Origin of the sequence: Streptococcus infantis, assembly GCF_047465035.1 — a bacterium.
Taxonomy (GTDB): domain Bacteria; phylum Bacillota; class Bacilli; order Lactobacillales; family Streptococcaceae; genus Streptococcus; species Streptococcus infantis_T.
In genome coordinates this window covers 57,672-112,496 of the sequence record NZ_JASHAQ010000007.1, presented here as the reverse complement: position 1 = coordinate 112,496, position 54,825 = coordinate 57,672, and the positions used below count along the sequence as shown (strand labels likewise).

The 54,825-nt window shown below is 41.3% G+C and carries 49 protein-coding genes and 2 other annotated features (1 of these 51 cut by a window edge); of the genes, 4 read left to right on the top strand and 45 right to left on the bottom strand.

Going from position 1 to position 54,825, the window contains the following annotated elements:
- Positions 1-195: 195 nt before the first annotated feature.
- The 24 genes from QM406_RS04920 to QM406_RS04805 form a co-directional block, all read right to left on the bottom strand.
- The gene (locus QM406_RS04920) at positions 196-645 is read right to left on the bottom strand and encodes a threonine/serine exporter family protein (RefSeq protein ID WP_414273578.1); all 450 of its coding nucleotides are present in this window, start codon (positions 643-645) and stop codon (positions 196-198) included.
- 1 nt (position 646) lies between these two features.
- Complete coding sequence (locus QM406_RS04915) at positions 647-1,405, bottom strand: threonine/serine exporter family protein (RefSeq protein WP_414273577.1); 759 nt, start codon at positions 1,403-1,405, stop codon at positions 647-649.
- Positions 1,406-1,493: 88 nt separating this feature from the next.
- The gene (pknB, locus tag QM406_RS04910; protein WP_414273576.1) at positions 1,494-3,377 is read right to left on the bottom strand and encodes a Stk1 family PASTA domain-containing Ser/Thr kinase; all 1,884 of its coding nucleotides are present in this window, start codon (positions 3,375-3,377) and stop codon (positions 1,494-1,496) included.
- Positions 3,374-4,114, bottom strand: a complete 741-nt coding sequence (locus tag QM406_RS04905; protein WP_414273575.1) for a Stp1/IreP family PP2C-type Ser/Thr phosphatase — start codon at positions 4,112-4,114, stop codon at positions 3,374-3,376. The genes pknB and QM406_RS04905 overlap by 4 nt, the downstream gene beginning before the upstream one ends.
- Before the next feature lie 15 nt (positions 4,115-4,129).
- Entirely contained in the window at positions 4,130-5,443 is a 1,314-nt protein-coding gene (rsmB, locus tag QM406_RS04900) for a 16S rRNA (cytosine(967)-C(5))-methyltransferase RsmB (protein ID WP_414273574.1), read from the bottom strand.
- On the bottom strand, positions 5,436-6,371 hold the full coding sequence (fmt, locus tag QM406_RS04895; RefSeq protein ID WP_414273573.1) for a methionyl-tRNA formyltransferase: 936 nt from the start codon (positions 6,369-6,371) through the stop codon (positions 5,436-5,438). The genes rsmB and fmt overlap by 8 nt, the downstream gene beginning before the upstream one ends.
- A 12-nt stretch (positions 6,372-6,383) precedes the next feature.
- Positions 6,384-8,780 (bottom strand): primosomal protein N', encoded by a 2,397-nt coding sequence (locus QM406_RS04890; protein ID WP_414273572.1) that lies wholly within the window; start codon positions 8,778-8,780, stop codon positions 6,384-6,386.
- An 84-nt stretch (positions 8,781-8,864) separates the two neighbouring features.
- Positions 8,865-9,179, bottom strand: coding sequence for a DNA-directed RNA polymerase subunit omega (gene rpoZ, locus QM406_RS04885; RefSeq protein WP_414273571.1), 315 nt, complete (start codon positions 9,177-9,179; stop codon positions 8,865-8,867).
- Positions 9,180-9,203: 24 nt separating this feature from the next.
- The gene (gmk, locus tag QM406_RS04880) at positions 9,204-9,830 is read right to left on the bottom strand and encodes a guanylate kinase (RefSeq protein WP_414270436.1); all 627 of its coding nucleotides are present in this window, start codon (positions 9,828-9,830) and stop codon (positions 9,204-9,206) included.
- Between the two features lie 136 nt (positions 9,831-9,966).
- On the bottom strand, positions 9,967-11,580 hold the full coding sequence (locus QM406_RS04875) for a ribonuclease Y (protein ID WP_414273570.1): 1,614 nt from the start codon (positions 11,578-11,580) through the stop codon (positions 9,967-9,969).
- A 342-nt stretch (positions 11,581-11,922) separates the two neighbouring features.
- Positions 11,923-14,670 carry an SIR2 family protein gene (locus tag QM406_RS04870; protein WP_371607613.1) on the bottom strand — a complete coding sequence of 916 codons (2,748 nt, stop codon included), beginning with the start codon at positions 14,668-14,670 and terminating at the stop codon, positions 11,923-11,925.
- A 338-nt stretch (positions 14,671-15,008) separates the two neighbouring features.
- The gene (locus QM406_RS04865) at positions 15,009-15,263 is read right to left on the bottom strand and encodes a Txe/YoeB family addiction module toxin (protein WP_371607614.1); all 255 of its coding nucleotides are present in this window, start codon (positions 15,261-15,263) and stop codon (positions 15,009-15,011) included.
- Positions 15,264-15,266: 3 nt separating this feature from the next.
- Positions 15,267-15,521 (bottom strand): type II toxin-antitoxin system Phd/YefM family antitoxin, encoded by a 255-nt coding sequence (locus QM406_RS04860; RefSeq protein WP_371607615.1) that lies wholly within the window; start codon positions 15,519-15,521, stop codon positions 15,267-15,269.
- Between the two features lie 130 nt (positions 15,522-15,651).
- Positions 15,652-16,749, bottom strand: a complete 1,098-nt coding sequence (locus tag QM406_RS04855; protein ID WP_371607616.1) for a nucleotidyltransferase — start codon at positions 16,747-16,749, stop codon at positions 15,652-15,654.
- A 9-nt stretch (positions 16,750-16,758) separates the two neighbouring features.
- Positions 16,759-17,499: a class I SAM-dependent DNA methyltransferase gene (locus QM406_RS04850; RefSeq protein WP_281335341.1), complete on the bottom strand. Its 741-nt coding sequence runs from the start codon at positions 17,497-17,499 to the stop codon at positions 16,759-16,761.
- A gap of 110 nt (positions 17,500-17,609) precedes the next feature.
- Complete coding sequence (gene rsfS, locus QM406_RS04845) at positions 17,610-17,963, bottom strand: ribosome silencing factor (RefSeq protein ID WP_281335340.1); 354 nt, start codon at positions 17,961-17,963, stop codon at positions 17,610-17,612.
- A 12-nt stretch (positions 17,964-17,975) separates the two neighbouring features.
- Positions 17,976-18,476, bottom strand: a complete 501-nt coding sequence (locus QM406_RS04840; RefSeq protein ID WP_281335339.1) for a cysteine hydrolase family protein — start codon at positions 18,474-18,476, stop codon at positions 17,976-17,978.
- The gene (yqeK, locus tag QM406_RS04835) at positions 18,477-19,070 is read right to left on the bottom strand and encodes a bis(5'-nucleosyl)-tetraphosphatase (symmetrical) YqeK (RefSeq protein WP_414273569.1); all 594 of its coding nucleotides are present in this window, start codon (positions 19,068-19,070) and stop codon (positions 18,477-18,479) included.
- A complete protein-coding gene (locus tag QM406_RS04830; protein ID WP_000963691.1) occupies positions 19,070-19,699 on the bottom strand; it encodes a nicotinate-nucleotide adenylyltransferase in 630 nt (209 codons plus the stop codon). Before QM406_RS04830 ends, yqeK begins: the two co-directional genes overlap by 1 nt.
- 51 nt (positions 19,700-19,750) lie before the next feature.
- Entirely contained in the window at positions 19,751-20,062 is a 312-nt protein-coding gene (gene yhbY / locus QM406_RS04825; RefSeq protein WP_000060171.1) for a ribosome assembly RNA-binding protein YhbY, read from the bottom strand.
- A gap of 211 nt (positions 20,063-20,273) precedes the next feature.
- Complete coding sequence (yqeH, locus tag QM406_RS04820; RefSeq protein ID WP_414273568.1) at positions 20,274-21,380, bottom strand: ribosome biogenesis GTPase YqeH; 1,107 nt, start codon at positions 21,378-21,380, stop codon at positions 20,274-20,276.
- Positions 21,381-21,382: 2 nt separating this feature from the next.
- Positions 21,383-21,910, bottom strand: a complete 528-nt coding sequence (locus QM406_RS04815; protein WP_248035262.1) for a YqeG family HAD IIIA-type phosphatase — start codon at positions 21,908-21,910, stop codon at positions 21,383-21,385.
- A gap of 16 nt (positions 21,911-21,926) precedes the next feature.
- The gene (locus QM406_RS04810; protein WP_075231455.1) at positions 21,927-22,832 is read right to left on the bottom strand and encodes a magnesium transporter CorA family protein; all 906 of its coding nucleotides are present in this window, start codon (positions 22,830-22,832) and stop codon (positions 21,927-21,929) included.
- A 51-nt stretch (positions 22,833-22,883) separates the two neighbouring features.
- A complete protein-coding gene (locus tag QM406_RS04805; protein WP_248035264.1) occupies positions 22,884-23,450 on the bottom strand; it encodes a mechanosensitive ion channel family protein in 567 nt (188 codons plus the stop codon).
- 150 nt (positions 23,451-23,600) lie between these two features.
- On the opposite strand from QM406_RS04805, the gene sstT reads away from it, so the two are divergent.
- Together sstT and QM406_RS04795 are read left to right on the top strand one after the other, a co-directional pair.
- Positions 23,601-24,806, top strand: a complete 1,206-nt coding sequence (sstT, locus tag QM406_RS04800; protein WP_414273567.1) for a serine/threonine transporter SstT — start codon at positions 23,601-23,603, stop codon at positions 24,804-24,806.
- A gap of 63 nt (positions 24,807-24,869) precedes the next feature.
- Positions 24,870-25,844: an aromatic acid exporter family protein gene (locus QM406_RS04795; RefSeq protein WP_414273566.1), complete on the top strand. Its 975-nt coding sequence runs from the start codon at positions 24,870-24,872 to the stop codon at positions 25,842-25,844.
- A 130-nt stretch (positions 25,845-25,974) separates the two neighbouring features.
- On the opposite strand, the gene QM406_RS04790 is transcribed toward QM406_RS04795, so the two are convergent.
- The 3 genes from QM406_RS04790 to typA all read right to left on the bottom strand — a co-directional run bounded on the left by QM406_RS04790 (position 25,975) and on the right by typA (position 36,789).
- Complete coding sequence (locus QM406_RS04790) at positions 25,975-34,311, bottom strand: G5 domain-containing protein (protein ID WP_414273565.1); 8,337 nt, start codon at positions 34,309-34,311, stop codon at positions 25,975-25,977.
- Between the two features lie 371 nt (positions 34,312-34,682).
- The gene (locus QM406_RS04785; RefSeq protein ID WP_049549039.1) at positions 34,683-34,928 is read right to left on the bottom strand and encodes a DUF3165 family protein; all 246 of its coding nucleotides are present in this window, start codon (positions 34,926-34,928) and stop codon (positions 34,683-34,685) included.
- 19 nt (positions 34,929-34,947) lie between these two features.
- Entirely contained in the window at positions 34,948-36,789 is a 1,842-nt protein-coding gene (gene typA / locus QM406_RS04780; RefSeq protein WP_414273564.1) for a translational GTPase TypA, read from the bottom strand.
- 162 nt (positions 36,790-36,951) lie between these two features.
- On the opposite strand from typA, the gene QM406_RS04775 reads away from it, so the two are divergent.
- On the top strand, positions 36,952-37,677 hold the full coding sequence (locus tag QM406_RS04775) for a pseudouridine synthase (protein ID WP_414273563.1): 726 nt from the start codon (positions 36,952-36,954) through the stop codon (positions 37,675-37,677).
- 180 nt (positions 37,678-37,857) lie between these two features.
- On the opposite strand, the gene QM406_RS04770 is transcribed toward QM406_RS04775, so the two are convergent.
- The 6 genes from QM406_RS04770 to QM406_RS04745 all read right to left on the bottom strand — a co-directional run bounded on the left by QM406_RS04770 (position 37,858) and on the right by QM406_RS04745 (position 41,019).
- Complete coding sequence (locus tag QM406_RS04770) at positions 37,858-38,241, bottom strand: rhodanese-like domain-containing protein (RefSeq protein WP_075231465.1); 384 nt, start codon at positions 38,239-38,241, stop codon at positions 37,858-37,860.
- 5 nt (positions 38,242-38,246) lie between these two features.
- Entirely contained in the window at positions 38,247-38,471 is a 225-nt protein-coding gene (locus QM406_RS04765; RefSeq protein WP_414273562.1) for a YqgQ family protein, read from the bottom strand.
- A gap of 49 nt (positions 38,472-38,520) precedes the next feature.
- Positions 38,521-38,988 carry an ECF transporter S component gene (locus tag QM406_RS04760; protein WP_414273561.1) on the bottom strand — a complete coding sequence of 156 codons (468 nt, stop codon included), beginning with the start codon at positions 38,986-38,988 and terminating at the stop codon, positions 38,521-38,523.
- Positions 38,966-39,739 (bottom strand): bifunctional hydroxymethylpyrimidine kinase/phosphomethylpyrimidine kinase, encoded by a 774-nt coding sequence (locus QM406_RS04755; protein ID WP_414273560.1) that lies wholly within the window; start codon positions 39,737-39,739, stop codon positions 38,966-38,968. Before QM406_RS04755 ends, QM406_RS04760 begins: the two co-directional genes overlap by 23 nt.
- Positions 39,729-40,478: a tRNA pseudouridine(38-40) synthase TruA gene (gene truA / locus QM406_RS04750; RefSeq protein WP_414273559.1), complete on the bottom strand. Its 750-nt coding sequence runs from the start codon at positions 40,476-40,478 to the stop codon at positions 39,729-39,731. Before truA ends, QM406_RS04755 begins: the two co-directional genes overlap by 11 nt.
- Positions 40,479-40,563: 85 nt before the next feature.
- Positions 40,564-41,019: a GNAT family N-acetyltransferase gene (locus tag QM406_RS04745; protein WP_414273579.1), complete on the bottom strand. Its 456-nt coding sequence runs from the start codon at positions 41,017-41,019 to the stop codon at positions 40,564-40,566.
- Positions 41,020-41,089: 70 nt separating this feature from the next.
- Here QM406_RS04745 and QM406_RS04740 point away from each other — a divergent pair, with 70 nt between their 5' ends.
- Positions 41,090-41,752, top strand: coding sequence for a prepilin peptidase (locus QM406_RS04740; protein WP_414273558.1), 663 nt, complete (start codon positions 41,090-41,092; stop codon positions 41,750-41,752).
- On the opposite strand, the gene trpA is transcribed toward QM406_RS04740, so the two are convergent.
- The 12 genes from trpA to QM406_RS04680 form a co-directional block, all read right to left on the bottom strand.
- Positions 41,721-42,503 (bottom strand): tryptophan synthase subunit alpha, encoded by a 783-nt coding sequence (trpA, locus tag QM406_RS04735; RefSeq protein ID WP_414273557.1) that lies wholly within the window; start codon positions 42,501-42,503, stop codon positions 41,721-41,723. The genes QM406_RS04740 and trpA overlap by 32 nt on opposite strands.
- Positions 42,496-43,719, bottom strand: a complete 1,224-nt coding sequence (gene trpB, locus QM406_RS04730) for a tryptophan synthase subunit beta (protein WP_414273556.1) — start codon at positions 43,717-43,719, stop codon at positions 42,496-42,498. The genes trpA and trpB (QM406_RS04730) overlap by 8 nt, the downstream gene beginning before the upstream one ends.
- Positions 43,697-44,296, bottom strand: coding sequence for a phosphoribosylanthranilate isomerase (locus QM406_RS04725; protein ID WP_414273555.1), 600 nt, complete (start codon positions 44,294-44,296; stop codon positions 43,697-43,699). The genes trpB (QM406_RS04730) and QM406_RS04725 overlap by 23 nt, the downstream gene beginning before the upstream one ends.
- On the bottom strand, positions 44,283-45,050 hold the full coding sequence (gene trpC, locus QM406_RS04720; protein WP_414273554.1) for an indole-3-glycerol phosphate synthase TrpC: 768 nt from the start codon (positions 45,048-45,050) through the stop codon (positions 44,283-44,285). Before trpC ends, QM406_RS04725 begins: the two co-directional genes overlap by 14 nt.
- A complete protein-coding gene (trpD, locus tag QM406_RS04715; protein WP_414273553.1) occupies positions 45,047-46,051 on the bottom strand; it encodes an anthranilate phosphoribosyltransferase in 1,005 nt (334 codons plus the stop codon). Before trpD ends, trpC begins: the two co-directional genes overlap by 4 nt.
- A 10-nt stretch (positions 46,052-46,061) precedes the next feature.
- Positions 46,062-46,628, bottom strand: a complete 567-nt coding sequence (locus tag QM406_RS04710; protein WP_414273552.1) for an aminodeoxychorismate/anthranilate synthase component II — start codon at positions 46,626-46,628, stop codon at positions 46,062-46,064.
- The gene (gene trpE, locus QM406_RS04705; RefSeq protein WP_414273551.1) at positions 46,625-47,986 is read right to left on the bottom strand and encodes an anthranilate synthase component I; all 1,362 of its coding nucleotides are present in this window, start codon (positions 47,984-47,986) and stop codon (positions 46,625-46,627) included. Before trpE ends, QM406_RS04710 begins: the two co-directional genes overlap by 4 nt.
- A gap of 318 nt (positions 47,987-48,304) precedes the next feature.
- Positions 48,305-48,537: a binding site (T-box leader), on the bottom strand.
- The gene (trpB, locus tag QM406_RS04700) at positions 48,528-49,706 is read right to left on the bottom strand and encodes a tryptophan synthase subunit beta (protein ID WP_414273550.1); all 1,179 of its coding nucleotides are present in this window, start codon (positions 49,704-49,706) and stop codon (positions 48,528-48,530) included. (Overlaps the previous feature by 10 nt.)
- A gap of 62 nt (positions 49,707-49,768) precedes the next feature.
- Positions 49,769-49,999, bottom strand: a binding site (T-box leader).
- 60 nt (positions 50,000-50,059) lie between these two features.
- A complete protein-coding gene (locus QM406_RS04695) occupies positions 50,060-51,286 on the bottom strand; it encodes a DegT/DnrJ/EryC1/StrS family aminotransferase (protein ID WP_414273549.1) in 1,227 nt (408 codons plus the stop codon).
- 38 nt (positions 51,287-51,324) lie between these two features.
- A complete protein-coding gene (locus QM406_RS04690; RefSeq protein ID WP_301559471.1) occupies positions 51,325-52,017 on the bottom strand; it encodes a sugar transferase in 693 nt (230 codons plus the stop codon).
- A gap of 106 nt (positions 52,018-52,123) precedes the next feature.
- Entirely contained in the window at positions 52,124-53,866 is a 1,743-nt protein-coding gene (locus tag QM406_RS04685; RefSeq protein WP_414273548.1) for an ABC transporter ATP-binding protein, read from the bottom strand.
- Positions 53,856-54,825, bottom strand: partial view of an ABC transporter ATP-binding protein gene (locus QM406_RS04680; protein ID WP_414273547.1) — the 3' portion only. It continues 776 nt past the right edge of the window; only the last 970 of its 1,746 coding nucleotides appear in the window; the start codon falls outside the window, past its right edge; the stop codon is at positions 53,856-53,858. The genes QM406_RS04685 and QM406_RS04680 overlap by 11 nt, the downstream gene beginning before the upstream one ends.

The following is a 54,825-nucleotide window of genomic DNA, read 5'->3' as shown; positions in this document are numbered from 1 at the left end:
CGATGAAATCAAGCATTATTAAAACCAGTGGAACTTACCCTGACACGGATTTCCACTGGTTTTTAGGATTTTTATCAGATTAACTTCCACTTCTAATAGCGGTGGAACTTAGTTTGCGAATTTAGCTTTCAAAATCTTATCTCATTTTTAGGCTAGTCCAACAAACAGAACTTTAGGGCTACAAAAAATCGAGTCTTAGCTAGCTCGATTCTTTTTGAGATAATGATACAATTTCAACAAAACTGTTCCACTTGCCATTCCAATGGAGATAACAAGAGCCAACATCATGACTAACATGGCACTAGAAATGGCATGGCTGTAGTCGCCTGTCACAAAGAAAGAAGTTGTCCGATAGGACAGATAACCTGGCACTAGAGGCGCCAAGGTAGCAAGTGCAAAGACAACTGCTGGTGTTTTATAGATAATACTCATAATCTGGCTAAGACAAGAACCAATCACAGCCGCAATAAAGGTCGCCATAATAACATTCGTCGGCTCCTTGAGGAGCAAATAAAGTAGCCAGATGAACATTCCCAAAATACCGCCGGGAATAAGCATGGAACGTTGGACATTTAAAACGATTAAAAAAGTGATGATAGCAAGCAAACTTGCCAGAGCTTGAAATAAAAATGTTGTTAGTGTCATATTAGTTCATGAGTACGAGGGCGACTGATGTTCCAGCCCCTAAGGCAAGGGTAATCAGCAAGGATTCAAACATCTTGCTCATACCAGAGTTGATATGGTTGGTCATAATATCTCGAACAGCATTGGTCAGGGCAATTCCAGGCACAAAGGGCATAACCGCACCTGCAATCACTAAATCCGCCGTCGATGGTAAACCAGAATAGCGCGCCCAAAATTGTGCAATCAAACCAAAGACAAGAGCACCTGCAAAAGCTGTCATAAAAGGAATACGAATAAACTTCTCTACATAGAGAGAGCAAGTAAAGGCAAATAAGGTCGCCACTCCTGCTCCGATGGCATCATAGACATTCCCACCAAACATGATTGAAAAGAAAGGAGCACTGAGGGTCGCTGCAGCAGTTAGTTGAACATTGGTATAGGGAGACGTCTTAGCATTCAATTCCTTTAGTTGGATAAAGGCTGTTTCCAAATCAAGCTGTCCTGATACGATCTGGCGTGAAATCTGGTTGACATCACACACTTTCTCAATATTATAAGCAGAGGAGGTCACTCGCTTCATACGAGAGATATTTGTATTTTCAATGGAGAAAAAAATGGCGGCAGGCATGGCTAAAACATTACAATCCATAATACCCTGTGAATGAGCAATCCGAATCATGGTATCTTCAACACGATAAATCTCAGAACCATTACGAAGTAGAATCGTTCCTGCCAGCATGATGACATCAATAACTGCATTCAGTTTTTTTGATTCTTCCATGTTTCCCTCCTTTTTCAAACTCCATTTTATTTTATCATAATTTCGGAGGAAAAAAAATCTTTGCCACAAAAACTGTGACAAAGATTATTTAGTTATCAGTGTTATGTTCGTCCGCATGAGTTTGCGTAGACGAAGATGGAGTCGATGAACTTTGAGATGGCACCGTATTATCTGCCCTGTTAGAGTTACGCTGGCTCGAAGATGGAACAGAAGAAGATGATGGTGGAGTTTTTGGTTTATAAATAGAGATCTTTATACGTGTCGTACTTAGATCAACTTTCGCACCTAGTTTTGGACTTTGATCGACAACAGTTCCTTCAGCAGTGCCCTCAGGTGCTGTCGAAACCTCTACTACTTCGATATTAGCTTCCTTGACACCAACAATCTGAATTAAGTTATTCTTTGTAAATTCAAGACTTGAGCCAATATAACTTGGCATGGTCACGGTTGTCACCTTTTTAGCAACAGTCAAAACGATAGAAGTTGCCTTGCTAAGATCATAGGTTGTACCTTCTGCTAGGCTCTGTTTTAAAATCACACCTGGTTCTGATTCACTGGACTCTTCTTCTTCAATCTTAATCAGATTTTCAGGAACTTTTTTCCCTTTCAATTCTGCAATAACATCAGTAGATTTGCGTCCAATATAGTTTCCAATCTTAAATGATTGTTTACCTGAAGATATGATTAGATTAACTTTAGACCCTTCTTTGCGAGCTGAGCCAGCATCTGGATCCGTACGAATGACACGACCTACCTCCACTGTTTCGCTAGCCTCAGTCTTTTCATCACCAACTTCAAAGTTTGCTTTCTTCAAGGTTTCCTTGGCCTCAGCAACTGTTTGACCTGTTACATCTGGAATAGCAATGGTAGCTGGTGTTCTGGATAGAATCCAGACAAGGGAAGCAAGAACCAGTACGAAGCTCGCCAAAAGAACTAGATAGCGCGCCTTAAAGCGACGCTTTTTCACTGGTTTTTCCACAGATTTTTTAGCACTTGCTTCTGGGCTAGCTTTAGTTGCCTGATGGCTATCTGTCTGTGGTTGCACCTTAGGAATAGAGGTCAAGGTTGTCTGAGCAACCTTTGGCAATGTCTTTGTGTCTGCCTTAGTAGCATCATCAAAAACACGTTTGGCTTCATTTCTGCGGTTATAAGATAGACTGCTAGATAAATCAACATACATCTCTGAAACCGACTTGTATCGATCCGTAAGCTTTTTAGCAGTTGCTTTGATGACCACATTCTCCAAAGCTTGGGGAACAGATGGATTTTCAGCTATGACCGAAGGGAGAGGTTTTTGGAAATGCTGGAGGGCTATAGTTACTGCACTATCGCCATCATAAGGGATATGCCCTGTCAGCATCTCATAGAAAATAATCCCCATGGCATAGATGTCACTCTGGACAGTTGCCTTAGAGCCACGAGCCTGCTCAGGTGACAAGTAGTGGACAGAACCCAGCATAGAGTTGGTCTGAGTCAGACTAGTCTCTGCAAAGGCTACAGCAATCCCAAAGTCCGTCACCTTGGCCGTTCCATCAGGAGTTAAAAGAATATTTTGAGGCTTTAAGTCACGATGGACAATACCTTTAGTGTGCGCCAAGCGCATCGCTAAGAGAATCTGTCCCATAATACGGACAGCTTCCTCATTTGAGAGGGGATAGTGTTCTTTGATATAGCGCTTGAGATCAAGACCAGCTACATATTCCATAGCTAGGTACTGTTGACCGTCCTCTTCGCCGATATCCGTTATCCGAACGATATGGGGATGATCTAAGTCAGCCATTGCACGCGCTTCACGCTGAAAACGCGCAACAGCAATCGGGTCAGTCTGGTAGTTAGTCCTCAAGACCTTAACAGCTACCTCTTCCCCGTCTAAAATCAAATCCTTGGCCAGGTAGACATCTGCCATACCTCCACGACCAATTTGTTTGATAATCCGATACCGCCCGGCAAAAATCTTGCCGATTTGGATCATTCTGCCGCCTCCTCCTTAATCGAAACAAGGGCAACTGTAATATTATCAAGCCCTCCGGCATTGTTGGCAAAGCGTACCAAAGTGGCTGCTTTATCATCAAGTGAGATATCACTTGTGACAATATCACAGATTTCACTAGCTGAAATCATATTTGTCAGACCATCGCTATTGAGCAAGAGATAGTCTCCTGCTTCCAAGCTGACAATTCCTAAGTCAGGTTGAATTTCGTCTTTTTGTCCGATAGATTGGGTGATAATATTTTTTTGTGGATGCACTTCTGCCTCTTCTGGTGTCAATTGACCCGCCTTAAGCAATTCGTTAACCAAGGAATGATCACTTGTCAGTTGACGGTACTCTTCCCCTCGAATGAGACCGATTCTAGAATCTCCGATATGGGCATAAATTGCCTGATTTCCGATAACTGCAAGAGCTTCGAGGGTTGTCCCCATTCCCTTGTAGGCTTCATCTCGTCCTAGTTGATAAATCTTTTGATTTTCAACTTCTAGATGGTGGGCAAACCATTCGCGAACTTCATTAACGGTGTCGATCTGCGTATCAACCCAGGCAACACCTAAGTCCGTAACTGCCATCTCACTGGCAATATTTCCTGCGCGATGACCTCCCATCCCATCAGCCAAGATGATCATCGTGCGACCGGCACGGTTGACAAAAAGATTGACATAGTCTTGATTATTTGTACGTTTCTGACCCACATCTGTTAATAATGAAATCTCCATTGTGTCAGTTCCTTCCTAATTGGACATCTTACGAAATTGGCTGATGAAGAATCCATCACTTCCGTATAATTCCGGAGTAATAAGGATACAGCCATCTTTTAGAATATCCTTGCATTCGTGTTCTAGTTTAACCTGCTCGAACTCGGGATGACTTTCTAAAAATGCTTGAACCACTTTAAAGTTCTCTTCCGAGACAATAGTGCAGGTACTATAGGTTATTATACCACCTTTTCGTAGTGTTTGACAAACACTACCTAATATTTCCAGCTGAATTTCCTGTAATGACGCGAAATCTGCCGTTTCTTTATTGTATTTGATATCTGGTTTTCGACGCAATAGACCAATCCCTGAACAAGGAGCGTCTACTAAAATCTTATCAAATTGATCCTTGCCAAAAAACTCATGCACCTTTCTGGCATCCAATTTTTGCGTTTGGACACGGTCTGCTACGCCTAAACGCTGAGCATTTTCTTGAATCAAATTGAGTTTATGATCATAGAGATCTAGAGCCGTTACCTGACCTGTCGTCAAATAAGATGCCATATGGGCTGTTTTCCCACCAGGAGCTGCACAAGCATCTAAAACCTGCTCGTCGCCTTGTAGATCTAGTGTCGGTGCAACCAGTTGACTTGACTCATCCTGGATAGCAATAGCCCCTTCAGCAAACAAGTCATGACCAGCAAAATGTCCCTGCTCTTTAACCAAACCTGTGGCCGACAAAATGGAATCACTTGCACCGAGCATTTTTTTAATTTCTTCTTTTCGACTCAAGTCGGTTACTCGGATACTGGCTTTGTTACGCTTGAGTAGACTTTCAAAAATCGCTTGCGCTCGCTCTTCTCCATACTCTTCCTTGAGCTTGGCAACTAACCAAACTGGCAAGGAGTAGGCAATAGAATCACGCTTATTTTTACGTTTGATACTGGCAATATCTGGCAAATCTTCTCGCAAGATACGGCGCAGAACAGCATTGACCAGTTTTTCACTACCCTTCTTACGAGATTTGGCAATCTCCACCGCTTCATTGACCACTGCATGATCAGGAAGCTTATCCAAATATTGGAGTTGATAGACGCTCATGAGAAGCAGAACATAGAGCCAGTTGTCTAGTTTGTCTCTATCTTGGATAAAATGAGACAGGTACCACTCCAATGTAAGTTTTCGAGCTACAGTTCCATACACAAGCTCTGTTACCAAGCCCTTATCTGTCAGAGATAGCTGACTTGCTTTTAAGTGTTTATTTAAGGCGATATTGGAGTAAGCTTGTTGGATAAAGACATCCTCCAATACCTCTAGGGCTAAACTTCTAGCCGTTTCTACTTTAGTCACCAAATCGTTCTCCTACTGCCAAAGTTCGTCCCACACCGTTGAGGAAGGAAGCAATGTCCATCTTAGGTTTTCCTGCTGGTTGGACTTGCTTGAGTGATAAAGCTCCTTCTGCTGTTGCGACGATCATTTCTTTCTTACCGATGGAGAGTATCTCCCCCGAATTACCCTTCCCTTCTACAGGCAGAGCTTCATAGATTTTAAAGCGTTCTCCCTTGAGGAAGGTATGAGCAACTGGCCATGGATTCATCCCACGGATTTGGTTGAAAAGTTGACGGTTGGTCTTGTTCCAGTCCAGTTTTTCCTCCTCAGGTTTGATATTTGGCGAAAATGTAACCTGGTTTGGATCTTGTGGTTCTGGTTGAATCTCGCCAGCAATATATGCAGGCAAAGTATCCAAAAGCAGATCACGACCAACAATTGCCAATTTTTCAAACAAGGTTCCAACATTGTCCTCATCTGTAATTGGAATGCTACGACGAGAAATCATATCTCCGGCATCCATTTCCTTAACCATTTCCATAATGGTTACTCCTGCCTCCTCATCACCCTGAATCAAGGCATAATGAATGGGAGCACCACCACGGTGTTTAGGAAGGAGGGAAGCATGAACATTGACTGCAAAATCCATGCTATCAAGGAGTTTACTTGGGAGAAATTGTCCAAAAGCTGCAGTCACAATCCCATCAGCACCCAAATTCATGATAGCTTCCATTTCTGGACTACCTGATAATTTTTCGGGTTGGTAGATAGGAAGCCCTGCCTCTTTGGCAGCTTGTTTCACTGGGGTTTCTTGGATAACTTTTTTACGTCCGACAGCACGGTCTGGCTGAGTTACAACTGCTAGAATCTCATAGCGATCGTCTGACAAAAGTCCCTTCAAAACGGTTGCTGAAAAATCGGGAGTCCCCATAAAGATTAATTTTGTCATATCTTCTCCTTCTTATAAAAACTGTTGCGGTTCGTGATCAATACTGAGACGAAGTTCGCTATTTTCCCGTTCTTGTGTCAAAGCCAAGACCTGGTTAAGGGTTGGACCAAGCTCATCTTCTAAACGGTATTTAATTAAAATCTGATAATGATAGAGGTTATGCGTACGAGCAATCGGTTTAGGGGTCGGTCCTAGGATTTTACTAGCATCCGACAAACCAGACCTCAAAATACCCATGACTTGATAAGCACGTCTCAGAACCTCTTCCTCTTTTTTATGAGACAAGGTAATCCCAATAGTGAAATAATAAGGCGGGTAACCCAACTGACGTCTGATACCCATTTCATAGGCATAGAAACCTTCGTAGTCCTGATCCTTGGCAAAACGAATGGCATAATGCTGAGGATTATAGGACTGAATCAAGACCTGTCCTGCTTTCTCAGCTCGACCTGCTCGTCCAGCTACCTGGGTCAAGAGTTGGAAGGTTCTCTCAGAAGAACGGAAATCAGGCAGATTCAAGGCTGTATCCGCATTGAGAACACCAACCAAGGTCACATTTGGAAAATCCAAGCCCTTGGCAATCATCTGGGTTCCTAGCAATATGTCCGCTTCACCATTGCCAAATTGTTCAAGTAGAGCTTGGTGACTGCCTTTTTTACGAGTTGTATCTACATCCATTCGCAGAATGCGAGCCTCTGGAAAGAGTTCAGCCAGCTCATCGTAGGCCTTTTGAGTTCCTGTTCCATAGTAACGAATACTGCGACTCTGACAGTTTGGACAGACATGAGGAATTTCTTTGGAAAAACCACAATAATGACAGTTCATGGTCTTGGTATCCATGTGCAGCGTCAGAGAAATATCGCAGTTGGGACAGGTATCCACGGTCCCACATTCCCGACACATGACAAAGCTAGAATAGCCACGGCGATTGAGCATGAGAACAACCTGCTCTTTTTTATCCAATCGATCTTGAATGGCCTCAATCAGTGGTGGTGTAAAATTTGATGTTTCATTCTGCCCGATATAATCACGGAAGTCAATCAGTTGAACTTGAGGAATACTTGCTAAAGGATTGGCACGTTGAGTTAGACGTAGATGTTGATAGACACCCTTACCAGCACGCGCACGACTTTCTAGACTCGGTGTCGCAGAACCTAGGACTAGAGCTGCTTGATTGTAATGGGCTCGTAAAAGAGCCACATCTCTAGCATGATAACGAGGATTACTGTCTTGCTTGTAGCTGGCCTCGTGCTCCTCATCGATAATGATTACCCCTAGATTTTTCAAAGGGGCAAAAATAGCAGACCGAGCTCCAACGACTACCTGGGCATCTCCACGCTCCACCTTGCGCCATTCATCATACTTTTCACCATTGGACAAACCCGAGTGGAGAATGGCTACTTTATCGCCAAAACGAGCAATAAAGCGTTCCGTCATTTGAGGTGTCAGAGAGATTTCTGGAACTAGAACAATCGCTGTTTTTTCCATATCCAAGGCTCCTTGGATAATCTGCAAGTAAACCTCTGTTTTCCCACTCCCTGTGATTCCTTGAAGGAGAAAGGGAGGGTGTTTCTTCCCAATCGCTCCAACAACTGCCTCACAGGCTTCTTTTTGCTCTGGGTTTAACTCTAAGGATCGGCTAGCCTCAATGCCTTCAAAATAAGCCGCTGAACGTTGGACTTCCTTTTGCACGATGGTGATAGCACCATGTTCCACAAAGAAATTAACTTGTTCACGTGAGTAATGTTCTAACAAATCAGCCAAAGGAACTGTTTCAGGATGTACTAATAAGTATTCTCGCAGTTCCAATTTCTTCTTGGCACGATTTGAAATTTCTAGCTTTTCTAACTGTTCAAGATGAACTTCAACCCAAGACTGCGTCTTAACCTTCTTCTGATCCACAGCCTGGTACTCTAGTTTTAAAAGCCCTTTTCGAGTCAATCGCATCATCTCAGCCTGCTTTTCTAAGTCTAGAGATGAAAATGCTAGAGACTTCTGTGAACCGAATAAGCGTTCTCTATCTTCTTGACTTAAGCCTTCCAGAGGATAGAGGATCTTATCATAGCTAGAGTTCAAAAATCCAGGGAGCATAGCTTTTAGAATGGAAATTTTGTAGGAGAAGACTGATTTACGTAACTCCTCTGCTAGCCAGAGTTGTTCCTCTGTTAAAACTGGAGAAAAGTCCAGCACCTCAGCAATCTCTTTCAAGTCCTCGTCCGCCACATCTGCATCAGATTGAGACTCCATTCCAAGAACAATTCCCTGAATCAAGCGATTGGCCTTTCCAAAGGGTACATGAACTCGCATGCCAACTTCCAACATCCCTTCAAATTCCTCAGGAATTTTGTAGCTATAGGGCTGATCTGTCTGCATCAAGGGAACATCCACAATGATTTTTGCAATAGCCATTTCCTCACCTCCTTCTCTTCTTAAATCCTTTTAATTGATTGAGTATTCTTGCAATAGAAAAAATAAGATTGAGTCCCCCCAACCTTAAATTTTTTCACCTTCTTCTTTTTCTTTCGCGATTTGCTCTTTAATTTTCTTTTCTTCTTCTTCTCTCAATCGTCTTTCTTCTTCGATACGACGACGAACAGCTTCGCGTTTTCCTTCTGGATCTGGGTGGATGGTTACATTCCCAGATTCAATTTCTTCCAGGGCACGAAGAGTAGATTTTTCAGATTTAAATTCTTGAGTAGCAGGTGCTCCAGCTTCTAATTCATGAGCACGCTTTGCTTCCAAGATGACGAGTGAATATTTTGATGGTACCTTGTCAAGCAAGGTATCAATAGAGGGTTTTAACATCATTTGTTTGTACCTGTTTTCTAAATTTTATCGAATAGTCGGAGACTTTGGTAGCATATCCTGGTAGTGACCGATGACACGGTCTACACGGAAATGTTCTGCTTCAATCACACGTTTAACACGCTCGGCCGCTAGAGGAACATGGTCATTTACAATAGCGTAGTCATACTCACGCATCAAAGCAATTTCTTCCTTGGCTTTTTCGATACGCTGAGCAATCACTTCTGCACTATCTGTACCTCGGCCAACGAGACGGTCTTGCAATTCTTCCAAATCTGGTGGTGTTAAAAAGATAAAGACCGCATCTGGAACTTTTTTCTTAACCTGGAGAGCTCCCTGCACTTCAATTTCAAGAAAGACATCGATTCCCTTATCAAGCGTTTCATTAACATAAGTCAGAGGAGTTCCATAGTAGTTACCCACATACTCTGCATACTCTAACATCTGCCCTTGACGGATCAACTCTTCAAATTCCTCCCGTGTACGGAAGAAATAATCAACACCATCTACTTCACCTGGACGTTGTGCCCGTGTTGTCATAGATACAGAATATTGAAATTGATTTTCAGAACACTCAAAAATTTCTCGTCTAACCGTTCCTTTCCCAACTCCAGAAGGACCTGAAAAAACGATTAGTAAGCCTCGGTCTGCCATTATGTCTCCTTTAGATAGTTTGTGAAATACCTTGGAAATTCATTCAGAATTCTCTTTGTGAAGGCATTTCTGCTTACTACAATCTTTCTATCTAGTGTAACAAAAAAGCAGTAATTTTTCAACTGCTCTTTCTTATTTATTTTGCATAATCAACGGCACGAAGTTCACGAATCACGGTTACCTTGATATTTCCTGGGTAATCGAGATTACTTTCAATTTTCTCACGAACTTTGTGAGCCAAGATTGTGACCTTGTCGTCCTTGATTTGACCTGGGTTCACCATGATACGGATTTCACGGCCGGCTTGAAGGGCAAAGCTATTTTGAACACCTTCAAAGCTATTCGCGATTTCCTCTAAATCATGGAGACGTTTGATGTAGCTTTCAAGCGATTCACTACGAGCTCCTGGACGGGCAGCACTCAAGGCATCCGCCGCAGCAACGATAACTGCGATCACACTTTCAGGTTCTACATCTCCGTGGTGACTAGCAATCGTGTTAATCACAACTGGATGCTCTTTGTACTTGCGAGCCAATTCAGTACCAATCTCAACGTGGCTACCCTCTACCTCTCGGTCAATGGCTTTACCAATATCGTGAAGGAATCCTGCACGACGGGCAAGAGCTGCATTTTCACCAAGTTCGCTAGCCATGATACCAGCTAACTTAGCCACTTCGATTGAGTGCCGCAAGACATTTTGTCCGTATGACGTACGGAACTGCAAGCGACCCATGATCTTCATCAAGTCAGGGTGAAGGTTCGGTGCACCAATTTCATAGGCTGCAGCTTCACCATATTCACGAATCTTGTTATCAATCTCTTGACGATTTTTCTCAACCAACTCTTCGATACGAGCTGGGTGAATACGTCCATCCTTAAGCAAGGTTTCCATAGTCATACGGGCAATCTCGCGACGGATAGGATCAAAACCTGACAAGGTTACCACTTCTGGCGTATCATCAATGATAACATCAACCCCAGTCAAACTTTCAAAAGTACGGATGTTACGACCTTCACGACCAATGATGCGACCTTTCATGGTATCATCAGGCAGATGAACCGTAGAGTTGGTAGACTCAGCCACATACTCACCAGCAATTCTCTGCATGGCTTGAGCCAAGATATCCTTAGCCAGCTTATCTGAACGTTCCTTAACTTCTTGCTCAGCCTCACGAATACGACTAGCAATTTCCTTAGTCAAGTTTTCCTCTGTCTGAGCCAAGATAATGTCTTTTGCTTCCGACTGAGTCAGAGTTCCGATACGTTCTAGTTCAGCTTGCTTTTGATTCTCAATTTCTTCTAGTTGTTCTTCACGTACATCAAGGTTTTTTGCTCTATCAGAAATACTTTGTTCTTTTTGTTCAAGTGTTTTTTCTTTGTTCGTCAAATTATCGTCTTTACGGTCAAGGCTCGTAGCTCTCTCCGTCAAACGACTTTCGATTTGCTTGAGTTCTTGACGCTCCGACTTAAATTCAGCGTCCACTTCTTCGCGGTATTTTCTGGCTTCTTCTTTAGCCTCCAATAGTGCTTCTTTTTTAAGGGATTTGCTTTCGCTTTTAGCTTCATTGATTAATAAATCCGCTTCACGCTCAGCTTGTCCTCGTAAATTAGTTGCTTCTTGTTCAGCATTTAAAAGCATCAACTCTGCAGCCTCTTGTGATGATTTCATCTTGACTGAGATGCTGACATATCCAATGACTAAACCAATGATGACGGCAAAAACAACTATAACAATCGCCATAATTTCCATGTTTTTACCTCAATTTATTTGTTTATCCGAATGACATGCATTCTTATACATTCTACCATAAAAAATCATTTTTAACAAACCTTAAATAGAATATGTTTTGGGGAATTTAGCGCGTATTTTAGGATTACAATTCCTTGGTTTTTAAGGAGATAATTCAGTATCGCTATCAAAAAGTTCCACCGAATCTCTATAGCTATGGATTTTCTATTGTTGTGCCAAATAGTGTTCCACTAGATTCAAACATTTTGCTTTCAAGTCTTTGAAAATTCACTTTAGGAAATTACAGCTTATCTTCAAGATCAAATTTGTCATAAATTAACTTTTTTATTTAGTTGTATCAATTTATTTCTTAAGTATTAGTTTATCCTCATCGAGAGCTTTTAAAATATACTCATTAATCAATTTATTATCTTCTTCATTTTTTGAAAAATAAGTTTTAATATTATTGGGAGTTCTATGTTCTAGTAGACGATGGATAACATCATCACTTCTATCATGGAACCAGGTCCAATCTACTTCAGGATAAAGTCCTCGAATATCTTCTTCAATATCTTTTAAAATCTCAAAATCAGAAAAATATCCTTTTCTACTTAAGTTGTATAAATCTGATACAGACTTTTCTCTTGGGTCTGGGAAAGTTTTAACCCCCTCAACTCTTTTATCATTAATTCTTTTAATCAAATAATGGTAGATTTTATTTTGTATCTGAGGAAAATCATAGACATTATAACTCATTAAATCAATTACTTTATGGTAAATAATGTTTTCTGATTCTTCATAAACTTTTAGAGTATCTAGAATGTCATCTTTAATATCCTCTTCAAAATACTTAAATAAGTGACATATCAAGTCAGAATATTCTATGATATTTTTTATATCATCATTTTTATATTTTATTCTTAAAATATCTGTATTAAATTTTTCGAGTACTATTATTGCAGTTTCCTGATCAGTTGAGCAGTATTCTAGTAACTGTGAATAGAGTGGATACACTGAATTATATAAAGAAAAATTTTTCTCCAAAATTTCATTTAAATGTTTATTTACAATCCCAATTATCTTAGATTTCAATGAATCTTTATCAATAGCATCCATATTATCGAGGACAATTTTAATAATTCTCCTAAATTCCTCGCTCCAATTATAATACAGTATTTGATTATTTAAAATTTCTATTACTTTTTCTATGTCAATATCATCAACAAGAGGAAGAAAAGTTAGCATGTTTTTAAGCTCTCGAAGATTTTCATCTTCAGTAATTTCAAGTCTTTCTTGAAGATGGGTAATTCGATTCAACAAATAGTCTTTCGCTTCCTCAGTAACTTTTATTTTACCAAATGAATAGTTTCTAAAATATAAATTTACAACCTTAAAATCTATATTCGGAAGAATTAATTGAACATCATCCAAATCAAGATTTTTAAGCCAAGAAGATGTTCTATCGAAAATACTTGAATCAGGGTTTACATATGAATTATCATAACTGAGTAATAATATTTCTAAATATCTATTAATGATTGATTTATAAATCTTATAATGTTCAACACATAAACAATTTAATTTTAAAAAGTTACAAAGATTTTTTACTGTAAACTCCGCATTAAATAGATAATTATTAGCAGACCATCCTCCTCTTCTATAGCTTTCATGCTCTTCACGAATTTCATCAAATAATTCATTAATAGTTTCTAATTTTCTATATAAAAAATTGAAATTAAGGATTGAATCTCTAAAAAATTCTATAATCTTTTTCTCATCTCCTGTAACCGAGTTAATAATTTGTTCTGTTAATTCGCTTAATTCTCCATCATAAATTGGCTCTGCATAACTAGGTGTTTTTTCGTATCTATCAATTATTTGAATTTGCTGAAAATTAAATTCACAAACTAAGAAATTAAAATAGTCTTTCTGACGAAATGCTATATTAGCTAGTTCTCTAAATTTTGCTTTTGCTAAAGAATATTGTTTTTCTTCATACAACTTAAAAGCCTTACTTAAGAATCGATTCCCCTTTAAATCTCTAGGTTCACCAATCTCCATATCTAGAAAGCGGTTTAATAAAGATTTTTTAGATACCATATTTCGTAATTCTTCATGACCATCAATTTCAAATCTTAATTGATTATTTCCAAACCAGCAATACTCATCATCCCAGTTTAAAGCCCTTTTCTTTAAATCAGAATATCTAGAAAAATCTTTCGCATCAATAAAACTAAGTCTATCTAAAAAAGCCAGTTGATTCCATAAATCATCAGCATTATTTACAACTTGACTTCGGTTTTCTGATAGAACCTCTAAAAAATCTTTTGTCCTGCAATACAATTTGTTCTGTTTTTCGGATGTCTCCTGACCTGGATTCTCTTCATTAGAGATAATGATAATTCCTTGCTTCTTATAATAGTCTCGGATGATCATAGACGGTTCCTCGGGAGTATAAAAATAAGCATTTTTAGCATCCAATTTAAATGTATTTTGAATCATTCTAAAAATTGAATTAAAAGTCGAATCACTTAGAGAATACCCCACAAACAATAGAGTATGATTCATTATCAATGACTGGATTAAAGTAGAAATCATTGGGAAGTTCAAATGATAGTCTAAATAATCATCTTCTTTCAAAACAATATTTTTCTTACTCAAGTCACCATGCATTTTAATCAAGTATCTTTCCGAACTCGTATAAGGGATGTCTTTATCCTCAGCGACTACATTGTACTTTAACAAGCCACTATCAAATTGACTCTCCAGAAGTGAATCATAGTTTGTCGTAATAATATGTTTTGGTGCAATTTTTTCTATTAATTTATGTAACTCATTTGGTTTACTCAATCCCTTCTTAAAGAAAATTTCTTCTATCTTTTTTGTGTACTGATTTTTCCCAAAGGTATCATAATAATACTGAGCAATTCTCAGTGGACTATCTGTTTTTTCTTCTGGTATGTTCAATTCTTTTTTTAATGATTGAATCAATTCTCCCCAAGTTGGTAGATTAGAATTAGCTGATATTCCTGCACCAACAAACAAAACTAAGGAATTTTCTTTAATAGAATTCTTTATTTGAGTTATAGATAAATTATAATTTTCTTCCATATTTTAACCATCCTATCATTAGCTTGTATTACATAAATACAAATTATGCTTATAAATCTTCTTTTTTATTACATAATCTTAAACAAAAGTTTATCATGGTTTATAAATATAAAAATTTATTTGTCTTTTATATTCAATTTATGATTTTTAATATAACCAATTCTCTTCATTATACCACAAAATAAGAGTTATAAAGCGGATTCAAGGATAAACAACCTGGTTATTATACTAAATTTTTTCACTGTCTTTCTAATCTAGGAATTCTATCATTTCTCAAAAAGATTTATCTTCTTACTAGCTAAAATTTCCACAATAAAAAAGCCTACCTTTCAGTAGACTTAATAATGATCTTTAAAGGATAAAAAAGCGATGCTTTCACCATCCATCATATATATCAAGCGATTTTCTGCGTCAATACGACGCGACCAAGCTCCTTGGTACTCATACTTGAGCGGTTCTGGTTTACCAATTCCTGTAAATGGATCACGTTGAATATCCTTGATTAGTTTGTTGATTCTTTTTAGCGTTTTCTTGTCTTGAGTTTGCCAGTAGCAATAATCCTCCCAGGCATCTTCTGTAAACTTGAGTAGCATTCATCACTCCTCAATCACATGAACCTGCGTGCGTCCTGCACGAACTTGGGACATTCCTCGCAAGACCTTGTCAGAAAGTTCCTTATTCTGAGCAATCCTCAAAGTTTCTTGAATACTATCCCACTCGCTCTTTGATAGGACTACAATATCTTCATCTGGATTTTTATTGACTACTGCCAAAGGCTCAAACTCATCGTTTACCTTCTTCATGTAGTCTTTTAAATGATTTCGGAATGTTGAGTAAAGAACTGCTTCCATAACCATACCTCGTTTTACCTCTTTTCAACTATTATACACGAAAAGAAAAAAATTGTCAGGAACTTGTACAAGTTTTCCCGCTTCTATCTATTTATTCGAAAAAACTAAAAAAGCCTACCTTTCAGTAGACTTAGTTTGATTCGATTCTGATTGGCACTCGACCAAAATTTTGTTCTGCGATACTTGGGTGTCCCAGCTGATAAATTTGGTCCGCCTTTTGAGTCATGGCATCCCAGGGCTCTTTGCCGATTCTACTAACTAGATTGACCTGCTCTTTCAGAGACTTGAGATGTTGCCTGCCTTTTTCGGTAAATCCAAGGATATGAATAGCTTCTGGCAAGGCACATTCTCTGGCTTGTACCAAGATATAAGTCAATAAACGACGTACACGTGCCTTGGTGTACCGTTTGGTAGCAACTATCTCGACTAACTCTTCCACAGACCGAGCTGTCTTTATGGAATCCTTGATACGCACTGCCATTTCCTGATTAACCTGATAAATAGTAGTTAGGTCAGGATTTGACAAAATTTGATAGCAGAGCAAGGGAAAATAGTTATCCCAGCTCACCTTACCAGCATTTTTAAAGATTTCAACAGAAGGCATAAAACGTTCTAAGAAATCTTGGTCATTTTGGTGCTGACGAAGAGCTGTCGCTGAGGCAAAGTCTACATCCTTGTCCACAGAATGGTAACCAGCTCCCTGACGTTGAATTGGATGAAGGCTGATGTTTCGCCCTGCTACCGCCTTAGCATAGGCAAGAGCAAGGACATGATTGGGCGTATCACCAGAAAAATCAAGACCTGCAAATTCCTTCCACATAGCTTGGGTTTTCTGGGGATAAGAAAGAGAATCAGGTAAATTATCCACAAATTTCTCCATCTCTTGACCACGCTCTGCATATAAGTCAGCGATTTTCTGATAATCTAGAACTTCTTCTGTCCCAAAGGCTAGGCTATCAATCCCCAGGCGAGCCAAGATATCAACAGCTCCTTGTCCAAAGAAATCCGCTGCCTGAACACTGACTAAAAAGGGCAATTCTATTACCAAGTCTGCCCCATTCTCCAGTGCCATCTGGGTCCGAGTCCACTTATCTACAATAGCAGGCTCTCCACGTTGCATGAAATTTCCAGACATGGCCACAATTTTCAGGCCCTCCGCCTGTTCTAGCAGGTATTTGTGGCCATTATGAAAAGGATTGAACTCCGCGATAATACCTGTGATGGTCATGATGTTCTCCTACTTCTGCGCGACAAAAAACCAACGGGTGCTAGTTTCTGTTGGCTCCTTATCCTCAAAGTCAGCATAAAGTTTGAAGGATTGGAAACCTGCCTGTTCCAGCAGAATATCATAGGTCAAAAACTCGTATGTACGCTCCTCATGCACCTCATCATGACGACTAAAGGACCCGTCTTCTTCCTTGATAAAGAAAGTCAGTTCATGCACGATAGAGTGAGGAGCAGCATCCTCGTATGTATCCCAAAGCATGGCAAAGTCTTCTGCATTTTCATGGTAAGAATAGCCTGGAAAAACCTCATCAGTCTGGTAGATCGAATGCACATCAAAGATAAAAACACCATCTTCATTGAGGGCATTATAGACTTCTTTAAAGACGTCCCCTACTTCCACCTCATCCTGCATGTAACAGATAGAGTCCGAATAACAAGTGACAAAGTCATAAGTTCCTACCTTGGACAAATCCAACATATTACCTTCAATAAAATCAATCTTTTGCTTGGCTGAAGTAGCTCTCTTCTCCGCAATCTTCAACATGTCTGCGCTCAAATCCAGTCCAGTTACATCAAAACCTGCCTGAGAAAAGCGCACAGACTGGATACCTGTACCACAAGCCAGCTCCAAGAGTTTCTTTCTCTCCTTAGTCTTTGGCAAATGACGCAGGGAAAAATCCATCCATTTATCGTATAAACTATCGTCCATCACAGCATCGTAAACAGCCGCAAAGGTTTCATAAGTAGGCATAATTAAGTTACAAAGAGCTTCCCTGGCAAATACCACTCGCTCTTTACCTTTCAATCAATTTTTCTAAAATAAGCAAATAAAACCCAGTTGACTGCAACTGAGTTCATCTTCTAAGCCAGAGTTTCTGAGAGGTCTACTGACTCTGCCTCATGCCAAAGTTTTTCTAGATTATAGTGGGCACGCATTTCTTCTGAAAAGATATGCACAACGACACTGCCGAGGTCTAGCAAGACCCAGCCTCCAGCTGCATCACCTTCGACATGGCTGCCTTTAAAGCCAGCTTCCGCTACTTTTTCACGGATATTTTCAGCGATAGCGTCCAATTGACGGCTATTCATAGAACTAGTGATGACAAAGTAGTCAGTCACACTAGTCAAATCTTGTACATCAAGTGCCAGGATATCCTCCGCACGTTTCTCATCAGCCGCTTTCACGACTAGTTCTAGTAATTCTTTTTCGTTCATTTAGTCCTCTTTCTAGAAAATATGTTTGTAATCTAGGACATCTGCAAAGCGCTCCTCCCAAATGCCCTCATAAAATTCATTTATCGTTTCTGCTGGAATGTCATCGCCATCAAACGTTGTGCAAGTTCCTTCTGGAATAATAAGCTGATAGCCATATTCAAAGGCAACCTTGACAGAGGTATCCACACAATATTCTGTCTGCATACCACATAAAACTAATTTTTCAATCCCCTGTTTATCCAAGTATTCTTTTAAACCAGTTTCTTTGAAAATACTGTTATACTTCTTCTGAAAGACCTTTTCATTAGGTTTTCGACTTAAAAACTCAGATAACTGCCAATCTTCTGATGTTTGAGCTTCAGAGTTCTCAATATGTTGAACATAAATAATTTCGATATTCTTGCTTCTAGCCTGGTTTTGTAAATAAGAAATTTTTTCCAATAGACTTTTTGTCTGAAACCCAGTTTCCACTAAAATATTCTGAACATCAATGATTATAAAAGCCGTCTTCATTTAATCCTCTTTCAAATAGTGCACAAAGGCGTTATAGGTTTCAAGGGTTTGGGGATAGATGGGGAATCCCTGATGAGCTAAATGCTCCACGGTATGAGCTGTCTCGTAAGCTACTGCCTTATTTAGTGATAGTTCAGCAATTTCACGCGCCTCATCTACTCCTGGAAAGGCACGATTGTGCTCGATGTAGTCTGCAACATAGATAACTTTGTCAAGATCCGTCATCTGACTCGCTCCAACTGTATGGATTTCTATTGCACGCAGAATTTCAGGATCTTTCAAATCTAAATCTTCCTGAATCTTGTAAATTCCTACCATCCCATGCCAGACATTATTGCCCCAGTTTTTGAGGTCTAGATCTAGTTGATATCGGTCAATCAAGTCTAGAAACTCTTGATCTGATAGCTTTTTAGCATAATCATGAAGTAGCCCTGCTAGACCTGCTTTTTCAACATCCACACCAAAGCGCTGAGCCAATTCTATGGCTGCACGCTCTACACCCAGACAATGGGTTAGACGTTTTTCAGGTAGGAGCTCTGCCATTTTTTCCAACAATTCTTTACGCGAACAGTTGATATAGTCTTGGTATGCCATCAGTAAAGCCCTTCTTTCTCAATATAGTCTAGTACAGGCTTAGGTAGGAGAAAGTTAGGTGTGCGTCCTTGGGCGATGAAATCACGCACCATGCTGGATGAAATATCCATAAGAGGCACATCCACCCAGATGACTGGATAAGAAGTCCCTGCCTTGTAACGTGGACGCTGAACCCCTACAAACTGAACTAGTTCCACCAACTCATCAATTCTATACCACTTAGGCAGATAGTCTACCATATCTGCACCGATAATGAAATAGTAATCTGTATCTGGATTCTTCTCTGTTAGAAGCTTCATGGTGTCGTAGGTGTAAGAAATACCCTTACGCTCTAGCTCAATGGTCTCAATAGCTAGACCTTCAATTCCATCAATCGCCAATTCTAACATCTTGAGGCGGTGGTGTTCAGGAATGGTTTCCTTTTTGTCTACGTGAGGGGGCTGATATTCGGGCATGAGCAGAACCTGATCCAATCCCAACTGCTGGCGCACTTGGTCTGCCACGATCAGGTGTGCATTATGAACAGGGTTAAAATTTCCACCCAAGATACCGACTTGTTTGCGTTTTTTATCCTTGATTTCTGGCTCTAACTCCACTTTTGTAAAGGGAGTTAATAATTCGATTGCCATAGGTTAATCTCCTTTACTTTTCTGTAAAAACAGTTTTGGGGAGTGTCATTCTTAAATTTCTTTAACTTTTTTAGAAATCTTACGATTTTCTTTCTTGCTTGATTGTTTATACAAAATCAAGATGCGTCCGATTTTTTGGACTGTGTCCACACCGATTTCTTCTTCCAAGATTTCAGCTACTTCGTGGATATTCTCATCTGTGTTTTGCAAGAGAGTAACCTTGATCAATTCACGCGCGTCAAGTGCTTGGCGAACGCTGGTTTTGATTTGGTCGTTGAGACCATTTTTCCCGATTTGGATGATGGGTTTGAGGGTGTGTGCCTGGCTGTTGAGGAAGGCACGTTGTTTCGATGTTAATGACATATTCTTTCTTCCTTTTTTGATAGTTATTTTAGGTGGTGGGGAACGGTCGGAACTAATTTTTCAATGATTTCATCTTTGAAAAATGGATTTCCTGACCTCACAATTGAGCCTAGGTCTCAATTGTGCCCCTTGCCAATCTAAAGATTAGCAATCACACCACGGCAATAACTATCTTTTTATGAGCTCACTTTGTTCGCTCGGTGATTTTATTTTAAATAATTGCTTTTCTTGTGACGACGGCGACGCCTTCTGGTGCCCAGACTGCGACTTTGGCGGTGCCTGTCACTCGAATCCAACCTAGTCCTGAGATGACTAGGTCTGTCTTGTCCTTGATGGTAAATACATGTTGGACTAGTTTTCGAAAATCTTCTTTTTCCTTGCTATTTGGTGGCGTAAGGAGGGTTCCAAGGTGCTTGTCGTAAAAGACACTAGCTCCCTCTAGCTTGGTACGATGAAGCTTGAGTTCATTGTCAAAGAAGGCTGTAAAACCTTGCTTTTCTCCTGCAATAAAGTCAAAGCGTCCCAATCCACCTAAAAATAGGGTTTGTTCAGGGTTTAGCTGATAGGTTTTTGGCTTGATTTCCTTTTTAGGACTGACATACTTGAGATTTTTAGCAGTCAAGTAGTGAGCCATCTGGTGACGGTGGATAATCCCCGGCGTATCGTAGATATAAGAACCATCATCGAGTGGAATTTCAATCTTATCCAAGGTTGTTCCTGGGAAGCGTGAAGTTGTGATGACGTTCTGGTCACCCGTGATCTCCTGGATGATAGCATTGATAAGGGTTGATTTCCCGACATTGGTCACCCCAACAACATAGACATCACGTCCCTTACGGTAGTGCTCAATCTTATCGATTACTTCTCTGATGGCATGCTTGTTTTGTGCTGAAGTCAAGACGACATCAACAGGACGCAAGCCTTCTTCGTGAGCACGCTCCATCAGCCACTGGCTAATCTTACCAGGTTTCACTGACTTAGGTAGGATGTCTTTTTTATTTCCAACCAAAAGCACATCATTACCTGACACAAAGCGTGGCAAACCTGGGATAACAGAGCCATTGAAGTCAAAAATATCAATGACATTGACCACCAAGGCATCGCTATCTCCAACCTCGTGCAAGAGTTTTAGGAAATCATCATCCGTCAACTGCACATCTGTGATTTCATTATAATGACGAAGACGGAAACAACGTTGGCAATAAACTTCTCCAGTTTCCAAACCTTTTTCGAGTGCCGACTGGGGGGTGAAACCAAGCCCAGTCTTATCTGTAGTCTGAATAGTTGCTCCACAACCAATACAGAGAATTTCTTCCATAGTTAGATTCCTTTTTTATAAGTAATAGGGCCGTACTTTTCAGCGATTTTTCTCATCATACGACGCTCACGAGCTCGGTTAATCTGAGTCTTAATAGAGTCGTGTTGAACTAATGGTTTAACCAAAATCGAGCGAATACCTGCTCGATGGGCTGCTCGAATATCCGTCATTAGCTGGTCGCCAACCATGACCACTTGGTCTTTTTCATAGTGGAAATGTTTCATGGCACGGTTAATTCCTAGAGTAAAGGGCTTCAGTGCCCAGTAAACATAGTCAATATTAAATTTTTCAACTGCTCGTTTGACACGTTTGGGAGTATTGTTAGATACCACAATGATCCGTATGCCAGCATCACGCAGATCATGCAACCATTGCTTCATCTCTACTGTTCCATCTGGATTATTCCAAGCAATCAGGGTATTGTCCAAATCCACCAAAACAGCTTTGATTCCCTGTTTTTGCAGGCTTTGAACTGTCAGATCATAAACTGCTTCCACGGCAAAATCTGGCATATAATTTTCAATCGCCATTCTGTCTCCTTCTCTTTTATTTTCTAGTAATTTTCTTCAGCCATTGAGATAAGGCTGCCCATAAAATCAAACTTGCTATTAAGATATAAATCCAAGCATTGGGCTCTTCTGTAAATGGCAGAGGGACATTCATTCCGAAAAATCCTGTAATGACTGCAAGAATGGCTAGCAAAACTGAGATAATGGTCAAGGTTGTCAAACTATCATTCAGGTTATTGTTTAGGATGTTGTTGTAAGAAGCGGAGAGTTGTTGCAAGACTTGAGAAATCAAATCTGTCATGGACACCAACTGATGAGCTTCAATCATAGCATCATCAAACTGCTCTCTTTCCACTTCGTTAAAGTTCCGATAAAGCGCGTGTCCTTGGATATGTTCCAAGAGGAGGCGATTTTGTTTAGCCGCAGCTGTCAAGTAAACCATACCAGTTTCCAAGTCAGAGAGGGCAAAGAGATTTTTTTTAGTGGTTGTTTGACGTAACAAGGCACTGATTTCATCCTTACTTTTATCCATCTGTTCAATGACGGGATAATAAGCATTGCTGATAAGCTCTAAACCGGCAAATAGAAACTTGTAGATTGAAATGATTTCATGATTTTCAAGATAGCCTAGCATCTGATCAATGACATAAGCGTTCTTATGATTGCTGATGGTAATCATTCGTTGTTTTTCAACGATAAAGGTCATGGGAATGGCTTCATAGTATTCCTTGTCCTTCTCTAAGTCAAGAACGTTGTAGATAAAGGTCACTGTCCCATTTTCACGGTTATAATCCATGTGGGCTCGTTCGTTTCTATCCAGCGCATACTCGATGGTTTCTTTATCCAATCCATAGATTTCAGATAAATCTTCAAGATTTTTGATGATTTCCACATCTAGATTAATCCAGGTACAACCATTTCCTAACTGCTTATCTAAAAACATCGTTTCTCCTTCACCAAACTCTTTCTATTGTACCATAAATCAAGTAAAATTTCAGTTCTCTTCTTTTCTTGAAAAATTGCTAACGACGGTGATATTCCTATTAGGAACAAAATGAAGAGCTTGGTCATCACTTCGCAATTGAGTTGTCCGAATTCCAACACTAACGACTTTCCCCGATACAGTAATAGGGCCATTGGTCAAAACAACTTCATCTCCGACATCCAACTGGCGTTCAAAGAGAATAAAGAAGCCGTTGATGACATCTGATAGAAAGCCTTGTGCCCCCATACCGATAGCCACTCCAGCAATCCCAGCCCCAGCAAGCAAGCTAGATACAGGCAACCCTAAGATAGACAAGATACAGTAAATCAAGAAGAAATAAAGTGTGTAGTTAAAAATATTCTCAAGCAAACGAGAAATGGTCTTTTGTCTACCTGCATCTCGATTTGAAAATTTAAGTGAAGGTTTAACAATCTTTCGTACAGCAACATGGAGGAACTTTTTAGCTATATAGAATAGAAGGATAAGAAGTAGAAGAGAAATCACCTTGGTCAAGAGATTTTCTAAAACAGTTGTTACATCTAATTTATCCAGATAACGTTGAAAAAATTCTTGCATATAAAACTCCTTTTCTATTCATTATACCATAAATCCTTCCTCGCCATCCTTTTCATAAATATTCATTTATTCTAATAAAATCTATAAGACACTTGCTTTTCAAGTATATTTATACTATAATCATAAACAATACACAAAAAGGAGACCTTTATGAAAAGAATTATTCGTGCTTGGAACAAAACAAATCTTATCAAACGGATCGGAATCGGAATGACCTTAGGAGCAATTCTGGGTCTACTCGTTCCTAATCTAACTGGCATCGGTTTATTGGGAGATTTATTTGTAGGAGGACTAAAGGCCATCGCCCCTATCCTAGTTTTTGCTTTAGTCGCTAACGCCCTTTCCCAACACCAGAAAGGTCAAGATAGCAATATGAAAAAAGTCATTTTCCTCTATTTGCTGGGGACCTTTGCTGCGGCTCTTGTAGCAGTTTTGGCTAGCTTTCTCTTCCCTGTTCAGATGGTCTTGAGTAGTGCTAGTACAGAAGTTACTCCTCCAGACGGCATCGGACAAGTACTCAGTAATCTCCTACTAAAAATAGTAGACAATCCTGTCAATGCCATCATCGGAGCTAACTATATCGGAATTTTGTCCTGGGCTATCGTCTTTGGAGTTGCCATGCGTGAAGCTAGCAAAAATAGCAAGGAGCTACTCAAAACAATGGCCAGTGTGACTTCAAAAATCGTCGAATGGATCATTAACCTTGCGCCATTTGGTATCCTCGGATTAGTCTTCGAAACCATCTCTGGCCAAGGAATTGCGAGTTTAGCAAATTACGGAATCTTACTCGGACTTTTGATTGCCACTATGGTTTTCGTTGCCCTAGTGATCAATCCTCTGATTGCTTTTCTCTTTATCAAGAAAAATCCTTATCCACTTGTTTGGAAATGTTTGCGTATCAGTGGAGTCACAGCCTTTTTCACTCGAAGCTCAGCTGCTAATATCCCTGTTAATATGAAACTCTGTGAGGATCTAGGGCTTAATCCAGATACCTATTCTGTCTCTATCCCACTTGGTTCAACTATCAATATGGCTGGAGCTGCTGTTACCATCAACATCTTAACCCTAGCAGCTGTCAATACCCTTGGAATCTCAGTTGATTTTGCAACAGCCTTTGTACTCAGTATCGTTGCAGCCATCTCTGCCTGCGGTGCTTCAGGAATCGCCGGAGGTTCACTCCTACTTATCCCAGTTGCCTGCAGTCTCTTTGGGATTACCAACGATATTGCTATGCAGGTTGTGGGTGTTGGTTTCGTTATTGGTGTTATTCAAGACTCTTGCGAAACAGCCCTCAACTCTTCAACAGATGTACTCTTTACAGCAGTTGCCGAATTTGCTTCTGTTCGCAAAAAATAATCAAGGCAAGCCTTTTGGGGCTTGTTTTGTCTGGTTTCTATCATTCAGTTTAGGAAATGTCTCATGTCTATCACCCAACGTACTTTTAAACTCGTTCTGGCAACCTGTTTGGCCTGTGTCCTAGCCTACTTTCTCGATTTATCTTCAGCAGTGTCAGCTGGTATCATTGCCCTTTTGAGCTTGTCTGATACTCGTAGAAGCACTATAAAACTAGCTCGTAATCGTTTATTCTCTACCCTTCTTGCTCTTTTCATTGGTGTCCTTTCCTTTCACCTGACTGGCTACCATATCTGGAGTTTTGGTCTCTATTTGGCTCTCTATGTCCCTCTGGCCTATAAACTTGGCTGGGAGATTGGCATTACCCCGAGTAGTGTCCTAGTCAGTCATCTCTTGGTTCAGAAGTCTACATCACCTGATTTGCTAGTGAATGAACTCCTCCTATTTCTGATCGGTACGGGATTCGCCTTGACTGTCAATCTTTACATGCCTTCTCGGCAAGAAGAAATACATCTCTATCATCTCAAGGTAGAAGAAAAACTCAAACACATTTTACAACGTTTTGAATATTATCTTGGAAAAGGTGATGGCCGAAACCGTGCCCAACTCGTTGAAGAACTGGATCAGCTTCTTGAAGAAGCTCTCAAACTGGTCTATCTTGATCACTCTGACCACCTCTTTCATCAGACCGACTATCATATCCACTATTTCGAAATGAGACAGAGACAGAGTCGCATTCTTCGTAATATGGCCCAGCAAATCAACACCTGTAATCTAGCCGCAAGCGAAAGCCTAATCCTTGCCCAGCTATTTGCTAAAATTGCGGATCAACTCAGCCAGACCAATCCTGCCAACGATTTATTAAATGATATTGAAAGCTACCTGCAGGTATTTCGCAATCGCAATCTCCCTAAAACAAGGGAAGAATTTGAAACACGCGCAACCTTACTTCAACTCCTGCGCGAATTGGAAAACTTTATCCAACTGAAAGTTGACTTCTATCAACGCTATTCTGAAGAAAAAAGCAATCTATCATCATAAACAAAACACCTTTCGATCAGCAAAAACTTGCCATTCGAAAGGTGTTTTTCTGTTTCGAACCTAGCTAACTAGTGAATCTTACTGAGTAGCAAAATTGCTATGAATTCCTAATGATAGACTTATCTTTCCCTTAAGAAGTATAGATAGAATTTCTAAACTCATTTGATTCTTTGAGGTAGGCTTTATATATAGCTTTTTTCAACTTCTGAACAGGAGTTTCAATGAAACGGTATTGTTTTTGACTGATATTTCCTGCTTTAATCTGAGCAAGTTCTTCCTTTACCGCTTCTTCCATCAATTGCTTCATTCGTTCAGGACTGGAAATCACTTCTTGCTTACCTTTGTAGTCAATGGTAATCGATTTTAACTTACTGATATTAGCAATCCGTTCATCCATTTGTTCCTTCTTGAATTGAGCATAGGTCTTACCAGCTAAGATCTTTTCAAAGATGTATTGGTCTGACAAGGGACGATTCTCGTTTTCAGCATCTTGCTTGTACTGATTAGAGACATAAGGAACTAATCCTTCGTAATAGCCAAGACCTGCCATGAGTTCAAAGGCTTGTTTTCTAAAGCTGATATCGCCACTCATCCCCTTGTCATTTTCGTTGACACCATAAATCGTATCAAACATATCAACGGTATAATAACCATTGGCATCTACTTTCCCTGTAGCCATGAATCCTTTAATGATATAGCGATTTACTACGATGTGATTGTCAATCAAGCTATGAACATCTCCTAGCATGCTAGCATCTGCCTCTGTCAAGGCCTTGATTTCCTCACTCTGGTGGGTTGGTTTGACAGATGGATTTGGATAAGAAACAGGAGTTCTTGAACCACTTGTCGCACTCGGCAAGAGTTGCTTAAAGTAGACTGCCTTATCCGCCGCCGACAATCCTCGACTTGCCTCAGCTTCTAGATAATCTAAAGTATAGAGAACATCGAAACTACCGTGCATATATTCTTTCAAATCTGTGGCTGATTTAAAGCGTTCCGGTGTCTTGTTGTAGAAACTTTCTTTGTCACTCTCATCATAGACAAAGTTCAAGTTAAAGTAGCTATCTGTTTCAGGAGTGTAGGAATTTTCAAAGATTCCACGTGCATAGAATTCTGCTCCTGTACCATCCCGTCGACCATAATTGTTAAAGAGAACTGTACGGTCCAACAAGTGAGTCATTTCATGAGAATAGGTTGCTGACCCTCGATCATCCAAGACCCTATCAATAAAGTAGCGCACACCAACCCCATTAGCCTCAGCACCTACTGATTGAGACGGAGAATACATGCCTAGCGGAGACATGAAGTCCTTGACTCCCTTATCCGCCTCTGAACCAAACTCCTTAGACCAGGTTTCCTTGATGCCTGCATTTTGCTTGCTAGTATACTTTTTCATAGTATCCACAATCAAACGGTTGGTTACTAGTTTTGATTGATTATCTTTTTTAGTGATTCTATAAAGCGTATCAACATAAGCAGCCTGACGCTCAGCTGTCAATTCAACCAGAGCCTTCACTTTTTCCAATTCAGCCTTATATTGGGTAGGATTGCTCTGAGCCAGTGAGGTATCCATATAAGTTCCGATATTCCCGTAAGAAACGGTTGCCATATTTGTAATAGCATAAACGCTTGGTTCCTTGATATTCACTAGGCCTAGAAGGGTTGCCATGTTATATTGTTTGCGATTATCAATCTGTTGAGGTTCTGCCCCATACTTGGCAGGGTCAGAGGTTAATTTCGTGTAGAGACTTACATTTTCGTCTGTTTTTTCTTTAGATTGCTTCTCTACAACGATAGCTTTTGTAGCATCCTTCAACCAAGTATCGCCATCCATACTTGTAAAGGTAGTTCGGTTATAGTCAAGAAAGTCTAATAGAGTTGACTTATCGGTTACCTTTCCAAAGTATTTTTCAAATGTTCGTGGACTATTGACCAGCTTCATCTCATCATAGCTCATTGAACCCAGAGATGTTAACCATTCTAATGACGTCACCTTCTTACCAAAGGAGCTTGGATTGTAGGCAAGAATATCACGGATGTTGGTCTTACCAAAATCAATATTGTAGAAACGATTGATATAGGTTAAACCTAAGAGAATTTTTTCCTTATTAGCTTCTAGCTCTGCCTGAACCTTAGCTCTGCTTTCCGCTGTGTTTTCGAGCACACTCAAGGTATGGGCTACAACTTTTTTAAGGTCTGTATCTAGGGTCTTTTTCGTTTCTTCAAGCGCGTCTTTAATAGATAATCTCTCTAGATATTCTTTACGAAGGACTTCTCTAACCTCATCATCTGTAATAGCAGGATTTGTCTTTTTGAGTTCAATCTTCTTACTAATCACATCTCGACCCAGAATATTTGGTCTGAGAGCATTTGTCACGTAAGGATTGGAAAGCAAATCTACAGCCTTCATTCCTTGGCTAGCAGGTCGTACATCGATAGCATTTTCTAACTCCGTATTCACTGGAAGAAGATGAGGTTTATTTTCTTTGGTTCCCACCAAGATGACTTTTGGCTTCATTGCTTTTGTCACAGTACTTGTTTCCGTGTGTGATAGCATTTCACCTGTTTGCGAATTTACTTCATAAACTCTGGTAGTGGTGGACTCACCAGGATCGCCCTGGCTTTCTACTTTTTCAAGATCCTTATCAAGTCTTGAATCCTGACGGCGTTCCTCCTTGATTGGAATTGGTGTCACGATGGTTTGGACATTTCCGACCTTCACTACCTTATCAATCGGAGCTGTTACTTCTTTTTGGTGTTCTCTTTCTGTAACCTGACCTGTCTGAGCATCTACTTGATAGGTGGTAGTCGTTTTTTCGCTTCCTTCCTTACCTGGAACAGCAACTTTTTCTGTTTGATAAGGAAGTGTCGGGTCCGCTTCATATATCGTATTATTTGCGATGACCTTTGTTTCTACACTTGGTTTGGTCCCAACTAGAACAACCTCATCTACCTTTTCCACCAGAGTTTTTGATGTACTAGACTCTGTAATCTGACCACTTGTTTGATCTTTTGTATATCGGGTAGTGGTTTCTACTTGTCCATTGATCCCATGTGTTTTCGTTTTTCTAGAACCGACCTCTTGGCTATCATCTGCTTGATAGATTGTTTTATATGGGATTGTTTGGGTGTCAACTTTTGGTTGTGGAACTGGCGCCGACTCTACCTTAGTACCTACTGCTATGATTTCGGAAATTGGCTCCAAAGTCACAGTATTGGATTTGACTTGGCGGACTTCTTTGCCAGCCACAGTCGTCACTTCCGTTAAAATAGTACGCTCACCTGCTAGGCCTGATCGGATAAGGCGGGTTTCTCCCTTAAGCAAGTCTGGATCGTCCTGATGAATAGTGTCATAGGCAATGGCTTCTGTCGTAACTTCAAGCTCCGGCTTCTCCTCGACCAAGCTCGGAGCACCTTCACTTGGAATTGAAGTGGATTCTACCTTAGTGCCTACTGCTATGATTTCGGTAACTGGTTCTAAGGTTACAGTATTGGATTTGACCTGGCGGACTTCCTTGCCATCTACAGTCGTCACTTCCGTTAAGATCGTGCGCTCACCTGCGACGCCTGCTCGAACAACACGAGTTTGATCCTTAAGTAAGTCTGGATCGTCCTGATGAATTGTGTCATAAGCAACGGATTCTGTCGTAACTTCAAGTTCTGGCTTCTCCTCGACCAAGCTTGGTGCACCTTCACTTGGAGTTGATGTGGATTCTACCTTAGTGCCTACTGCGATGATTTCGGTAACGGGTGCGGTGGTGACTTCATTGGAAACTACTTTACGGTTTTCCTTACCATCAACCTTGGTGACTTCGGTTAAAATAGTGCGCTTACCTGCTAATCCTGCTTGGATAATACGAGTTTGACCCTTAAGCAAGTCTGGATCGTCCTGATGAAGAGTGTCATAGGAAACTGCTTCTGTCGTCACTTCAAGTTCTGGCTTCTCCTCGACCAAGCTTGGTGCACCTTCACTTGGAATTGAAGTCGATTCTATCTTAGTGCCTACTGCGATGATTTCGGAAATCGGTTCTTGGGTAACACTATTGAATTTGACTTGGTGGACTTCCTTGCCATCTACAGTCATCACCTCGGTTAAGATAGTACGCTCTCCGGCTACTCCTACTCTGATGACACGAGTTTGACCCTTAAGTAAGTCTGGATCGTCCTGATGAAGAGTATCATAAGCAACGGATTCTGTCGTCACTTCAAGCTCTGGTTTCACCTCGACCAAGCTTGGTGCACCTTCGCTTGGAATCGAGGTGGATTCTACCTTAGTACCTACTGCGATAATTTCGGAAATTGGATCCACAGTTACAGTATTGGATTTGACTTGGCGGTCTTCCTTGCCATCTACAGTCATCACCTCGGTTAAGATAGTACGCTCGCCTGTAACACCTGCTTGAATGACACGTGTTTGACCCTTAAGCAAGTCTGGATCGTCCTGATGAATAGTATCATAAGCAACGGCTTCTGTCGCAACTTCAAGCTCTGGCTTCACCTCTTCTAAACTTGGAACACCTTCACTTGGAATTGAAGTGGATTCTACCTTAGTGCCTACCGCGATGATTTCGGTAACTGGTTCTAAGGTTACAGTGTTGGATTTGACTTGACGGACCTCCTTACCATCTACAGTCGTCACTTCCGTTAAGATCGTGCGCTCGCCTGCAACCCCTGCTCGGATAAGGCGAGTTTGCCCCTTAAGCAAGTCTGGATCGTCTTGATGAATAGTATCATAAGCAATGGCTTCTGTCGCAACTTCAAGCTCTGGTTTCACCTCGACCAAGCTTGGAGTGCCTTCGCTTGGAATAGAAGTGGACTCTACCTTAGTACCTACTGCGATAATTTCGGAAATTGGATCCACAGTTACAGTGTTGGATTTGACTTGGCGGTCTTCCTTGCCATCTACAGTCGTCACTTCCGTTAAAATAGTACGCTCACCTGCTACGCCTGCTTGAATGACACGAGTTTGACCCTTAAGCAAGTCTGGATCTTCCTGATGAATAGTATCATAAGCAAGAGCCTCTGTTGTAACCTCAAGTTCTGGCTTCATCTCTACCAAGCTTGGAGTACCTTCGCTTGGAATTGAGGTGGAGTCTACCTTAGTACCTACTGCGATAATTTCTGAAATTGGCTCCACAGTCAAAGTATTGGATTTGACTTGGCGGACTTCCTTGCCATCTACATTTGTCACTTCCGTTAAGATCGTGCGCTCACCTGCTACGCCTGCTCGAACAACACGGGTTTGACCCTTAAGCAAGTCTGGATCGTCCTGATGAATAGTGTCATAGGCAACGGCTTCTGTCGTAACTTCAAGCTCTGGTTTCACCTCGACCAAGCTTGGAGTACCTTCGCTTGGAATTGAGGTGGAGTCTACCTTAGTACCTACTGCGATAATTTCGGTAACGGGCGCGGTCGTAACTTCATTAGAGACCTGCTTGCGAGTTTCCTTGCCATCGACAGTCGTAACCTCGGTTAAAATAGTGCGTTCGCCTGCTACGCCTGCTTGGATAAGGCGAGTTTGGCCCTTAAGCAGGTCTGGATCTTCCTTATGGATGGTGTCATAAGCAACTGCTTCTGTCGTCACTTCAAGCTCTGGTTTCAACTCGACCAAGTTTGGAGCACCTTCACTTGGAATTGAGGTAGATTCTACTTTGGTGCCTACTGCGATGATTTCGGTAACTGGTTCTCGGGTAACACTATTAGATTTGACTTGACGGACTTCCTTGCCATCTACAGTCGTCACTTCCGTTAAAATAGTGCGCTCACCTGCTACGCCTGCTTGAATGACACGGGTTTGATCCTTGAGCAAGTCCGGATCGTCCTGATGAATAGTATCATAGGCAACGGCTTCTGTCGTCACTTCAAGCTCAGGTTTCAACTCGACTAAGCTTGGAGTACCTTCACTTGGGGTTGAGGTGGATTCTACCTTAGTGCCTACTGCGATAATTTCGGTAACGGGCGCGGTCGTAACTTCATTAGAAACCTGCTTGCGATTTTCCTTGCCATCTACGGTCGTCACTTCCGTTAAAATAGTACGCTCGCCTGCTACTCCTGCTCGAACAACACGAGTTTGGCCCTTAAGCAAGTCCGGATCGTCCTGATGAATAGTATCATAAGCAATGGCTTCTGTCGTTACTTCAAGCACTGGTTTCACCTCGACCAAGCTTGGAGTACCTTCACTTGGAATTGAGGTGGACTCTACCTTAGTGCCTACTGCGATAATTTCGGAAACTGGCTCCAAAGTCACAGTATTGGATTTGACTTGGCGATCTTCCTTGCCATCTACAGTCGTCACTTCCGTTAAAATAGTACGCTCACCTGCTACGCCTGCTCGAACAACACGGGTTTGACCCTTAAGCAAGTCTGGATCGTCCTGATAAATAGTGTCATAAGCAACCGCTTCTGTCGCCACTTCAAGTTCTGGCTTCACTTGGACCAAACTTGGAGTACCTTCACTTGGAATTGAAGTGGATTCTACCTTAGTACCTACTGCGATAATTTCTGATACAGGGGAGTTGGTGACTTCATTGGAAACTACTTTACGAGTTTCCTTACCATCAACCTTGGTGACCTCGGTTAAGATGGTACGCTCGCCTGCTAGGCCTGCTTGGATAAGGCGGGTGTGACCCTTAAGCAAGTCTGGATCTTCCTGATGAAGAGTATCATAAGCAACGGATTCTGTCGTAATTTCAAGCTCTGGTTTCACCTCGACCAAGCTTGGTGCACCTTCACTTGGGATTGAGGTGGATTCTACCTTAGTACCTACTGCGATAATTTCGGAAATTGGCTCCACAGTTACAGTGTTGGATTTGACTTGGCGGTCTTCCTTGCCATCTACAGTCGTCACTTCCGTTAAAATAGTACGCTCACCTGCTACGCCTGCTCGGATAAGGCGGGTTTCCCCCTTAAGCAAGTCTGGATCTTCCTGATGAATAGTATCATAAGCAACGGCTTCTGTCGTAACCTCAAGTTCTGGCTTCACCTCTACCAAGCTTGGAGTTCCTTCACTTGGAGTTGAAGTGGATTCTACCTTAGTGCCTACTGCGATGATTTCGGTAACTGGCTCTAAGGTTACAGTATTGGATTTGACTTGGCGGTCTTCCTTGCCATCTACAGTCGTCACTTCTGTTAAGATAGTGCGCTCGCCTGCTAGGCCTGCTTTGATGACACGTGTTTGCCCCTTAAGCAAGTCCGGATCTTCCTGATAAACAGTATCATAGACAACGGTTTCTGTTGTAACCTCTAGCTCTGGTTTCACCTCGACCAAGCTTGGTGCTCCCTCACTTGGGATTGAGGTGGATTCTACCTTAGTGCCTACTGCGATGATTTCGGTAACTGGTTCTAAGGTTACAGTGTTGGATTTGACTTGACGGACCTCCTTATCATCTACAGTCGTCACTTCCGTTAAAATAGTACGCTCACCTGCAACGCCTGCTCGAATAAGGCGAGTTTCACCCTTAAGCAAGTTCGGATCATCCTGATAAACAGTGTCATAAGCGACAGCTTCTGTCGTAACCTCAAGTTCTGGCTTCACCTCTACCAATCTTGGAGTTCCTTCACTTGGAGTTGAAGTGGATTCTACCTTAGTGCCTACTGCGATAATTTCTGAAACTGGCTCCAAAGTCACAGTATTGGATTTGACTTGGCGATCTTCCTTGCCATCTACAGTCGTCACTTCCGTTAAAATAGTACGCTCACCTGCTACGCCTGCTCGAACAACACGTGTTTGACCCTTAAGCAAGTCTGGATCGTCCTGATAAATAGTGTCATAAGCAACGGATTCTGTCGTTACTTCAAGCTCAGGCTTCACTTGGACTAAGCTTGGAGAACCTTCACTTGGGATTGAGGTAGATTCTAGCTTATCTGCTTGTAGGGAATGAGGTTTTGTATCTTCAGTCTTAGAAATTTCCTCATTTTCTCTTACAAAGTAATAACCTGTAAATTCATAACCCTCAATCCTTTCTGGACTAGGCAAAAATTCTCCTGCAACTGTTTTGACAAGAGCTGGACGAAGCTCCACTAAGTTCTCCAAGGCAGAAACCGATAGAGCAGTCCCACCCACAGCCAAAACTGTCACTAGAAAGAGAGAGGCTCCCTTTCTCTTTTTAATGAGAGTGAGCGAAACTAACAAGATTCCTGTACCTAGCACAGGCAGGATAGCATTTGAAAACAAGCCAGTATCCGGTAACTTCGCAGTAGATTTACGGTAGACGAAGTAATAATCCTTACCTTCCTCCACTTGGATAGCATTCTCTTCAAACCAACGTAGTTCAGCCTTCAAAGATTCAGGCAAGTCTTTATCTTCTACATAGTGTGACACTAGCTGAGGAATCCTTTCCTCTGCAAGCACAGTATTTCCACTTGTGCTTACAAAAAATAAACTCGTTCCTAATAAGACGGAACAAGTTCCTACTGCATACTTTCTCAAAGAAAAGCGTTGTTTTTCTTTAACATGATGTTGTTTCATGACAAACTCCAATTTCGTATCTATTCCTTCTCACAGTATATCAAAAATAGTAAACACCTACAAAAGATTTGAATAATAAAATTCCTATATCTAACTTCTTTATCCAATTTTAAAGAAATCCATCCTTATCCTTTGCAAAGATTCGAAGTTCGAGCTTAATTTCTTCAATGTTCTTCCAATATCCTGCCACTGAAGGGAAAGATAACACTGATACAAGTCGATTAACTTTTCAAAAATCCTAAGAAAATTAAATATGATTTCTTTGTTACAGAGTAAAAAAACCACAAGTAAAATCAGTTTTTCTGACTTCACTTGTGGTATGTTTAATAAATATCTTTACTGAATTCTAGTAGAACTCCACAGCCGTTTTCCTATCTCTTTTTCACCGACATTAAAGATATATCTCGCAAACTAAAGTAAGCAAGGACCAACATGGCTACTGTGATAAAAAATTCTGTTGGTAGCTGAAAGATTTGCAGGATGGACAACATAAGCAAAATCACGAGGGAAACGAGACCAAAAACAAGAATTACAATATTAACCGTCCCCTTGATACTTTGAGGTGTCGCAAATATATAGAGTAAGAGTAATAAAATCCCTATGATTAAATAGACCATTTTCTGCTCTTTCTAGCTCTTATTCAGCTGATTTTTTCTTTTTGTTTGCTTTCTCACGCTCTGCCTTGTTAAGGATTTGTTTACGCAAACGGATAGACTCAGGCGTTACTTCCATGTACTCGTCGTCGTTCAAGAACTCAAGTGATTCTTCAAGTGTCAAGATACGAGGAGTCTTGATAACCGCTGTTTGATCCTTAGTTGCTGAACGAACGTTGGTCATTTGTTTCGCTTTCGTAATATTAACAGTCAAGTCATTTTCACGAGAGTTTTCACCGATGATCATTCCTTCGTAAACCTCAGTACCTGGGTTGACAAAGATAGTTCCACGTTCTTCGATAGACATGATAGAGTAAGTCGTTGCCTTACCAGTATCGATAGAAACAAGGGCACCACGGTGACGTCCACCGATTTCACCTGGAATCAATGGCAAGTATTGGTCGAAGGTATGGTTCATGATACCGTAACCACGAGTCATTGACAAGAACTCAGTTGAATATCCAATCAAACCACGCGCAGGAACGAGGAAGACCAAACGAGTTTGACCATTACCAGTTGAGATCATATCCAACATTTCACCTTTACGTTCAGAAAGGCTTTGGATAACGGATCCTTGGTATTCTTCAGGTGTGTCGATTTGCACACGTTCAAATGGTTCACATTTGACGCCATCAATTTCTTTTACGATAACTTCTGGACGAGATACTTGAAGCTCATAGCCCTCACGACGCATTGTTTCGATAAGGATTGACAAGTGCAATTCCCCACGTCCTGATACAGTCCATTTATCTGGTGAGTCAGTTGGTTCAACACGAAGGGAAACGTCTGTTTGCAATTCTGCTTGAAGGCGCTCTTCAACCTTACGAGAAGTGACCCATTTACCTTCACGACCAGCAAATGGTGAGTTGTTGACCAAGAAGGTCATTTGAAGTGTTGGCTCATCGATGTGTAAGATTGGAAGAGCTTCAACTGCATCTGTTGGAGTGATGGTTTCGCCGACGAAGATATCTTCCATACCTGATACGGCAATCAAGTCACCAGCTTTAGCTTCTTGAATTTCACGACGTTCCAAACCAAAGAAACCAAAGAGTTTTGTGACACGGAAGTTCTTAGTTGTACCATCCAATTTAGAAAGGGTAACTTGATCCCCAACCTTTACACTACCACGGAAGACACGTCCGATACCGATACGACCTACGAAGTCGTTGTAGTCCAAAAGTGACACTTGGAATTGAAGGGGCTCATCTGAGTTATCAACTGGAGCTGGAATGTGGTCGATAATAGTGTCAAAGATTGGCGCCATAGTCTTTTCTTGGTCTGCTGGATCATCTGACAATGAAGATGTTCCGTTGATCGCTGACGCATAAACAACTGGGAAGTCAAGTTGGTCATCATCCGCACCAAGCTCGATGAAAAGTTCCAAGACTTCATCTACTACTTCTGCTGGACGAGCTGATGGCTTATCGATTTTGTTAACCACAACGATAGGCACAAGGTCTTGTTCCAAGGCTTTTTTCAATACGAAACGAGTCTGTGGCATGGTTCCTTCGTAGGCATCTACGACCAAAACAACACCGTCAACCATTTTCATGATACGCTCAACTTCTCCACCGAAGTCCGCGTGCCCTGGTGTGTCCATGATGTTGATACGAGTTCCGTTGTAGGCAACTGCTGTATTTTTCGCAAGGATGGTAATTCCACGCTCTTTTTCAATATCGTTTGAGTCCATTGCGCGCTCTGCCAACTCTGTACGCGCATCAAGAGTTTCAGATTGTTTCAACAATTCGTCAACGAGGGTAGTTTTACCATGGTCGACGTGGGCGATAATCGCGATATTACGGATATCTTCTCTTAATTTTGTCATGATTTCCTCTATTGTATTCAAAAATTTATTTTCTAACTGAACGATTATACCACAATTTTAAGCAAATGACTTAATTCAAGTAAGTGTAAATGTTTTCACTCTGCTTTTCTTTTCACGTCAAGCCTTTTCAAAGCAGGCGACTTATGATAAGATAAGCACAGTATGCGTTTAGATAATTTATTAGCTCAAGAAAAAATCAGCCGAAAGACCATGAAACAAGCTCTCCTGAAAAAAGAAATTTTAGTTGATGGACTCCCTGCTAGTTCCCTTGCACAGAATGTTGATACAGGACTGCAAGAACTGGTTTTCCAAGGCAGAAGAATTCAAGGATATGAACACACCTACCTCATGCTCCATAAGCCAAACGGAGTCGTGACTGCAAGCAAGGATAAATTACTAACAACTGTCATGGACCTACTGCCTAAACATCTCCAGTCAGAGCAACTCTACGCCATCGGTCGTCTGGATCGATATACGACAGGACTCCTCCTCTTAACAGATAATGGTCCTCTAGGTTTTCAGCTCCTCCACCCTCAATATCATGTGGATAAAACTTACCAAGTTGAGGTCAATGGACCACTCACATCTGACCATATCCAGCAGTTTAGAGATGGGATTATCTTTCTTGATGGAACTATTTGTAAACCTGCTCAGCTTGAAATTTTATCCTCAAGTCCTAGTCTCAGCAAAGCCACTATCACCATCTCTGAAGGAAAGTTTCATCAAGTCAAAAAAATGTTCCTTTCAGTCGGTGTCAAGGTAACTGCCCTAAAACGCAACCATTTTGGCCCTTGGAGTCTTGATGACAATCTTCAAGAAGGTGACTATCGACATCTAAACTCACAAGAATTGGCAATTATTCGTGACTTTCTTAGAAAAAGTGGTTAAAAAATGAGGTTGGGACAAAAGATCCCGACCTCACTTTTTATTAGCAATCAAACTTTGACGCGGTTGCTGATTGAACTTTTTGTTCGTCTTTTAGACTCCAAAAAGCACCTAATCATCCTCACGGGGCTGGGACTACGAAATCGAGACTTTGTCTATCGATTTCTGTCCCACCGCCATTTCTTATTTTTCAACTTTTACTTTCCCTGTCCAAGAATCCAATCCGTAAGAGAGGATATAGATTTCTGAGAAACCTTGTTTTTTCAAGAAAAGTGCTGCATTTGTGACACGTTGCGCACGTTGGTTTTCATAAAGAAGGACAGGTTTATCCTTGCGAAGAGCTGCAAGACTTGTCTTCAATTGGTTTGAAGGAATATTACGAGCTCCGAGGATGTGTTTTTTGTGGAAGTCAGCTGGATCACGCAAATCAATCAACTGACCTGTACGAATCAAAGACTCAAACTCTGCATTGTCTACAATTTTCGCTGCACGACGAATGCGAAGGTAGTTGTATCCCATCCAAGCCAACATCGCTACAATAAGTCCCCATAATACCCAAGTTACCATATTACCTAATCTCCATTTTTTTCTAAATAGTCTAATTCTACCTTATGCTCTCTGCGAAGAACAGCTTCTGCTTCAAGATAATCCAGCTTGTCCATCAAGCCTGCATCATAGATTCGAGATAGTTCAATCTTCATCAGTTCAATGTCATAGAGACGTTTTCCCATATAAACAATGATACCGAACTGTTTTAGATATTGTTGCACATCGTAGAGTGTTTTCATAGCTCTCATTTTAGCAAATAATCAGAATTTTTTCAATAGTTGCCATGGAAGACTATTTTTACTGCTTACGAATCTTTTTAATACTCTGATGAATAAGATAGCCGACAACCATCCCAACAAAATTCTGTAGCAGATTGTGAGGGACATCTAACAAGGCTTGCCCCCAACCTTTCATCCAAGCCGTCGCACATGCATATCCAGCTACCATGATGATAGTCGCCAAAACTAATCCAAGCCCCTGCCATTTTCCTTTAAAACCTGCAAAGTAGCCCTGCAGACCATGGAAAAGCAAGCTGAAGACCATCCAGTGAGGGTAACCTGAAATCAGGTCAATAAGAAATCCTCCTAATCCTCCAACAATAGCTCCTTCTCGTTTTCCATAATAAAAAGCAGTGAAAAAGATACCAGCATCTAAAAGAGTTAAGATTCCTGTTTGAGTTGGGATTTTTACAATATAACCTAAAACTACTGATAGAGCAGTTAGTATAGATAATAGGGCGATTTTACTTGTTTTGGTTTGCTTCATACTGTCTTACTCCGTATTGATCTGCTTGTGCGATAGCACGGTAAACAAAGGCTTTAGAACTTTCTACTGCTGGTAAGAGTTCCTCTCCCTTGACTAACTGACTAGCAATGCTCGATGCAAAGGTACATCCTGCACCAGCATTTTGTCCTTCTAAGACTGGATTCTCAAAAATGGTAAAATTCACTCCATCATAAAAGACATCCACAGCCTTATCCTGACTAAGGCGATTCCCACCTTTAATAATGACTGCTGGTGCACCCAAGTCATATAACTTCTGAGCTGCATCCTTCATATCTTCCAAGGTTTTGATCTTTTGGTCTGCTAGCAATTCTGCCTCAGGAAGATTCGGAGTAATCACTGATACATAAGGGAAAAAGCGAATCAACTCTTGACAGAGCTCACTAACTGCAACGTCGTGCGTTTCCTTACAAACCAATACAGGGTCCAAGACGACAGGAACTCCTGATCTTTCCTTAATGAAATTCAAAGCTTTCTCAGCAACACCAACAGTCGGCAAGAGACCAATCTTAATCCCTCCAAAGTCTACGCTTTTAAGACTATCCAACTGCTGTTGGAAAATTGTCTCATCAGTCGGAAAGACTTCAAAACCATTTTCTGTCAAAGCAGTCAAGCAGGTCATGGCTACAAATCCATGCAAACCATTCAAAGTATAGGTGGCAAGGTCAGCAGCCAGTCCACCTCCACTAAAAATATCATTTCCTGAAAGTGCTAAAATACGATTATTCTTCATAACGAATCTCCTTCAAATACAAACCATTAGGCGCTGCAGTTGGACCTGCCAACTGTCTGTCTTTTTTCTCCAAGATGAGGTCAATCTGTTCAATCGGCATACGGTTGTTGCCAATTTTAAGTAGGGTTCCAACCATATTTCGAATCTGCTTATAGAGGAAACCATTGCCTGAGAAGGTAAAGGTCAAAAACTGCCCTGTTTCATCAACCCTAAGACTAGCTTCCGTGATCGTTCTTACCTTGTCTTCCACACTAGTCCCTGAAGCCGTAAAACCAGTAAAGTCATGCGTTCCTTCCAGTTTTTTTACAGCAAGCTGCATCCGCCCCACATCTAGCGGATAAGGATAATGAGTCGCATAATGACGACGCATAGGATTTTTAGGACGTCCTCTATCTACGATAAACTCATAGGTCTTGCTATGCTTAGCATAGCGGCAATGAAAATCATCAGCCACAATCTCAATCGAAATCACATCGATATCTTCAGAGCTTTGGGTATCGAGAGCAAAGCGAAGTTTCTCCTCATCCATCTGATAGGGAAGATCAAAGTGGATGACCTGTCCTAAAGCATGAACGCCACTGTCCGTTCGCCCAGCGCCATGAATGGTAATAGCTTGTCCTTTATTTAATTTGGTTAAAGTTTTTTCAATTTCCTCCTGAACACTACGCGCATGAGGTTGCCGCTGAAAACCAGCAAAAGCGTAGCCATCATAGGAAATGATTGCTTTATATCTAGTCATGTATCTATTTTATCAAGAAAATTTCTCTGCAACAAGTTTGAAAACCAAAAATTGTACGGGGACAGTTATCGATATCATCTAGTCCTTACCTAGATTTTCTCATTATGTATTTACGTTCTGGAACTTCAATGGTTTGAACTATTTCAAATCCCTCTTTGTGGTAGAGGTCTCTTGCTATTTGATTTGACTCAAAAACCGTTAGGGAAATACTTTCTATTTCTTCATTTTCAAACATTTCTTGAAGAAAGTATTGAAAAGCTTTTCGGCCTATTCCTTTTCCCTGCTTCTGTGGAGCTATGAGAAATCTTCCAATATGAAGATTTTTATCTTCTAATTTGATTTTCTGGATGATACCTACAAACTCTTCTCCAGTAAAAATGGAAAAAATCCCTTCCATCTTTTGCAAGGATTGGGCAATCAAGGGATAAGAAATCTTTGGTCCCATCCATTGTTTCTGAAAACTATCTCCCAAAGCATTAGACCACTGACAAATGAGTTTGGCATTTTCTAACTGAAGTCCTTTTTCAAAGTGAATTTTCATATTTGTTCCTAAAACTTCTCCTATATCCAACTATTATACTCTTTCTCTTATTTTTTCCGAATAAATAAGTATGATTCATCTTTACTTTTTTCTTGTTGGAACGATTCTTGCTTCCTTTCTAGGCTTAGTCATCGATCGCTTCCCTGAGCAATCTATCATCTTTCCCTCTAGTCACTGTGATTCTTGTCAGACTCGTTTGAGACCACTGGATTTGATTCCAATTGTCTCTCAAGTAGTCCATCGCTTTCGCTGTCGCTATTGCAAGGTACGATATCCTTTCTGGTATGCTTTCTTTGAGTTGTGCTTGGGATTGCTCTTTTTAACTTTTTCTTTGGGATTTCTAACTTTAGGTCAAGTCATCCTAGTAACTGCTGGCTTGACTTTGGGCATTTATGACCTTCGTCATCAAGAATATCCCTTGATCGTCTGGCTAATTTTTCACTTAATCCTCATGGTTTGCTCTAGTTGGAATCTAGTCATGGCTTTCTTCCTAGTTCTTGGAATCATTGCTCATTTCATCGATATTCGCATAGGAGCCGGTGATTTTCTCTTTCTGGCCTCTTGTGCACTCGTATTTACACTTACAGAACTTCTAATTTTAATTCAATTTGCTTCCACTACTGGCATTCTAGCCTTTCTCCTACTAAAGAAAAAGGAAAGACTACCTTTTGTGCCTTTCCTCTTGCTTGCTGCTTGTTTGATTATTTTTGGTAAGCTACTGCTTCTCGGATAAAGTCAGCGATTTCTGCTACTTGTCCTTCATGTAGAGCCTTAACAATCTTGGATCCGACGATAACACCGTCTGATACAGCATTGAAGCGTTCGACATCAGCCTGTGTGGATACACCAAAACCTGTCAAGACTGGAATATCTGCCACTTGATGCAGTTGATCCAAGTGCTTGTCCAAGTCATCTCGGTAATTTCCTGCTTTCCCTGTCACCCCGTTAATAGCAACAGCATAAACAAAACCTTCTGCCCCTTCAATGAGTTCCTTTTGACGCGCCATTCCTGTCGTTAAGCTGACAAGTGGAATCAAAGAAATATCTGTACCTGCCAAAAAGGGCTCTACAAAGTTAGCATGTTCATGAGGGAGGTCTGGGATAATCAACCCTTTAACCGTTGTAGTAGAAAGTTCTTTGACAAATTTCTCAACACCGTACTGAAAGAGGGGGTTAAAGTAGGTCATGATGACAAGCGGGATTTCAGTTTCAATGGTTTTCAAGGTTTCAACCAAAGCCTGGGTAGAGGTTCCGCGAGCTAGACTGCGCAAGCCTGCTTCTTCGATAACAGGACCGTCTGCAACTGGGTCTGAGAAAGGAACTCCCACTTCAATGGCAGACACACCCAAATCTTCTAAAAAGTGAATTGTTTCAGCGAGACCATCTAATCCTTTTTCGTGGTCTCCAGCCATGATATAGGGAACAAAAATTCCTTTTCCAGTTGCTTTGATAGCGTTCAATTTTTCTGTTAGAGTCTTAGGCATTAGCTTCTCCCTTCTTTGCTGCGTCTGCTTCCAATCGGTCTTTAACTTGGACTACATCCTTGTCCCCACGACCGGATAAGCAGACAATCATAGACTTGTCTGGTCCAAGTTCTTTGGCTAATTTCACCGCAAAGGCGATGGCATGGCTAGATTCCAAAGCTGGGATAATTCCTTCTACACGAGACAAGAGTTGGAATCCTTCCAAGGCTTCCTCGTCTGTCACTGGTACATAGGTCGCACGTTTGATATCATGGTAATGAGAATGTTCTGGACCAATACCAGGATAGTCCAAACCTGCTGAGATTGAGAAAGCTTCTAAGATTTGACCATGAGCATCTTGGAGCACATCCATGAGAGAACCATGGAGAACACCTGGACGACCCTTGGTCAAGGTTGCTGCATGATGCTCTGTATCCACACCGAGTCCTGCTGCTTCAGCTCCATACATAGCCACTGACTCATCTTCCACAAATGGATGGAAAAGTCCGATGGCATTAGAGCCACCACCAACACAGGCTACTAGGACATCTGGTAAATTTTCACCTGTCAATTCACGGTACTGTTGTTTAGCTTCTCGACCAATGACACTTTGGAAGTCACGAACGATTTCTGGGAAAGGATGAGGCCCCAGGGCAGAACCAAGGATATAGTGGGTATCATCGATATTAGCCACCCATGAACGAAGGGCTGCATTGACCGCATCCTTGAGCACGCGCGAACCGTCTGTCACTGCTTCAACCTTGGCTCCCAAAAGCTCCATACGGAAGACATTAAGGGCTTGACGTTTAACATCCTCTTCACCCATATAGATGGTACATTCCATGTTAAAGAGGGCTGCAGCTGTTGCAGTTGCCACACCGTGCTGACCAGCACCTGTTTCAGCAATAATTTTCTTCTTGCCCATGCGTTTAGCGAGGAGAACTTGCCCCAAGGCATTGTTAATCTTGTGGGCGCCTGTATGGTTGAGGTCTTCACGTTTAAGGTAAATCTTGGCTCCGCCGATATGCTGGGTCAAGTTTTTTGCGTAGTAAAGGGGAGTTTCACGACCTACATACTGGCGCAAAAGTTGATTTAACTCTTCTTGGAAACTTGGATCTGCCTGACTTTCACGATAAGCCTCTTCCAATTCCAATACTGCTGTCATCAATGTTTCTGGGACAAAACGTCCACCGAATTTCCCGTAAAATCCATCTTTATTTGGTTCTTGATATGCCATTCTTTACCCTCTCTATAAATCTTCTAATCTTTTCATGATCTTTTTGTCCGTCTGTTTCTACTCCGCTTGATACATCTACTGCAAAGGGAGAGAAATGCTGAATTGCTCTTGCTACATTGTCCTCATTTAGCCCGCCTGCGATGAAGAAAGGCCGGGCTAGTTCTGTCGTATCCAGTCGGCCCCAGTCAAAGGTTTGTCCACTCCCTGCCACAGGAGCATCAAAGAGTAGATAATCTGCCTGAGAATTTGGTACATGTCCATTCCCATCCACCTGCACTGCCTGAATACTGGCACAAGGCAAATCCTCAAACAAATCATCCGCCACCTGACCATGAACCTGCACCAAGTTCAAGCCAACCGTTTCAATCGCTTCTAGTAATTCTTCCCGACTTGGTGAAACAAATACGCCAACCTTTTGAATATGGCTAGGAATGAGCCTTGCCAACTCGGCAGCCTGGTCCAAGGTCACCTGTCTTTTGCTAGGAGCGAAGACAAAACCAATATAGTCTGCTCCAGCCGACACAGCTGTTTCTACCGCTCCTTTGGTCGATAGTCCACAAATCTTAACCTTTGTCAATCTGCAACTCCTTGATTCTCTGGGCGACGTCTTCTGCTTGCATGAGGGCTGTTCCTACCAAAATTCCGTTAAAGTAAGGTGCAACACGTTTTGCATCCTCCTCTGTAAAAATGGCAGATTCAGAAATATACAAGCAATCGTCCTTGAAGTGTTGGGCCAAGTCTACACTGGTCTGCAAGTCGACTTCAAAGGTGGTCAAATTACGATTGTTGACACCGATAATTTGAGCTCCCAGGCGGTGAGCAGCTTCTAATTCTGCTAGATTATGAGTTTCCACCAATACTTCTAGACCAAGCTCTGTTGCATAGTCATAAAGCTCCTTGAGTCGTTCTTCTGACAAGGCTGCGACGATGAGTAGGATAACTGTCGCACCTGCATTGCGAGCACGGATGATTTGCTTTTCATCGATAATAAAATCCTTATTCAGTATCGGGATCTGTACCTGACTAGAAATCTCTCGCAGATAATCCAAATGACCTTTAAAGAAAACCTCATCTGTCAGAACAGAAATCATAACCGCGCCGTTATCCTCGTAAGTCTGGGCCTGTTGTACGATATCCACATCAAGATTGATATCCCCTAGACTTGGGCTTGCCTTTTTGACCTCAGCAATGATTTGCAAACGATCTTGGTGATTTTTTAAATATTCACTCAATCGATAAGTTTGACGCAAGGGCTGGACTTCCTCTTGCTCCATCTTTTCAACTTCACGCGCCTTTTGCTCTAGGATACGTGATAAAAATTCCTGACTCATCTTTGATACTCCTGTAATAGTCTGAGTTTTTCAAGGGCCTTACCACTAGCAATCACTTGACGTGCCAATTCAACTCCGTCCTTGATACTGTCTGCTTTACCATTGGCGTAGAATCCGAGACCTGCATTTAAGACTGTTGTTTCCAAGAATGGACTTGGTTCATTATTAAGAACACTGACAAGAATTGCTGCATTCTCATGAGCATTTCCTCCACGAATATCTTCAATAGCAATGCGTTCCATTCCCAAATCTTCTGGAGTAAAGGTTGATAAAGTGATTTCTCCATCTTCAAGGAGGGCAATGCTAGTCGTTCCATTCAAACCAGCTTCATCCAATCCTTCTGGACCAGCTACTACGATGGCACGTTTGCGACCCATATTTTTCAACACCTGAGCAGTACTTTCCAGAAGTTCTGGACGACTGATTCCTAGAAGCTGTGTTTCTAGAACCATTGGGTGAATGAGGGGACCTGTCAAATTCATGATAGTAGGAATCCCCAGCTCCAAACGTGCTGGCATGATGTATTTCATAGCTGGGTGCATGTTTTTGGCAAAGAGAAAGACAATTCCTGTTTGATCAAATACCTTACCCAATTGTGCTGGCTTGAGATCAATATTGATTCCCAAAGCTTGCAAGACATCTGCTGAACCAGATTTAGAAGAGATAGAACGATTTCCATGTTTGGCCATGTGGATGCCACCACCTGCCAAGACAAAGGCTGCAGTTGTTGAAATGTTAAAGCTAAATGACTTATCTCCACCCGTACCACAGTTATCCATAGCATCTTGAATGTTGGTTGGAATGTGTTGAGCATGTCCTCTCATAACTTGAGCGAGGGCTGTTCTTTCCTCAGGTGTTTCTCCCTTCATCTTGAGGGCTAACAGTAGTGAAGCGATTTGCGCTTCTGTCACTCGCCCTGTTACAATGCGTTCGATCACATCTGTCATTTCAACACTTGATAAATCTTCAAAGTTCGCTAATTTTTCAATAATTTCTTTCATTTTGTGTTCCTCACTTTACAACTTTCTCGATAAAATTCTGAATAGAAGATAGGCCATCTGGCGTTCCAATACTTTCTGGATGATACTGCAAGCCATAAAGCGGCAAGGTTTTGTGTTGAATCCCCATAATGGCTTGGTCATCTGTCGAACGAGCTGTCACTTCAAACTCTTCTGGCATCTCTTCAATTAAAATACTGTGGTAACGCATGACTGGGCGATTGTCCTCGATTCCTTGATAGAGAACTGAAGGAGTCTCAAATCGAATCTGACTCTGCTTACCATGCATGACTTTTGGAGCCAATCCCAACTTGCCACCAAAGACTTCTGCGATGGCTTGGTGTCCCAAACAAATCCCTAGAATCGGTTTCTTACCTGCAAAATCACGAATCATTTCTTCCATCTTCCCAGCATCAGCTGGCCAACCTGGACCAGGAGAAAAGACCAGTCCATCTGCCTTTGTAGCTTCTTCATAAAGGGTTGGATCATCATTTCTTAAAACCTGAACTTCTGCGAAATTCCCAATGTATTGAGCCAAGTTATAGGTAAATGAATCATAATTATCAATCAATAAAATCATGGTCTTAGTTCTCCCATTCTAGTCATAGATTTAGCTTTATTAATCGTTTCTTGGTATTCGTTTTGAGCGATAGAATCATAAACAATTCCTGCTCCAGCCTGCACATAGGCTGTTTTATTTTTTAGAATCATGGTTCGAATTGCAATGGCGAAGTCCATATCTCCAGTTGCTGAAAGGTAACCGATAGCTCCTGCATAGACGCCTCGCTTCTCTGTTTCTAATTTATAGATGCGTTTCATGGCCCTAATTTTTGGTGCCCCCGATACTGTTCCTGCCGGAAGAGTCGCTTTCAAGGCATCCATGGCAGTCAGTTCTGGTAACAAACGTCCTTTTACTACGCTAGTCAAATGCATGACATAGCGGAAAAGTTCCACTTCCATATACTTTGTTACTTGGACACTTGCTGTTTCAGCAATTCGACCGATATCATTGCGTCCTAGGTCCACTAGCATTCGGTGTTCTGCCGTCTCCTTTTCATCAGAAAGTAGATCTGTCGCCAAAGCCTTGTCTTCTTCATCCGTAGCCCCTCTTGGTCGCGTACCGGCAATCGGATTGGTTGTTACAATGCCATTTTTAACAGAAACCAAACTTTCAGGACTAGCACCGATGATTTGATAATCTCCAAAATCGTAGAAATAGAGGTAATTCGATGGATTGGTCACGCGAAGATTTCTGTAGAAGTCAAAAGGATTTCCGGTTACCTCTGCGGAGAAGCGCTGGCTAAGCACGCATTGGAACATGTCTCCATTGCGAATCAAGTCGCGAGCTGTTTCTACCATTTCTTCAAATTTATGAGGTGCAATATGTGGTCTAAACTGAAGTGGAGAAACGTCCAAATCTTCAAATTCATTTGGAGCAGGGATTTTTAACTCCTCTAAAACTTGATCCAAAGCCGCTTCTAGTTCTTCATTGCTTCGATCACTGTAAAGAGTATCCTCGATGATATGAATTTTTTCTTTCTTGTGGTCAAATACCATATAACTCTCGTAAACAAAGAAATGCATATCTGGTGTCCCAATCGTATCCTCAGGAAGCTGACCAATTTCTTCATAGAGAGAAATCATGTCGTAACCAACAAAGCCGATGGTTCCACCACCAAAAGGTAGGTCTGAATGGTGCTGGCTCTTATAAGTCACCTCATAAAGGAAATCCAAGGGGTCACGATCAATCACCTGCCCATTTTGATATAGGTCTCCATTTTCGAACTTAATCTCAAAAACTGGATTATAAGCCAAAATAGAAAATCGAGCATTTTCCTTTTCTCTTGGGATACTTTCAAGTATAACCTTGTGTTGTCCATTTAAGCGCATATAAGCCAAGATTGGTGATAAAACATCTCCATGAATGATTCGTTCCATTGTAATTTCCCTTTCAGTTCCTTATTTTATGGTCTTTAGTGTTAATTTTTTATCTTTTTTCTATTTCCCTTAAATAGTGCGGACGGGAGCAACTTTCTCCGAAATTTCATCCCTAATTTTTGAGCCATATGTCTCAAAAATTCCGTCCTAGAGAAGCAGCTTTGCTTCTCTAGGATACCACTATGGCGGGAAATAGCGGTTCAATGCTCACTTCGCTCGCAAATATTTTATAGAAATCTATCTAGTGATGAAGCATAATTTAAAACTGATAGCCATATCTACGAAAAATATATAAAAATCCCCACGCAAAATAACTTGCGTGAGGACGAAATTCGCGGTGCCACCTCAATTATAGGATTTCTCCTATCTCTCATTCCTGTCTCAGATAGCTCCTGTAACAGGTTGTGCGATAAAGGGCACTCCCTTGAGAATCATGTTTTCTTCTCTCATTTTCAGATGGACCCAACCTTACAGCTTACTCTGCTTGTTTTCAGCAACCACAAGCTCTCTGAGAGAGAAACAGCTATAATTTTTCCATCTTTTATTTTTTAGCTTCAAGGTAGTCTGCAATGGCAGCTACGTCCTTGTCTCCACGACCAGAGACATTGATGATGATAATCTCATCTTTACTTAGTTTTGGTGCGCGTTTGACTGCTTCAGCGATAGCATGTGAGCTTTCAATAGCAGGGATGATTCCTTCTGTCTTGCTAAGTAAAAGTAAAGCTTGAACTGCTTCTTCGTCTGTCGCTGCTACATATTCTACTCGACCAGAATCTTTAAAGAAGGCATGTTCTGGACCAACCCCTGGATAGTCCAAACCTGCTGAGATAGAGTAAACTGGCGCGAGCTCTCCATCTTCCTTAAAAACTGCATAAGTCTTCATTCCATCAACGATACCAACACTACCCTTGGTCATTGTTGCCGCGTGTTTGTCAGTATCTAAACCGTGACCAGCAGCTTCTACCCCAACCAATTTAACTTCTTCATCAGCTACATACTGTGAAAAAGCACCGATTGCGTTAGAACCACCACCTACACAGGCAATAACGTAGTCTGGCAGACGTCCTTCTTTTTCCAAGATTTGACGACGAGATTCTTCACTAATCACTTTTTGGAATTCATGAACAATCGTTGGATAAGGGTGAGGTCCTACAGCAGATCCTAAAACGTAGAAGGCTTCAAGATCATTCATCCATGCTCCAAAGGCTGCATCTACCGCATCTTTGAGGGTACGAGTACCAGTTTCAACTGCGTGAACAGTTGCTCCCATCATCTCCATACGGAAGACGTTGAGACGTTGACGTTCCACATCTTCTGCCCCCATGTAGACATCACAAGCCATACCAAATTTAGCTGCAGCTGCAGCTGTCGCAACACCATGCTGACCAGCTCCTGTCTCTGCAATCACACGTTTTTTACCCATGCGTTTAGCAAGAAGGATTTGTCCAAGGACATTGTTAAGTTTGTGTGACCCAAGGTGGTTAAGATCTTCACGTTTGAGATAAATCTTAGCCCCACCTAGATAATCCGTCAAACTTTCTGCAAAATAGAGCGGAGTATCACGACCTGAATAATCTTTCAAGTAATGACGATATTCTGCCAAAAATTCTGGATCGTCCTTGTATTTATCAAAAGTCACTTCCAACTCATCTAATAAAGCCTGAATTGGTTCTGGTACAAAACTACCACCAAATTGTCCGAAATATCCTTTTGTTGTCATAAGATTCCTCTTTTCTACTGTTTTCAAGATAAGAAAAAGCCCACACACGGAATCTATTTCCATGTGAGGGCGTTCGTAACGCGGTACCACCTCAATTGTAAAGAGAATATCCCCCTTACATCTCTGCCTTGTCTAACAACAAGTTGCACTGTAAGGTGTGCCTACCGAATTTTCATTGTTTCAAATTCACTTTTAAAATCAGCCCAATTTCACTAGTTCCAACCACCTGTTCACAGTAACCACAGGCTCCCTGAAGATTAAAAATAATTACTTTTCTGATTTGTTGAGTTAATTATATGTTATTGTTTTTTCTTTGTCAACCGTTTTCACTAATTTTTTACTAATTTTTTTAATTATTTTTGTGAAGCACTTAGAACTTCATCAGAAACTTTGACAAAAGTCTCAATGATATATTCTACTTCTTCATCCGTTAATTTCGTGTGAAGTGGCAGTGTAATTTCGTTTACAAAGAAGGCATAAGCCTTTGGATAATCTGCCATATCGAAACCAAGATTCTTATAGGCTGTCAAAAGCGGAAGCGGTTTGTAATGAACATTACTTGCAATTCCTGCCTTGGCCAATTCTTGAATGATTTGATTACGTTGTTCGAGACTAGCACCTTCTACATGGGTGATGTAGAGGTGACGACAAGATTCAACTGCATCTGTCTCATGCGCCAATGGATGGATACGAGTTCCCGCAAATCCACGGTCATAGCGAGTCACGATTTCTTTACGACGTTGAAGCAATCCAGGATAACGATCTAGCTGAACCAAACCAAGTGAAGCCATGATATCTGTCATATTACACTTGTAGGCAGGAGTTACGATATCGTATTCCCATGAGCCTAGTTGCATCTTGGCAAGAGCATCTTTTGTTTGACCATGAAGGGAAAGGATTTGGAATTCTTTATACATTTCTTCATCATCAATCGCTGGATTTGCTTTCCAGGTCGCACTTCCTCCCTCAGCAGTTGTGAAGTTCTTAACCGCGTGGAAAGAGAATGATGTGAAGTCAGCGATTGAACCAGCTGCTTGTCCTTTATAGGTTGATCCCAAAGCGTGGGCGCTATCAGATACAATCACAATACGGTTAAAGACCTTTTGCCACTTGCTAGTAGCTGTAAAGAGGTCACGTTTCTTCTCAACAACTTGGAACAAACGGTCATAGTCACAGATAATCCCTGCAAGTTCAACTGGGATGATAACCTTTGTCTTCTCAGTAATTGCTTGCTCAAGCTTGTCATAGTCCATTTCAAAGGTATCATCTTGGATATCAACCATCACTGGTGTCGCACCTACGTGAGTGATGACGCTACATGAAGCTGTGTAGGTCATAGCTGGAACGATAACTTCATCACCAGGACCCACTTCAAGCACGCGCAAGATTAATTCAAGGGCTGCTGTTGCAGAGTTGAGGCAGACTGTCTTAGGTGTCTGAGTATAGGCAGATAGACGACGCTCCAATTCTTTTGTCTTTGGACCTGTTGTGATCCAACCAGAGCGGAGGGTATCTGCTACTTCAGCAATTTCTGCTTCTGTAATATCGGGTGGTGAAAATGGAATATTGTAATTTGGCATTGATTTACTCCTTTTACTGTATTCACTCTTGTGATTACTTATTTTAAAACTTCAAATACAGTCTGGAACATGATCTTGATATCCCCGAAGAAATTAAAATCACGTAGGTAGGCTAGATTATAGTGCATCTTTTCTGGAAGGACTCTTTCGACATAAGCTTGGTCGACCGACATACCTTTTGCAGTCATTTGACTGATAATGGCATCCTCGTCCTTATAGTTAATGCTGGCAAGCGATGTAATCCCTGCTGGCAAGAGCAAGGTAGCCATCATTTCAGGGCTGTACTGCTCAGTATAGCGTGGTACTTCTGGACGAGTTCCCACAAAGGACATCTCTCCTTTGAGAACATTGACCAATTGTGGAAGTTCATCCAAACGAACACGGCGAATGAAATTTCCAACTTTAGTGATGCGGCTGTCATTGGCAGAAGTTACTAGACTTCCTTTCTTATCCGCATCCGTCACCATGGTCCGGAATTTCCAAATCTTGAAATGTCGGTTGTACTGGGTTACCCGCACCTGCTTGTAAATAACTGGACCTTTGCTATCTAGCTTGATCCAAATGCTTAGAATTAGAAATAAGGGGGAGGTCAATATTAACAAGACTACGGCTAGAAACAAATCTAGACAACGCTTGAAAATCAGTGAGCCTTTTCTTCTAGACACAAGCTGGTAGTATGGTTTTACCTCGCTTAATTGCATTTCTTGAGGTAGTTCATCCCATTTCAGCATGCACATTCTCCTCTGTTTTTTATATATAATCTTTATTAACATTCTACATTATACCACAAAATGAAAGAGGCAGTGCAAGAAATCTGTGTTTTAAAGGAATTCTTCCTTAGGATAGAGCTCCTGCTTGTAAACTATACATCTTGTGATAGGTACCTCCCAGGGCTAAAAGTTCCTCGTGTGTGCCGCTCTCGATAATTCGTCCCTTGTCTAGAACATAGATACAGTTAGCATCCTGAATGGTAGAAAGACGATGGGCGATGGCAATGGTCGTCCGGCCCTGTCTCATCTTGGCTAGGGAATTTTGGACCAAGGCTTCTGTTTCAGAGTCAATATTAGCTGTCGCTTCATCCAAAATCAGAATTTTCGGTTGACTGGCAACAGTTCTAGCAAAGGCAAGTAGTTGACGTTGTCCAGTAGAGAAACTCGAACCACGCTCAGATACAGGGGCATCATAGCCTAATGAAAGATCCCGAATGAAAGAATCTGCATCGACAAATTCTGCCGCAACCTTAACCTGGTCATCGCTGATATCTTGGTACATAGCGATATTGGACTTGATGGTCCCATGATAGAGGAAAGGTTCCTGTAGAACCAGACCGATATTTTTTCTCAATTCCTCTTGGCTATACTTACGAATATCCACTCCATCTAGGAGAACTCGACCAGACTGAAATTCATAAAAGCGCATGAGAACATTAATGATAGAAGATTTCCCAGAGCCAGTATGCCCGACAAAGGCGATGGTTTCACCTTTATTAACCGTAAAAGAAATATCATCGAGAATCTGGTGTTTTCCATCATAAGAGAAGGACACATGTTCAAAACGGATATTTCCTTCTCTAATCTCCGCTTGTGCATTTTCTTGGGCCGGTTCATAGTTGGATTCATCGATGAGTGCAAAGACACGACCTGCTGAAACCATGGATGTTTGAAGGGTAGAAAAGTTCTGTGTCACCTCGATGAGGGGATCAAAGAGACGATTGATATACTGGATAAAGGCATACATGGTTCCTGCCGTGATTCCTAGATAAAGACCGCGATAGCCAAAGTAAGCCATCAACACCGCATATCCCAACAGCTTCAGTAAACTCATAGCCGGACGTAAAAAGAGGGAGTCCAAGGCTACTGAACGATTAGCATAGACTAGGTGTTCCTGGTTTATCTCATCAAACTCTTCTTGCAGGCGTTTTTCTTGATTAAAGGCTTGGATAATACGAATCCCTTCGATATTTTCTGCCAGCTTACTGTTAATATCTGACAGTAGACTTCTGGTTTTTTCAATGACCTTGACAGATTTTTTACGGTAGAGATTGACCAAAAGGAAAATCAAGGGTAGAAAGAGCAATACTAAAGTTGTCAGACGATAGTCCAAAACGAGCATGGTATAAAGGGTTGTCACAAAGATAAAGACCGCCGAGATAAAGCTAGATAAGATTCCCGAAAACATATCACTGATAGTTTCGGTGTCATTTGTCAAACGAGAGACAATAGAACCTGCAGGCGTTTTATCAAAGTAAGACATGCCTAGCTTCTCCATATTGGCAAAGGCATCACGTCGAATATCTCTAACGATGCTGTAGGACACGCGCGCAAAGAGTATGTTCCCTACATATTGGACAATGGTTTGAAGAATGTAGAGACCATAGTAAACTAGCAGAACTGTAATAGCAAGCTGATTAAGGTTGTTTAGATACTGGTCGATAAAGTGCGAAGCTACCAAGGGGATGATACTCTTGATAACAGTCGTCGTAAGGAGAAAGGCGAGTGCTAAAAAGGTTAGGAGACCATAGGGCTTGAGATAGGACAACAAGCGTTTCAATACAGCCCATTGTGCTTGTTTATTGCGCATCTTCTTCTCCTTTCATTTCTAATTGTTGTGACTGGTAGGTTTGTGCGTACCAACCATCCAAGGCTAGTAAGTCTTCATGTCTGCCTCGTTCAATGATGCGGCCATTTTGCATAACCAAAATCAAATCCGCATGGACAACTGCACTGAGTCGATGGGCAGTGATAATGGTTGTCTTGTCCTTGCGAGTTTCCTTGAGATTATCGATAATAGCGAACTCTGTTTTGGCATCTACCGCCGATAAGGAATCATCTAAAATCAAGATATCAGGATTTAGAATCATAGCCCGACTCATAGCCAGACGTTGCTTTTGTCCACCAGATAGACTGACACCTTTTTCACCAATAACTGTATCAAATCCCTGGGGCATGGCTTGAATATCTTGATAGACTTGAGCCAGTTTGGTTGCTTTCTCTACTTCTGAGAAAGGCAGGTCAGGATTTCCAAAGCGGATATTATCTAGGATAGAGCTGGCAAAGAGAAATTGGTCCTGTGGGACGTATCCCATCAAACTACGCAAGTCAGCTAGTCGATAGTCACGAATATCATGACCATTTAGATAAATGGCCCCTTGGTCGACATCATACTCACGTAGGAGCAACTTAATCAGAGCTGTTTTTCCTGAACCAGTCTGCCCAACCAAGCCCAAGGTTTGCCCCTTCTCGAGACTAAAATGTATATCTCTCAACGTTTCTTCGTCTTCAAAGGCAAAACGATCAATGGCATAGTCTAAGCGTCCATTTTCAATCCCGTAAAGTGGAGATTCTGGGTCTTTGACAGGTGATTCTTGAGACAAAAGACTCTCAATACGTTGGTAAGAAACTTTCCCTCTTTGAGTGATATTGAAGAGGAAACCAATAGCCATCAAAGGCCAGACCAACATATCCAAGTAAGAGATAAAGGTAACCAGATTTCCGACGGTTACTTGTCCCGCTTGCACCATAAAGGCACCGACTAAGAGA

Excerpts from the sequence above, each read along its gene's own strand:
- QM406_RS04685 (WP_414273548.1), bottom strand. The coding sequence starts at position 53,866 with ATGCGCAATAAACAAGCACAATGGGCTGTATTGAAACGCTTGTTGTCC.
- QM406_RS04770 (WP_075231465.1), bottom strand. The coding sequence starts at position 38,241 with ATGGTAACTTGGGTATTATGGGGACTTATTGTAGCGATGTTGGCTTGG.
- trpB (WP_414273556.1), bottom strand. The coding sequence starts at position 43,719 with ATGGCATATCAAGAACCAAATAAAGATGGATTTTACGGGAAATTCGGT.
- QM406_RS04695 (WP_414273549.1), bottom strand. The coding sequence starts at position 51,286 with ATGCCAAATTACAATATTCCATTTTCACCACCCGATATTACAGAAGCA.
- trpC (WP_414273554.1), bottom strand. The coding sequence starts at position 45,050 with ATGAGTCAGGAATTTTTATCACGTATCCTAGAGCAAAAGGCGCGTGAA.
- trpB (WP_414273550.1), bottom strand. The coding sequence starts at position 49,706 with ATGACAACAAAAGGATATTTCGGACAATTTGGTGGTAGTTTTGTACCA.
- QM406_RS04860 (WP_371607615.1), bottom strand. The coding sequence starts at position 15,521 with ATGGAAGCAGTTCTTTACTCAACATTCCGAAATCATTTAAAAGACTAC.
- QM406_RS04765 (WP_414273562.1), bottom strand. The coding sequence starts at position 38,471 with ATGAGAGCTATGAAAACACTCTACGATGTGCAACAATATCTAAAACAG.
- trpA (WP_414273557.1), bottom strand. The coding sequence starts at position 42,503 with ATGCCTAAGACTCTAACAGAAAAATTGAACGCTATCAAAGCAACTGGA.
- QM406_RS04740 (WP_414273558.1), top strand. The coding sequence starts at position 41,090 with ATGATTCATCTTTACTTTTTTCTTGTTGGAACGATTCTTGCTTCCTTT.
- QM406_RS04745 (WP_414273579.1), bottom strand. The coding sequence starts at position 41,019 with ATGAAAATTCACTTTGAAAAAGGACTTCAGTTAGAAAATGCCAAACTC.
- QM406_RS04870 (WP_371607613.1), bottom strand. The coding sequence starts at position 14,670 with ATGGAAGAAAATTATAATTTATCTATAACTCAAATAAAGAATTCTATT.
- QM406_RS04805 (WP_248035264.1), bottom strand. The coding sequence starts at position 23,450 with ATGCAAGAATTTTTTCAACGTTATCTGGATAAATTAGATGTAACAACT.
- pknB (WP_414273576.1), bottom strand. The coding sequence starts at position 3,377 with ATGATCCAAATCGGCAAGATTTTTGCCGGGCGGTATCGGATTATCAAA.
- yqeK (WP_414273569.1), bottom strand. The coding sequence starts at position 19,070 with ATGGCATACCAAGACTATATCAACTGTTCGCGTAAAGAATTGTTGGAA.
- fmt (WP_414273573.1), bottom strand. The coding sequence starts at position 6,371 with ATGACAAAATTAATCTTTATGGGGACTCCCGATTTTTCAGCAACCGTT.
- yqeH (WP_414273568.1), bottom strand. The coding sequence starts at position 21,380 with ATGGAAGAAATTCTCTGTATTGGTTGTGGAGCAACTATTCAGACTACA.
- rpoZ (WP_414273571.1), bottom strand. The coding sequence starts at position 9,179 with ATGATGTTAAAACCCTCTATTGATACCTTGCTTGACAAGGTACCATCA.
- QM406_RS04760 (WP_414273561.1), bottom strand. The coding sequence starts at position 38,988 with ATGAAGCAAACCAAAACAAGTAAAATCGCCCTATTATCTATACTAACT.
- QM406_RS04690 (WP_301559471.1), bottom strand. The coding sequence starts at position 52,017 with ATGCTGAAATGGGATGAACTACCTCAAGAAATGCAATTAAGCGAGGTA.
- QM406_RS04785 (WP_049549039.1), bottom strand. The coding sequence starts at position 34,928 with ATGGTCTATTTAATCATAGGGATTTTATTACTCTTACTCTATATATTT.
- truA (WP_414273559.1), bottom strand. The coding sequence starts at position 40,478 with ATGACTAGATATAAAGCAATCATTTCCTATGATGGCTACGCTTTTGCT.
- gmk (WP_414270436.1), bottom strand. The coding sequence starts at position 9,830 with ATGGCAGACCGAGGCTTACTAATCGTTTTTTCAGGTCCTTCTGGAGTT.
- QM406_RS04710 (WP_414273552.1), bottom strand. The coding sequence starts at position 46,628 with ATGATTTTATTGATTGATAATTATGATTCATTTACCTATAACTTGGCT.
- QM406_RS04775 (WP_414273563.1), top strand. The coding sequence starts at position 36,952 with ATGCGTTTAGATAATTTATTAGCTCAAGAAAAAATCAGCCGAAAGACC.
- QM406_RS04865 (WP_371607614.1), bottom strand. The coding sequence starts at position 15,263 with ATGCTACTCAAGTTTACAGAAGATGCCTGGGAGGATTATTGCTACTGG.
- QM406_RS04855 (WP_371607616.1), bottom strand. The coding sequence starts at position 16,749 with ATGACCATCACAGGTATTATCGCGGAGTTCAATCCTTTTCATAATGGC.
- QM406_RS04790 (WP_414273565.1), bottom strand. The coding sequence starts at position 34,311 with ATGAAACAACATCATGTTAAAGAAAAACAACGCTTTTCTTTGAGAAAG.
- QM406_RS04830 (WP_000963691.1), bottom strand. The coding sequence starts at position 19,699 with ATGGCAATCGAATTATTAACTCCCTTTACAAAAGTGGAGTTAGAGCCA.
- QM406_RS04815 (WP_248035262.1), bottom strand. The coding sequence starts at position 21,910 with ATGGCGATTGAAAATTATATGCCAGATTTTGCCGTGGAAGCAGTTTAT.
- QM406_RS04795 (WP_414273566.1), top strand. The coding sequence starts at position 24,870 with ATGTCTATCACCCAACGTACTTTTAAACTCGTTCTGGCAACCTGTTTG.
- QM406_RS04920 (WP_414273578.1), bottom strand. The coding sequence starts at position 645 with ATGACACTAACAACATTTTTATTTCAAGCTCTGGCAAGTTTGCTTGCT.
- QM406_RS04875 (WP_414273570.1), bottom strand. The coding sequence starts at position 11,580 with ATGGAAATTATGGCGATTGTTATAGTTGTTTTTGCCGTCATCATTGGT.
- QM406_RS04890 (WP_414273572.1), bottom strand. The coding sequence starts at position 8,780 with ATGGCTATTGCAAAAATCATTGTGGATGTTCCCTTGATGCAGACAGAT.
- rsfS (WP_281335340.1), bottom strand. The coding sequence starts at position 17,963 with ATGAACGAAAAAGAATTACTAGAACTAGTCGTGAAAGCGGCTGATGAG.
- QM406_RS04840 (WP_281335339.1), bottom strand. The coding sequence starts at position 18,476 with ATGAAGACGGCTTTTATAATCATTGATGTTCAGAATATTTTAGTGGAA.
- QM406_RS04915 (WP_414273577.1), bottom strand. The coding sequence starts at position 1,405 with ATGGAAGAATCAAAAAAACTGAATGCAGTTATTGATGTCATCATGCTG.
- QM406_RS04755 (WP_414273560.1), bottom strand. The coding sequence starts at position 39,739 with ATGAAGAATAATCGTATTTTAGCACTTTCAGGAAATGATATTTTTAGT.
- QM406_RS04810 (WP_075231455.1), bottom strand. The coding sequence starts at position 22,832 with ATGTTTTTAGATAAGCAGTTAGGAAATGGTTGTACCTGGATTAATCTA.
- trpD (WP_414273553.1), bottom strand. The coding sequence starts at position 46,051 with ATGAAAGAAATTATTGAAAAATTAGCGAACTTTGAAGATTTATCAAGT.
- QM406_RS04905 (WP_414273575.1), bottom strand. The coding sequence starts at position 4,114 with ATGGAGATTTCATTATTAACAGATGTGGGTCAGAAACGTACAAATAAT.
- QM406_RS04850 (WP_281335341.1), bottom strand. The coding sequence starts at position 17,499 with ATGCCTACTTATGAAACCTTTGCGGCTGTTTACGATGCTGTGATGGAC.
- yhbY (WP_000060171.1), bottom strand. The coding sequence starts at position 20,062 with ATGTCATTAACATCGAAACAACGTGCCTTCCTCAACAGCCAGGCACAC.
- typA (WP_414273564.1), bottom strand. The coding sequence starts at position 36,789 with ATGACAAAATTAAGAGAAGATATCCGTAATATCGCGATTATCGCCCAC.
- trpE (WP_414273551.1), bottom strand. The coding sequence starts at position 47,986 with ATGGAACGAATCATTCATGGAGATGTTTTATCACCAATCTTGGCTTAT.
- sstT (WP_414273567.1), top strand. The coding sequence starts at position 23,601 with ATGAAAAGAATTATTCGTGCTTGGAACAAAACAAATCTTATCAAACGG.